The 55323-nt window shown below is 58.6% G+C and carries 63 protein-coding genes and 1 tRNA gene (1 of these 64 cut by a window edge); 30 read left to right on the plus strand and 34 right to left on the minus strand.

Annotation, left to right across the window (positions count from 1 at the left end; all coding sequences use genetic code 11):
- On the minus strand, positions 1-66 hold a 66-nt coding region (locus TK42_RS27400), incomplete at its 3' end, for a hypothetical protein (RefSeq protein ID WP_371920276.1).
- A 109-nt stretch (positions 67-175) separates the two neighbouring features.
- On the opposite strand from TK42_RS27400, the gene suhB reads away from it, so the two are divergent.
- Positions 176-991: an inositol-phosphate phosphatase gene (gene suhB, locus TK42_RS19480; protein ID WP_005791195.1), complete on the plus strand. Its 816-nt coding sequence runs from the start codon at positions 176-178 to the stop codon at positions 989-991.
- A 205-nt stretch (positions 992-1196) separates the two neighbouring features.
- On the opposite strand, the gene TK42_RS19485 is transcribed toward suhB, so the two are convergent.
- The 6 genes from TK42_RS19485 to queA form a co-directional block, all read right to left on the minus strand.
- The gene (locus TK42_RS19485) at positions 1197-1739 is read right to left on the minus strand and encodes a glycine zipper 2TM domain-containing protein (protein WP_005791197.1); all 543 of its coding nucleotides are present in this window, start codon (positions 1737-1739) and stop codon (positions 1197-1199) included.
- 124 nt (positions 1740-1863) lie between these two features.
- The gene (gene secF, locus TK42_RS19490; RefSeq protein ID WP_032879600.1) at positions 1864-2778 is read right to left on the minus strand and encodes a protein translocase subunit SecF; all 915 of its coding nucleotides are present in this window, start codon (positions 2776-2778) and stop codon (positions 1864-1866) included.
- A 9-nt stretch (positions 2779-2787) separates the two neighbouring features.
- Positions 2788-4656: a protein translocase subunit SecD gene (gene secD, locus TK42_RS19495; RefSeq protein WP_103734905.1), complete on the minus strand. Its 1869-nt coding sequence runs from the start codon at positions 4654-4656 to the stop codon at positions 2788-2790.
- A gap of 62 nt (positions 4657-4718) precedes the next feature.
- A complete protein-coding gene (yajC, locus tag TK42_RS19500; protein WP_003175975.1) occupies positions 4719-5057 on the minus strand; it encodes a preprotein translocase subunit YajC in 339 nt (112 codons plus the stop codon).
- Positions 5058-5100: 43 nt separating this feature from the next.
- Positions 5101-6216, minus strand: coding sequence for a tRNA guanosine(34) transglycosylase Tgt (gene tgt, locus TK42_RS19505; RefSeq protein ID WP_032803964.1), 1116 nt, complete (start codon positions 6214-6216; stop codon positions 5101-5103).
- Between the two features lie 5 nt (positions 6217-6221).
- On the minus strand, positions 6222-7271 hold the full coding sequence (queA, locus tag TK42_RS19510) for a tRNA preQ1(34) S-adenosylmethionine ribosyltransferase-isomerase QueA (RefSeq protein WP_032879598.1): 1050 nt from the start codon (positions 7269-7271) through the stop codon (positions 6222-6224).
- A 108-nt stretch (positions 7272-7379) separates the two neighbouring features.
- On the opposite strand from queA, the gene TK42_RS19515 reads away from it, so the two are divergent.
- Together TK42_RS19515 and TK42_RS19520 are read left to right on the plus strand one after the other, a co-directional pair.
- Positions 7380-7464: transfer RNA gene (locus TK42_RS19515), tRNA-Leu, on the plus strand.
- An 86-nt stretch (positions 7465-7550) separates the two neighbouring features.
- The gene (locus tag TK42_RS19520) at positions 7551-7880 is read left to right on the plus strand and encodes a hypothetical protein (protein ID WP_103734906.1); all 330 of its coding nucleotides are present in this window, start codon (positions 7551-7553) and stop codon (positions 7878-7880) included.
- Here the strand turns inward: TK42_RS19520 and TK42_RS19525 are convergent.
- Positions 7851-8489 carry a LysE/ArgO family amino acid transporter gene (locus tag TK42_RS19525; protein WP_103734907.1) on the minus strand — a complete coding sequence of 213 codons (639 nt, stop codon included), beginning with the start codon at positions 8487-8489 and terminating at the stop codon, positions 7851-7853. The genes TK42_RS19520 and TK42_RS19525 overlap by 30 nt on opposite strands.
- 26 nt (positions 8490-8515) lie before the next feature.
- Positions 8516-9322, minus strand: coding sequence for a 2OG-Fe(II) oxygenase family protein (locus tag TK42_RS19530; RefSeq protein WP_032879594.1), 807 nt, complete (start codon positions 9320-9322; stop codon positions 8516-8518).
- 229 nt (positions 9323-9551) lie between these two features.
- On the opposite strand from TK42_RS19530, the gene TK42_RS19535 reads away from it, so the two are divergent.
- Positions 9552-10244: an NBR1-Ig-like domain-containing protein gene (locus TK42_RS19535; RefSeq protein WP_005791214.1), complete on the plus strand. Its 693-nt coding sequence runs from the start codon at positions 9552-9554 to the stop codon at positions 10242-10244.
- A gap of 8 nt (positions 10245-10252) precedes the next feature.
- Here the strand turns inward: TK42_RS19535 and TK42_RS19540 are convergent, their stop codons facing one another.
- Complete coding sequence (locus tag TK42_RS19540; RefSeq protein WP_032879592.1) at positions 10253-10888, minus strand: LysE family translocator; 636 nt, start codon at positions 10886-10888, stop codon at positions 10253-10255.
- A gap of 156 nt (positions 10889-11044) precedes the next feature.
- On the opposite strand from TK42_RS19540, the gene TK42_RS19545 reads away from it, so the two are divergent.
- Entirely contained in the window at positions 11045-11416 is a 372-nt protein-coding gene (locus TK42_RS19545; RefSeq protein WP_032879590.1) for a PH domain-containing protein, read from the plus strand.
- Positions 11417-11561: 145 nt separating this feature from the next.
- On the opposite strand, the gene TK42_RS19550 is transcribed toward TK42_RS19545, so the two are convergent.
- Together TK42_RS19550 and TK42_RS19555 are read right to left on the minus strand one after the other, a co-directional pair.
- The gene (locus TK42_RS19550; RefSeq protein ID WP_032879588.1) at positions 11562-11795 is read right to left on the minus strand and encodes a hypothetical protein; all 234 of its coding nucleotides are present in this window, start codon (positions 11793-11795) and stop codon (positions 11562-11564) included.
- The gene (locus TK42_RS19555; RefSeq protein WP_103734908.1) at positions 11792-12304 is read right to left on the minus strand and encodes a type VI secretion system amidase effector protein Tae4; all 513 of its coding nucleotides are present in this window, start codon (positions 12302-12304) and stop codon (positions 11792-11794) included. The genes TK42_RS19550 and TK42_RS19555 overlap by 4 nt, the downstream gene beginning before the upstream one ends.
- A gap of 227 nt (positions 12305-12531) precedes the next feature.
- On the opposite strand from TK42_RS19555, the gene TK42_RS19560 reads away from it, so the two are divergent.
- A complete protein-coding gene (locus tag TK42_RS19560) occupies positions 12532-12816 on the plus strand; it encodes a barstar family protein (RefSeq protein WP_078822264.1) in 285 nt (94 codons plus the stop codon).
- Between the two features lie 146 nt (positions 12817-12962).
- Here the strand turns inward: TK42_RS19560 and TK42_RS19565 are convergent, their stop codons facing one another.
- Both TK42_RS19565 and TK42_RS19570 read right to left on the minus strand, forming a co-directional pair.
- On the minus strand, positions 12963-13337 hold the full coding sequence (locus tag TK42_RS19565; RefSeq protein WP_078822265.1) for a cytochrome c family protein: 375 nt from the start codon (positions 13335-13337) through the stop codon (positions 12963-12965).
- 30 nt (positions 13338-13367) lie between these two features.
- Positions 13368-13799 (minus strand): VOC family protein, encoded by a 432-nt coding sequence (locus tag TK42_RS19570; protein ID WP_078822266.1) that lies wholly within the window; start codon positions 13797-13799, stop codon positions 13368-13370.
- Positions 13800-13979: 180 nt separating this feature from the next.
- Between TK42_RS19570 and TK42_RS19575 the strand changes: the two genes are divergently transcribed.
- The 8 genes from TK42_RS19575 to TK42_RS19605 all read left to right on the plus strand — a co-directional run bounded on the left by TK42_RS19575 (position 13980) and on the right by TK42_RS19605 (position 23345).
- Positions 13980-14360, plus strand: coding sequence for a response regulator (locus TK42_RS19575; protein WP_103734909.1), 381 nt, complete (start codon positions 13980-13982; stop codon positions 14358-14360).
- Between the two features lie 194 nt (positions 14361-14554).
- Positions 14555-15169: a biliverdin-producing heme oxygenase gene (locus TK42_RS19580; RefSeq protein ID WP_032879575.1), complete on the plus strand. Its 615-nt coding sequence runs from the start codon at positions 14555-14557 to the stop codon at positions 15167-15169.
- Positions 15166-17394: an ATP-binding protein gene (locus tag TK42_RS19585; protein ID WP_103734910.1), complete on the plus strand. Its 2229-nt coding sequence runs from the start codon at positions 15166-15168 to the stop codon at positions 17392-17394. Before TK42_RS19580 ends, TK42_RS19585 begins: the two co-directional genes overlap by 4 nt.
- A 141-nt stretch (positions 17395-17535) precedes the next feature.
- Positions 17536-17721: a hypothetical protein gene (locus TK42_RS26820; RefSeq protein ID WP_146097887.1), complete on the plus strand. Its 186-nt coding sequence runs from the start codon at positions 17536-17538 to the stop codon at positions 17719-17721.
- 120 nt (positions 17722-17841) lie between these two features.
- Positions 17842-19743 carry an alkaline phosphatase D family protein gene (locus TK42_RS19590; RefSeq protein WP_103734911.1) on the plus strand — a complete coding sequence of 634 codons (1902 nt, stop codon included), beginning with the start codon at positions 17842-17844 and terminating at the stop codon, positions 19741-19743.
- Between the two features lie 409 nt (positions 19744-20152).
- Entirely contained in the window at positions 20153-21166 is a 1014-nt protein-coding gene (locus tag TK42_RS19595; RefSeq protein WP_103734912.1) for a diguanylate cyclase domain-containing protein, read from the plus strand.
- Positions 21167-21280: 114 nt separating this feature from the next.
- The gene (locus TK42_RS19600; protein ID WP_103734913.1) at positions 21281-22534 is read left to right on the plus strand and encodes an aspartate aminotransferase family protein; all 1254 of its coding nucleotides are present in this window, start codon (positions 21281-21283) and stop codon (positions 22532-22534) included.
- A 94-nt stretch (positions 22535-22628) separates the two neighbouring features.
- Entirely contained in the window at positions 22629-23345 is a 717-nt protein-coding gene (locus TK42_RS19605; protein ID WP_103734914.1) for a hypothetical protein, read from the plus strand.
- A gap of 102 nt (positions 23346-23447) precedes the next feature.
- Here TK42_RS19605 and TK42_RS19610 read toward each other — a convergent pair whose 3' ends face one another.
- Positions 23448-24542 (minus strand): pyridoxal phosphate-dependent aminotransferase, encoded by a 1095-nt coding sequence (locus TK42_RS19610; protein WP_032879564.1) that lies wholly within the window; start codon positions 24540-24542, stop codon positions 23448-23450.
- Between the two features lie 211 nt (positions 24543-24753).
- Between TK42_RS19610 and TK42_RS19615 the strand changes: the two genes are divergently transcribed.
- Both TK42_RS19615 and TK42_RS19620 read left to right on the plus strand, forming a co-directional pair.
- Positions 24754-25359 carry a helix-turn-helix transcriptional regulator gene (locus TK42_RS19615; protein ID WP_005791243.1) on the plus strand — a complete coding sequence of 202 codons (606 nt, stop codon included), beginning with the start codon at positions 24754-24756 and terminating at the stop codon, positions 25357-25359.
- Entirely contained in the window at positions 25346-26224 is an 879-nt protein-coding gene (locus TK42_RS19620) for a queuosine precursor transporter (protein WP_032879563.1), read from the plus strand. Before TK42_RS19615 ends, TK42_RS19620 begins: the two co-directional genes overlap by 14 nt.
- Before the next feature lie 141 nt (positions 26225-26365).
- Here the strand turns inward: TK42_RS19620 and queC are convergent, their stop codons facing one another.
- From queC to hmpA, 8 genes are all read right to left on the minus strand, one after another.
- Positions 26366-27064 carry a 7-cyano-7-deazaguanine synthase QueC gene (gene queC, locus TK42_RS19625; RefSeq protein WP_032879562.1) on the minus strand — a complete coding sequence of 233 codons (699 nt, stop codon included), beginning with the start codon at positions 27062-27064 and terminating at the stop codon, positions 26366-26368.
- Between the two features lie 167 nt (positions 27065-27231).
- Complete coding sequence (gene cyoE / locus TK42_RS19630) at positions 27232-28119, minus strand: heme o synthase (protein WP_005791249.1); 888 nt, start codon at positions 28117-28119, stop codon at positions 27232-27234.
- Positions 28120-28130: 11 nt separating this feature from the next.
- Positions 28131-28466: a cytochrome o ubiquinol oxidase subunit IV gene (cyoD, locus tag TK42_RS19635; protein ID WP_003194051.1), complete on the minus strand. Its 336-nt coding sequence runs from the start codon at positions 28464-28466 to the stop codon at positions 28131-28133.
- Positions 28466-29092 (minus strand): cytochrome o ubiquinol oxidase subunit III, encoded by a 627-nt coding sequence (locus TK42_RS19640; protein ID WP_103734915.1) that lies wholly within the window; start codon positions 29090-29092, stop codon positions 28466-28468. The genes cyoD and TK42_RS19640 overlap by 1 nt, the downstream gene beginning before the upstream one ends.
- A 3-nt stretch (positions 29093-29095) precedes the next feature.
- Positions 29096-31114 carry a cytochrome o ubiquinol oxidase subunit I gene (gene cyoB, locus TK42_RS19645; RefSeq protein WP_005791254.1) on the minus strand — a complete coding sequence of 673 codons (2019 nt, stop codon included), beginning with the start codon at positions 31112-31114 and terminating at the stop codon, positions 29096-29098.
- A gap of 3 nt (positions 31115-31117) precedes the next feature.
- Positions 31118-32059: a ubiquinol oxidase subunit II gene (gene cyoA, locus TK42_RS19650; RefSeq protein WP_005791256.1), complete on the minus strand. Its 942-nt coding sequence runs from the start codon at positions 32057-32059 to the stop codon at positions 31118-31120.
- Between the two features lie 792 nt (positions 32060-32851).
- The gene (locus TK42_RS19660; protein ID WP_032879561.1) at positions 32852-33358 is read right to left on the minus strand and encodes a disulfide bond formation protein B; all 507 of its coding nucleotides are present in this window, start codon (positions 33356-33358) and stop codon (positions 32852-32854) included.
- 221 nt (positions 33359-33579) lie between these two features.
- The gene (gene hmpA, locus TK42_RS19665) at positions 33580-34761 is read right to left on the minus strand and encodes an NO-inducible flavohemoprotein (protein WP_032879559.1); all 1182 of its coding nucleotides are present in this window, start codon (positions 34759-34761) and stop codon (positions 33580-33582) included.
- 147 nt (positions 34762-34908) lie between these two features.
- Between hmpA and norR the strand changes: the two genes are divergently transcribed.
- A complete protein-coding gene (gene norR / locus TK42_RS19670; RefSeq protein ID WP_103734916.1) occupies positions 34909-36453 on the plus strand; it encodes a nitric oxide reductase transcriptional regulator NorR in 1545 nt (514 codons plus the stop codon).
- A 14-nt stretch (positions 36454-36467) separates the two neighbouring features.
- Here norR and TK42_RS19675 read toward each other — a convergent pair whose 3' ends face one another.
- Positions 36468-37370, minus strand: a complete 903-nt coding sequence (locus tag TK42_RS19675; protein WP_032879555.1) for a DMT family transporter — start codon at positions 37368-37370, stop codon at positions 36468-36470.
- 136 nt (positions 37371-37506) lie between these two features.
- Between TK42_RS19675 and TK42_RS19680 the strand changes: the two genes are divergently transcribed.
- Positions 37507-38382 carry a helix-turn-helix domain-containing protein gene (locus TK42_RS19680; protein WP_103734940.1) on the plus strand — a complete coding sequence of 292 codons (876 nt, stop codon included), beginning with the start codon at positions 37507-37509 and terminating at the stop codon, positions 38380-38382.
- 403 nt (positions 38383-38785) lie between these two features.
- On the opposite strand, the gene TK42_RS19685 is transcribed toward TK42_RS19680, so the two are convergent.
- From TK42_RS19685 to TK42_RS19700, 4 genes are all read right to left on the minus strand, one after another.
- Positions 38786-39697, minus strand: a complete 912-nt coding sequence (locus TK42_RS19685; RefSeq protein ID WP_032879553.1) for an SDR family oxidoreductase — start codon at positions 39695-39697, stop codon at positions 38786-38788.
- Between the two features lie 130 nt (positions 39698-39827).
- Positions 39828-40730 carry an alpha/beta fold hydrolase gene (locus tag TK42_RS19690; protein WP_032879552.1) on the minus strand — a complete coding sequence of 301 codons (903 nt, stop codon included), beginning with the start codon at positions 40728-40730 and terminating at the stop codon, positions 39828-39830.
- Positions 40730-41512, minus strand: a complete 783-nt coding sequence (locus tag TK42_RS19695) for a class II aldolase/adducin family protein (protein ID WP_005791271.1) — start codon at positions 41510-41512, stop codon at positions 40730-40732. Before TK42_RS19695 ends, TK42_RS19690 begins: the two co-directional genes overlap by 1 nt.
- Positions 41513-41657: 145 nt before the next feature.
- Positions 41658-42113 carry a flavodoxin gene (locus tag TK42_RS19700; RefSeq protein WP_103734917.1) on the minus strand — a complete coding sequence of 152 codons (456 nt, stop codon included), beginning with the start codon at positions 42111-42113 and terminating at the stop codon, positions 41658-41660.
- Between the two features lie 129 nt (positions 42114-42242).
- Between TK42_RS19700 and TK42_RS19705 the strand changes: the two genes are divergently transcribed.
- Positions 42243-42710: a PAS domain-containing protein gene (locus TK42_RS19705; protein WP_032879550.1), complete on the plus strand. Its 468-nt coding sequence runs from the start codon at positions 42243-42245 to the stop codon at positions 42708-42710.
- A gap of 58 nt (positions 42711-42768) precedes the next feature.
- Positions 42769-43374: a hypothetical protein gene (locus tag TK42_RS19710; protein ID WP_032879549.1), complete on the plus strand. Its 606-nt coding sequence runs from the start codon at positions 42769-42771 to the stop codon at positions 43372-43374.
- Between the two features lie 2 nt (positions 43375-43376).
- Here the strand turns inward: TK42_RS19710 and TK42_RS19715 are convergent, their stop codons facing one another.
- Positions 43377-44333 (minus strand): MerR family transcriptional regulator, encoded by a 957-nt coding sequence (locus TK42_RS19715; protein ID WP_103734918.1) that lies wholly within the window; start codon positions 44331-44333, stop codon positions 43377-43379.
- Between the two features lie 212 nt (positions 44334-44545).
- Between TK42_RS19715 and TK42_RS19720 the strand changes: the two genes are divergently transcribed.
- From TK42_RS19720 to TK42_RS19745, 6 genes are read left to right on the plus strand one after another with little or no spacing between them, the layout of a single operon-like run.
- The gene (locus tag TK42_RS19720; protein ID WP_032879547.1) at positions 44546-45103 is read left to right on the plus strand and encodes an antibiotic biosynthesis monooxygenase; all 558 of its coding nucleotides are present in this window, start codon (positions 44546-44548) and stop codon (positions 45101-45103) included.
- Positions 45104-45158: 55 nt separating this feature from the next.
- Positions 45159-45869, plus strand: a complete 711-nt coding sequence (gene folM, locus TK42_RS19725) for a dihydromonapterin reductase (RefSeq protein ID WP_032879545.1) — start codon at positions 45159-45161, stop codon at positions 45867-45869.
- 20 nt (positions 45870-45889) lie between these two features.
- Positions 45890-46450: a GTP cyclohydrolase I FolE gene (folE, locus tag TK42_RS19730; protein WP_005791285.1), complete on the plus strand. Its 561-nt coding sequence runs from the start codon at positions 45890-45892 to the stop codon at positions 46448-46450.
- A 2-nt stretch (positions 46451-46452) separates the two neighbouring features.
- Entirely contained in the window at positions 46453-46824 is a 372-nt protein-coding gene (folX, locus tag TK42_RS19735) for a dihydroneopterin triphosphate 2'-epimerase (RefSeq protein ID WP_032857710.1), read from the plus strand.
- Positions 46825-46839: 15 nt separating this feature from the next.
- On the plus strand, positions 46840-47136 hold the full coding sequence (locus tag TK42_RS19740; RefSeq protein WP_032879544.1) for a DUF1244 domain-containing protein: 297 nt from the start codon (positions 46840-46842) through the stop codon (positions 47134-47136).
- Complete coding sequence (locus tag TK42_RS19745; RefSeq protein WP_148852675.1) at positions 47129-47470, plus strand: HopJ type III effector protein; 342 nt, start codon at positions 47129-47131, stop codon at positions 47468-47470. The genes TK42_RS19740 and TK42_RS19745 overlap by 8 nt, the downstream gene beginning before the upstream one ends.
- Before the next feature lie 123 nt (positions 47471-47593).
- On the opposite strand, the gene trxB is transcribed toward TK42_RS19745, so the two are convergent.
- Positions 47594-48556 (minus strand): thioredoxin-disulfide reductase, encoded by a 963-nt coding sequence (gene trxB / locus TK42_RS19750; RefSeq protein WP_003194076.1) that lies wholly within the window; start codon positions 48554-48556, stop codon positions 47594-47596.
- A 294-nt stretch (positions 48557-48850) separates the two neighbouring features.
- On the opposite strand from trxB, the gene cysZ reads away from it, so the two are divergent.
- From cysZ to TK42_RS19775, 4 genes are all read left to right on the plus strand, one after another.
- Complete coding sequence (cysZ, locus tag TK42_RS19760; RefSeq protein WP_103734920.1) at positions 48851-49615, plus strand: sulfate transporter CysZ; 765 nt, start codon at positions 48851-48853, stop codon at positions 49613-49615.
- Positions 49616-49669: 54 nt separating this feature from the next.
- Complete coding sequence (locus tag TK42_RS19765; protein ID WP_032879541.1) at positions 49670-50848, plus strand: glycosyltransferase family 1 protein; 1179 nt, start codon at positions 49670-49672, stop codon at positions 50846-50848.
- A gap of 234 nt (positions 50849-51082) precedes the next feature.
- Positions 51083-51589, plus strand: a complete 507-nt coding sequence (locus TK42_RS26825; RefSeq protein WP_146097888.1) for a hypothetical protein — start codon at positions 51083-51085, stop codon at positions 51587-51589.
- Between the two features lie 26 nt (positions 51590-51615).
- Entirely contained in the window at positions 51616-51795 is a 180-nt protein-coding gene (locus tag TK42_RS19775; RefSeq protein WP_032879540.1) for a hypothetical protein, read from the plus strand.
- A 49-nt stretch (positions 51796-51844) separates the two neighbouring features.
- On the opposite strand, the gene TK42_RS19780 is transcribed toward TK42_RS19775, so the two are convergent.
- The 4 genes from TK42_RS19780 to proB form a co-directional block, all read right to left on the minus strand.
- Entirely contained in the window at positions 51845-52948 is a 1104-nt protein-coding gene (locus TK42_RS19780) for an NADH:flavin oxidoreductase (RefSeq protein ID WP_032879538.1), read from the minus strand.
- A gap of 219 nt (positions 52949-53167) precedes the next feature.
- Positions 53168-53650: a glutathione peroxidase gene (locus TK42_RS19785; protein ID WP_032879536.1), complete on the minus strand. Its 483-nt coding sequence runs from the start codon at positions 53648-53650 to the stop codon at positions 53168-53170.
- A 101-nt stretch (positions 53651-53751) separates the two neighbouring features.
- A complete protein-coding gene (locus tag TK42_RS19790) occupies positions 53752-54216 on the minus strand; it encodes a CreA family protein (RefSeq protein WP_032879534.1) in 465 nt (154 codons plus the stop codon).
- A 16-nt stretch (positions 54217-54232) separates the two neighbouring features.
- Positions 54233-55323, minus strand: partial view of a glutamate 5-kinase gene (proB, locus tag TK42_RS19795; RefSeq protein ID WP_005791305.1) — the 3' portion only. 28 nt of this gene lie beyond the right edge of the window; only the last 1091 of its 1119 coding nucleotides appear in the window; the start codon falls outside the window, past its right edge; it ends in the stop codon at positions 54233-54235.

Consider the following 55323-nt stretch of genomic DNA (forward strand, 5'->3'; position numbering starts at 1 on the left):
GACCAAGACGACACGAATGTTTTGCAGCAAGGGAGGCGCTCTCGGACACGGGAAAGGGGAGCAAATCTTACAGAACAGCCTAAGGTTATGCCATGAAAGCTAACGTCGTCCTTCACCTGAGGAAAGTTTCTGCTAGAATGCCCGGCTTTCTTTAACAACCTTAGGTGACACATCCATGCAGCCCATGCTGAATATCGCGCTGCGCGCCGCCCGCAGCGCCAGTGAATTGATCTTCCGCTCCATCGAGCGCCTGGATACCATCAAGGTCGACGAAAAAGACGCCAAGGATTATGTATCCGAGGTGGATCGCGCCGCCGAACAGAAGATCATCGACGCCCTGCGCAAGGCCTACCCTACCCACGGCATCCTCGGCGAAGAAACCGGCCTGCACAAAGGTAGCGGCGAAGGCGAAGACTACCTGTGGATCATCGACCCACTGGATGGCACCACCAACTTCCTGCGCGGCATCCCGCACTTTGCCGTGAGCATCGCCTGCAAATACCGTGGCCGCCTGGAACACGCTGTTGTGCTGGATCCGGTGCGCCAGGAAGAGTTCACCGCCAGCCGTGGCCGTGGCGCCCAGCTCAATGGTCGTCGCTTGCGCGTCAGCGGTCGCACCAGCCTGGAAGGCGCCCTGCTGGGCACCGGCTTCCCGTTCCGTGACGACCAGATGGACAACCTGGAAAACTACCTGGGCATGTTCCGTGCCCTGGTTGGCCAGACCGCCGGTATCCGCCGCGCCGGTGCAGCCAGCCTGGACCTGGCCTATGTCGCCGCCGGTCGTTTCGATGCATTCTGGGAATCAGGCCTGTCCGAGTGGGACATGGCAGCAGGCGCCCTGCTGATTCAGGAAGCAGGCGGCCTGGTGAGCGATTTCACCGGCGGTCACGACTTCCTGGAGAAAGGCCACGTGGTTGCCGGCAACACCAAATGCTTCAAGGCCGTACTGACGGCGATCCAGCCGCACCTGCCGGCTTCGCTGAAGCGTTAAGCGAGCGAGCACAAAAAAGCACCCCTAGGGGTGCTTTTTTTATGCGTGGGATTTAGCAAAAAACCAATTCCAACTGCTCAATACAATCCAATGTGGGAGCTGGCTTGCCTGCGATGACGGGCTGCCAACCAAGTGATTAGTTGCTGACCCACCGCTATCGCAGGCAAGCCAGCTCCCACATTTGGATCGAAGCCAGGCCTGGGGATTACTGCTGGTTCTGACCCAGGATCAGACGACCTTCTTTGTCGACTGGAATCTGGCCGCCTGGATCACGCTCCATACGCACAGTCCCTTCCTTGCCATCCAGGTTGTAACGCACGTCATAACCGACAACCTTGTCGCTGATGTCGTTAACAGTGTTACAGCGGGTTTGCGTGGTGGTGTAGGTATCACGGTTCTGCATGCCTTCCTGAACCTTGTTACCGGCGTAACCGCCACCGACCGCACCGGCCACGGTGGCCAGTTTCTTACCATTACCGCCACCGATCTGGTTGCCCAACAGGCCACCTGCAAGGGCGCCGACCACGGTACCGGCGATTTGATGTTGATCCTGCACCGGACGTTGCCGGGTCACAGTGACGTCCTTGCAGACCTCACGCGGGGTTTTGATCTGGGTTTTAACCGGCTGTACCGCCAGTACTTGCGCATACTCAGGGCCGCTTTTTACCAGGCTGTAGGTGGCAACAGCACCCCCGGCAGTCACACCGACAGCACCCAATACCGCACCAACCAGCAACGACTTGTTCACGTTGAACCTCCTGACCATCACAAACGGATCGAAAGATCCGCGCTATACCCAGCCTTGGAGCAAAAAAAAAGGCGCGAGTTCAATACTCGCGCCCTTCTTGTAACAGCCGATCAACTAACGCCCATCAAGGGCGGTCGTCGACCTCCTTGCCAGTAGCAGCAGGAGGGATCAAGTCTTCGCTGTTGAGGTTGAGCCAGATCAGCACCACGTTGGCAATGTAGATCGACGAGTAGGTACCCGCCAGAACACCGATGAACAGCGCCAGCGAGAAGCCCCACAGGTTGTCGCCCCCGAAGATCATCAGCGCGGCGATCGCCAGCAAGGTGGAGATCGACGTCGCCATGGTCCGCAGCAGCGTCTGGGTGGTGGAGATGTTGATATTCTCGATCAACGTCGCCTTGCGCAGCACCCGGAAGTTCTCACGAACCCGGTCGAATACCACGATGGTGTCGTTGAGCGAGTAACCAATGATCGCCAGCACGGCCGCCAATACGGTCAGGTCGAAGGTGATCTGGAAGTAGGCCAGGATCCCCACGGTCACGATCACGTCGTGGATCAGCGACACAATGGCGCCGACACCGAACTTCCACTGAAAGCGGAAGGCCAGGTAGATCATGATGCCGACCAGCGCCATCAGCATGCCGAGGCCGCCCTGGTCGCGCAGCTCTTCACCGACCTGCGGGCCGACGAACTCGACGCGCTTGACCGATGCCGGGTTGTCGCCGCCGACCTTCTGCAAGGCCTCCGCTACCTGGTGACCCAGTTGCGGGTCTTCGCCAGGCATACGCACCAGCAGGTCAGTAGTGGCGCCGAAGCTCTGCACCACCGCCTCGTGATAGCCGGCCTTGACCAGCTCATTGCGCACCAGGGTGACATCGGCCGGCTTCTCGTAGGTCAGCTCGATGAGCGTACCGCCGGTGAAGTCCAGCCCGTAGTTCAGGCCCTTATGGAACCAGCTGAACAACGCCAGAACGGTAAGGAGCACGGTGACGCCGAACGCAACGTTGCGAACGCCCATGAAGTTGATTGTACGTAACATGGCAGCCCCTTAAATCCACAACTTCTTGAAGTCACGCCCGCCAAAGATCAGGTTGACCATTGCGCGGGTCACCATGATGGCCGTGAACATCGAGGTAAAGATACCCAGGGACATGGTCACCGCAAAACCTTTGACAGGGCCGGTGCCCATGGCAAAGAGAATCCCGCCGACCAGCAAAGTGGTCAAGTTGGAGTCGAGAATCGCGGTAAATGCCCGGCCGAAGCCTTCGTTGATAGCACGCTGTACGGTCATGCCGGCGGCGATCTCTTCACGGATACGCGAGAAGATCAGCACGTTGGCGTCAACCGCCATACCCATGGTAAGCACGATACCGGCGATACCCGGCAAGGTCAGCGTCGCGCCCAGCAGCGACATCAGCGCCAGCAGCATCACCATGTTGCCCGCCAGTGCGACGGTGGCGATAACGCCGAAGAAGCGGTAGATGGCGATGATGAACAGCGACACGAACAACATGCCCCACAGCGCCGCATCCACACCCTTGGTGATGTTGTCGGCACCCAGGCTCGGGCCGATGGTACGTTCTTCAGCGAAGTACATCGGCGCCGCCAGGCCACCAGCACGCAGCAGCAGCGCCAGCTCGGAGGACTCACCCTGGCCGTTCAGGCCAGTGATGCGGAACTGCGCACCCAGCGGCGACTGGATGGTCGCCAGGCTGATGATCTTTTTCTCTTCCTTGAAGGTCTGCACCGGCACGTCTTTCTCGACGCCGTTGACCATCTGCTTGGTATAGGTGGTAACGGGGCGCTGCTCGATGAAGATCACCGCCATGCTGCGACCGACGTTGCTGCGCGTGGCGCGGCTCATCAGCTCGCCACCGTGACCATCCAGGCGGATGTTCACTTCAGGGGTGCCGTGCTCGCCGAAACCAGCCTTGGCGTCGGTCACCTGGTCACCAGTGATGATCAAGCCACGCTCGATCAACGCAGGAGGACGATTGCCCTCGCGGAACTCGAACTCTTCGGAGGTCGCACGAGTGGCACCCGGCTCAGCTGCAAGGCGGAATTCCAGGTTGGCGGTTTTACCAAGGATACGCTTGGCTTCAGCAGTGTCCTGTACACCCGGCAACTCAACCACGATACGGTTGGCGCCCTGGCGCTGCACGATCGGCTCGGCCACACCCAGCTCGTTGACGCGGTTACGTACCGTGGTCAAGTTCTGCTTGATGGAGTACTCGCGGATCTCGGCGATCTTGGCCGGGCTCATCGCCAGGCGCAACACAGCCTGACCATTCAAGTCGGCCGGCACGATGTCGAAGTCATTGAAATTCTTGCGGATCAGCGCACGGGCCTGCTCGCGGGAAGCTTCGTCAGCAAAACCCAGCTGGATGGCACCGTTGAGCTGCGGCAAGCTGCGATAACGCAGTTTCTCTTTGCGCAGCAGGCTCTTCACGTCGCCTTCATAGACTTTCAGACGCGCGTCGAGGGCCTTGTCCATGTCGACTTCCAGCAGGAAGTGCACGCCACCGGACAAGTCCAGGCCCAGCTTCATCGGGTGCGCGCCAATGCTGCGCAGCCATTGAGGCGTGGTCTGTGCCAGGTTCAATGCAACGACGTAGTCGTCACCCATGACCTTGCGTACAACGTCCTTGGCCGGCAATTGGTCTTCTTGCTTGGTCAGGCGCAACAAGCCGCCTTTGGAACCAGCTGCCAAGGTTGCCGCTTTAACCTGGATGCCCGCGTCAGTCAGCGCTTTGCTAGCGCGTTCCAGATCAGCCTGATTGACCTGCAGCGAAGTGCTGGCGCCAGAGATCTGGATCGCCGGGTCATCAGGATAGAGATTGGGAGCGGAATAAATAAAACCGATCGCCAGCACCGCCAGGATCAGTACGTATTTCCACAGAGGGTATTTGTTCAGCATCACGCCGCCCGCTTATAACGCGGGGCGCCTTGCGCGCCCCGTCGATTGGTAAAGGTTGTTACTTAGATCGCTTTGAGCGTGCCCTTAGGCAGCGTGGCGGCGATGGCGCCCTTCTGGAACTTCATTTCTACGGTGTCGGAGACTTCCAGTACCACGAAAGCATCGGAAACCTTGGTGATCTTGCCGGCGATGCCGCCAGTGGTCACGACTTCGTCGCCTTTTTGCAGGCTGCCCAGCAGGTTTTTCTGCTCTTTGGCGCGCTTGGCCTGTGGACGCCAGATCATCAGGTAGAAGATGACCAGGAAGCCGACCAGGAAAATCCACTCGAAACCACCGCCCATAGGGCCGGCAGCAGCAGGCGCAGCGGCGTCAGCCATGGCGTTAGAGATAAAAAAGCTCATTTAGCACTCCAGTTGCAAATAGTGAATCTTAGGGTCGGAAAACTCAGTCCAAGGGCGGCACAGGGAGCCCGCGCTTGGCATAGAAGGCATCGACGAAGGCGGCCAATGTACCCTGTTGAATAGCCTCGCGCAAACCAGCCATCAGGACTTGGTAGTGACGCAAATTGTGGATGGTATTCAACATGCTACCCAGCATTTCCCCGCACTTGTCCAGATGATGCAGATAGGCACGGGAGAAGTTCTGGCAGGTGTAGCAGTCACAGGTGGGATCCAGCGGCGAATCATCATGGCGATGGAACGCGTTACGGATCTTGAGCACGCCTGTATCGATGAACAGATGCCCATTGCGGGCATTACGGGTTGGCATCACGCAATCGAACATGTCCACACCGCGGCGCACACCCTCTACGAGATCTTCCGGTTTGCCAACGCCCATAAGGTAACGAGGTTTGTCAGCGGGCATCAGGCCCGGCAGGTAGTCGAGCACCTTGATCATTTCGTGCTTGGGCTCGCCCACCGACAAACCGCCGATGGCCAGGCCGTCGAAGCCGATCTTGTCGAGGCCTTCCAGCGAGCGTTTACGCAGGCTTTCGTGCATCCCGCCCTGGACAATCCCGAACAGCGCCGCGGTGTTGTCACCATGGGCGTTCTTCGAGCGCTGGGCCCAACGCAGGGACAGCTCCATGGAGATGCGCGCTACGTCTTCGTCAGCCGGGTAAGGCGTGCACTCGTCGAAAATCATCACGATGTCGGAACCCAGGTCGCGCTGGACCTGCATCGACTCTTCCGGCCCCATGAACACCTTGGCACCGTCCACCGGCGAGGCGAAGGTCACGCCCTCTTCCTTGATCTTGCGCATGGCGCCCAGGCTGAATACCTGGAAACCACCGGAGTCGGTGAGGATCGGGCCTTGCCATTTCATGAAGTCATGCAGATCGCCGTGCTTTTTGATCACTTCCGTGCCCGGGCGCAGCCACAGGTGGAAGGTGTTGCCGAGGATAATCTCGGCACCGGTAGCGACAATGTCGCGCGGCAACATACCCTTGACGGTGCCGTAGGTGCCGACCGGCATGAACGCCGGGGTCTCCACGGTGCCGCGCGGGAAGGTCAGGCGACCGCGACGGGCTTTGCCGTCGGTGGCCAACAATTCAAACGACATACGACTCATAGTTGTTCCTCTGGGCCGCGTGGCGCCGGGTTACGGGTGATAAACATCGCATCACCGTAGCTGAAAAAACGGTACTCGTTGGCAATGGCGGCCTGGTAAGCAGCCATGGTTTGCGGGTAACCGGCAAATGCCGACACCAGCATCAAGAGCGTGGATTCGGGCAAATGGAAATTGGTGACCAGGCAATCAACCACATGGAATGGCCGGCCCGGGAAAATAAAGATATCGGTGTCACCACTGAACGGCTTGAGCACACCATCACGCGCCGCACTTTCAAGTGATCGTACGCTGGTGGTGCCCACGGCCACCACTCGCCCGCCGCGCGCCTTGCACGCATTGACCGCGTCCACGACGTCCTGGCTGACCTCCAGCCATTCGCTGTGCATGTGGTGGTCTTCGATGTTCTCCACACGCACCGGCTGAAACGTACCGGCCCCCACGTGCAGGGTCACATAGGCCGTCTCGACGCCCTTGGCGGCAATCGCATCCAGCAGCGGCTGGTCGAAATGCAGCCCGGCAGTCGGCGCCGCTACAGCGCCGAGGCGCTGTGAGTACACCGTCTGATAGCGCTCGCGGTCCGCGTCTTCGTCGGGGCGGTCTATATAAGGAGGCAACGGCATATGGCCGACGCGATCCAGCAACGGCAGCACTTCTTCGGCAAACTTGAGCTCGAACAAGGCATCGTGGCGCGCAACCATCTCGGCTTCGCCACCGCCATCAATGAGGATGCTCGAACCCGGTTTGGGCGACTTGCTGGAGCGCACATGGGCCAGCACACGATGGCTGTCCAGCACCCGCTCCACCAGAATTTCCAGCTTGCCGCCGGAAGCTTTCTGGCCGAACAGCCGCGCCGGAATCACCCGGGTGTTGTTGAAAACCATCAAATCGCCCGGGCGCAAATGCTCAAGCAAATCAGTGAATTGACGGTGTGCGAGGGCACCGCTGACCCCGTCCAGGGTCAGCAGTCGACTGGCGCGACGCTCGGCCAAAGGGTGGCGAGCGATCAGCGAATCAGGGAGCTCAAAAGTAAAGTCAGCAACGCGCATGATGGGGTTCGTCTAGCAGGGCCGGGAAGTCTAGCGGAAATAGTGAAAATAGACCATGAAACGTGATTGACCAACGGTAATCTCATCTCTATACTTCGCCGCCATTGAGCCCTGATGGCGGAATTGGTAGACGCGGCGGATTCAAAATCCGTTTTCGAAAGGAGTGGGAGTTCGAGTCTCCCTCGGGGCACCATCTTAAAGAAAGACCTTGAAATTCAAGGTCTTTTTTTTCGCCTGTGAAAAAGTGCCGGGCGTGGCAGTGGGGGGGTTAGTGAGACCATGGAATTGATGCTTGAAGCGGTTGCACTGTTCGCCCTGAAGCTGGCGCATGAAACCGAGGACGGCAGCCCGCTGCTGCGCGATGATCCTGCAATGGATGGCTATGAACGCGAAGTGTTTGGGTTTTTGGTGCGCCAGGGAAACCTGGCTGAGATCCAGTTGAAGCTCGATGAGTGCATCACCCAGGCGTTGATTGCATTGGGTGGAGCGGACAGCGTGCTCGGGCGTGAATTGCTAAAGCTATCCACCCCTGTGCAAAACATCTCTCACCTTGATGAGTTGATCTGTCCGCTGACCGTTCTAAAGGGCTATCTGAAAGATGTGCAATGAATCGGTGATCAGCATAACGGCCAGGTACACCATCAATACCGCCACCCCTGCATCCAGCCAACGCCAGACCGCTGGCTTGCGAAACAATACTGTCAACCGCTGACAGCACAGCGCCAACACCACAAACCACACGAGTGATGCCGTCATGGCGCCTGTCGCGAACAGTGCCTGTTGGCCCGCAGGTTTCGTGGCCCCGATAGAACCAATCAGCACCACGGTATCCAGCCATGCATAAGGGTTGGCAAAGCCGAGTATGACCGCCGAGCGCAACAGCCCTCTTTGCGAATTGCCGCCTTGAGCATCCGGCATGGACTGATCCCGGATACAAGCCAACAGACGCTGGCCACCAAACCAAAGCAGATAGGCCGCTCCGGACAATAGCAATAGCGCCATCACCTCAGGCCGACTTCCCAATAACGACCCTAAACCCGTGACCCCGAAAGCGATCAGGAAAATATCGGCCAATATGCAAATGGCGACAACGCCCCAGATCGGCCCGCGACCGACACCTTGGCGGATCACCAGGGTGTCTTTCGGGCCTGGGGCGGCGAACAGTCCGATGCCCAAGAGCAAACCTTCGATGTAAAGGGCATTGAAGTGAGGAAACATGGACTGTTCGAGCCCTCCAGGACTATTTAGCGCAGTTGAATCGGCTGATTACCGAAACCGGTATGACGAGCATTCACCGTGCTGCCCAGGTCAATGGGTTTCTGGCGGTAAAAGGTCGTCAGCAACTGGTCCGGATTGGGGTTTGCAAAGTAAATCAATGAGCTTCTGGCGACCGGTTTGCTGGGCGCAAGTACAGCATGGTAGGCGGCAGGCACGGCATGATCGGAGAGCTCTGTCAGCAAGGAGCCGGCCAGCACCGCGACCTCGTTCTCCAGAAGGCGTACAGGTTCCAACGATCGTCCCTTCATCAAGACCAGCCCTTCGCGGGTAGGCTTGATAAACGAAAGCATATGCCCGTCTTCATGAGGATCTTGAGCAAATTTACGAGAATGGTCTTTGGCCTGTGGACCGTAGACACACAACTGGATATACGATGCCGCGCGAAAGGGGGCCAAGGGTGCCACGCCAAATTCCTCGCAAATGCCATCCATCACCCCCTGGGCCAACTCGCTCATCTGTCGTTCAAAACTGCCGACTGCGGCAACGAAAGTACTTCGGGTGAATTCGAAAGCGGTTCTTTTTGAAGCGTGCGCGGGCCAGTAACAAAACCGCTCGCACAGGTCAGGGTGATCCTCGACAAGGGAGTACTCGGCGCCAAAAGGGAAAAACCCATCCGTGTCCTGGGCAAAGGAAAATTCATCCTTGATGGCCTGGGGAATGGCCGAATACCCATCGATGATCTTTTTGTAGTCCTGCAACATCGCATCAGGAATTTGCAGAATGCCAAAGCCTGATCGGGCTATGGATTCGCAGCATGCTTTTAATCGAGACATAGCTATACCCAAAGATAGTTGTAAAGGAATGCAACACACACTAGGTTCGCAAGCATGCGAGAAACCGCGACACTGGATATAGCCAAACAGAAAGGGACCGATCCATGTCCTTCACAACGGCGCTAGCAGGTTGCGAGTGTGCAGGGCTCACTACACGCAACGGCGAGCAAGTTGTCCTTTTTGGCGAACAAGATGATGATTTTTCAAGGACGGGGATCAACGTACGGATATGAGCATCAAAACCCGCGACACACTCCGAGCACTGGTCGTAAGACGCAGCCGGGAACTGGGCAAATCCATGACAACCCTGGCCAAGGAAGCCGGTATTTCGCGTACCTATCTTTACGGATTAGCGGGTGGCATTTCACAGGATCCCTCGGTACGCACCCTGATCAAACTGGCCAAGGCGCTGCAGGTGTCCCCGCTATTGCTGTTCCGCTACTTCGCCGATTTGGCAGGCGCACCGGTCGATACCCATTCAATGGCAACCACCAACCGAGCCATCGGCCTGCATGATCTTGGCGACATTGTGGTCTTTAACGCCGACGTCACCACGCCCGACCAAACCGTCGTGCTGCCTGGCGAAACGTTTCAGAAAACCTGGGAGATCCAGAACGTCGGTACCCGCCCCTGGCGCGGTCGACGATTGGTTCGAGTGGACGGTGAATACGTCATCGCCCGTCGCACGGCTACAGGCGAGCCCCTGGAAGTGGTGATGGACAGCCACCTGCGCAGCCTTAACAACGAGGTACCGATTGCCGAAACCCTGCCCGGCCAACCGGTGCATATCACCGTAGAGTTTGGAGCGCCGAAAGAGACCTGCACGGTCACTTCGATATGGCGTATCGAAGATGAACACGGGCGCCCCTGCTATGGACCTGCATTCATCCTGCATGTGATTGTCAACGTCATGGCACGCTGAAAGCAGCCTTATTTGCGCCCTTCCACCGCCATCCGTACCGCCAACCCCATCAGCACCGACCCCATCACCCAGCGCTGCACCACCTGCCACCCCGGCCGAGTCACGAAGAACACCGCGATGGAGCCGGCCATACAAGCAATCACCGCATTGACGCTGACGCTGATGAAAATCTGCAGAGAGCCCAACACCAACGATTGCAACAGCACGCTGCCATGGCCGTTCGGTTCAATGAACTGGGGCAGCAGCGACAGATACATCACCGCCACCTTGGGATTGAGCAGGTTGGTCACCACGCCCATGGTGAACAACTTGCGCGGGCTGTCCTTGGGCAAGTCCCGCACCTGAAACGGTGAACGCCCGCCCGGCTTGACCGCCTGCCACGCCAGGTACACCAGATACAGCGCACCGCCGAACCGCAGCACGTCGTAGGCAAGCGGCACCGCCATCACCAGCGCGGTGATACCCAGCGCCGCGCACACCATATAGATCAAAAAGCCCAGCGCCACCCCGCCAAGTGAGATCAGCCCTGCGGTGCGCCCCTGGCAGATCGAGCGGGAAATCAGGTAAATCATATTCGGCCCGGGCGTGAGCACCATGCCGAGTGAAATCAGGCCGTAGGCAAGCAAGCTGGATATATCGGGCATTGTTTAGCTCCTGGATTTTTATGCTGCCGGCGTAAAATCCTTCGCCAGCACTGTAGTGTTACGCGCCATGCTAGAGCCTTGCAGGCTCAGCCGTTAGATACAGATCCGCGAGCAAAACGCCATACACCAGCGGCACCCTTCAACCAGGACAGGCACATGATCGACTTCAACAACAAAGGCTTCTTCAAGCTCAAACAAAACAACGAATACGCCGAACGCGTTTCGGCCCTGCTGATGGACGGCGAAGAAGTGGTCGACGCGTACAAGGCCATGCGCGACGGCGTGGTCTTCACCACCAAGCGCATCATCGCAGTGAACGTGCAGGGGATTACCGGCAGCAAGAAGGACTTCACTTCGCTGCCGTACAAAAACATCGTGGCGTATTCAGTGGAAACGTCAGGGACGTTTGATCTGGATTCGGAGCTGGAGATTTACTTTTCGTCGCTGGGGAAGGTGAAGTTCGAGTTCACTGGGAAAACCTCGATTGTGGAGATTTCGCGGCTGATATCAAAGCATCTGCTGACCTGAACCTTGGGCAAAAAAAAGACCTTGGCGCACCAAGGTTTTTTTTTGCCTACACGATTCAACAGATGTACCAGATCATAATGTGGGAGGGGGCTTGCTCCCGATTGCGCCCTCCCATGAATACATGATCCGCCGAACACTTGAAAACTCACACCCCACGCCTGCGCAAATATCTGCGATACCAACCCACTCCCAGCAACACCGTAGCCAACATCACAACCCCATTACCCACCAACCAAAATCCAAAATTTCGATTCTGTTGCGCATCCCCCTCATAAAACGGCCCGAAATAAGCCGACACTGCCACAACCAATCCGTTAAACACCGTCAGCGCCACCACAACCATCCCGATCACAAAGAGCACGCCCTTAACCACCTTCATATGACTTTCCAAAACCATATCTCCCTGGACTCGTGATAGTCCGAGAACGTCCCCTCAATCGAAAACCCCAACTGAATACGCGGATAACTCAGCCAATTCGTCAACCGCCGCCCATTCCAAAGGTCAATGTGGTCACCACTGCGATTGCCAGACGTCTCATTCCCTCGGCGCCAAAAGTCTTTGAAAAAGATAATGCCTTGCTGCCCCGCCAACACCTCTTCGAAATCCTCAGGTTTTATCTTCTTCGGGCGCTGCAAACCGGGGATATTCGCGTCACTTAGAGCTTTGGCCATCTCCTCAGCTGCCAACACATGGCCCTCACTCTTGGCATGCTGCCAACAATAGCGCACACCTCTCAACCTGCTCAGGTCGGCGCCTGACCTGCGCAGTGCTACGCCCAGGTTAATGGCGCATTGGTCACTGAAATTTTTGGCGCCGTTGGTTCTACAAGGGGCGGCGTCTCCGAAGATTTCCGGATGGTTTTTCCATAGGGAGTTGAACGTCAGCATTAAGCGCTTCCATCGCGTATTTTTCACACGAACGTAGCAAACGCTTTGCCGCTAATACTGAGGTCAGGCGCAAATCAGAACGGTCCTACTTGCGTGTAGGCTTTGGATGCAGGCCAAGGCTCATAATGTTAATGAAAGGCCTAAAATCACGTGCTGTGAAACATGAGGACGGGTGCATTTGTCCTGGTTATATTCAAGGCGCCTGTAAATCAGCAAATGGTGCACAAGTGACCCGATCATCCATCATCAAAATAGACCTGAGCCGCATCCAAAACCCCAAAGAACTTCACGCCACACTGTGCACTTCACTCAACTTCCCCAACTGGTATGGCCGAAACTGGGATGCCTTTTGGGACGCCATCAGCGGCTTGGTAGAAATGCCGGAGACGCTTGAGTTTTCTGGTTGGGATATTTTTTCAGAGCACCTACCCCACGATGCCAAGATGCTGCGGCAGTGCTTGGCTGAGCTTGCGACCCATTACCCGGAGCTTGCGTCGCGGGTTCGCTATTGATGCTTGAGCCTAATGACAACCGACGGCGATACCTTAAGCCGAACCCAGTTCAATGTGGGAGCCTGCGCTTAACTGACTGGCATGACGGCAAGCCCCGCCACCTTCTGATCGCGTTGTGCCCGGTGGTAGCCGTCAGCCTGGGCAGCTCACTTGGGCTGGAATGTATCTAAGTACGCCAGGATATTTTCAATCTTCTGCGGATCACTGATCCCCCAGAAAATCATCCGCGTCCCACTTACCACCGATTTCGGGTCTTCGATGTAGGCCGTTAGTTTGTCCCGCGTCCAAACCACTCCCGAATTCTTCATCGCATCCGAATACTGATAGTCCGGGGTCGTACCGGCAGGTCGGCCGATAATGCCGTTCAGCTGCGGCCCAAAACCGCCGCGCGCACCTTCACCGATGCTGTGGCAGCCGCCGCAGGTCTTGGTGAAGAGTTTGCCGCCCGCTTCGGCGTCGCCAGCTGCAAACGCGGGTGCAGCGACAACGGTGAGGGCGAGAGTCAATAACACGTACTTCATCAGGGTCTCCCTATGGGTTATTGCCGTCAATTATGCCTGCTTGAACGGCCGCTCCCCCAGCCGTTCCACCAGGCGCACCAGATAACCGTCCGGGTCTTGCACGATGAACTGGCGCTGCCCGGCCTCTACGTCGCCCGCGCGGTACCAGGCATCCTCGACGTTACGGAACAACGGGCGGCCGATCTCCGACAGGCGCCGCAAGATAGGCGCTACGGCAGGCACGTCGATTTGCAAGTTGATGCCACGCCCGAAAGGCTGCTGCAAGGGCGCGGTCAACCACTGCCCGGCGTGCGGCTCGTATTGTTCCAGCATGATTTGCGCACCGTGCAGGTCGAGGTAGGCAAAGCCTTCTTCAGCGCGCTGATAGGCGATGCCGAAACCCAACTGGTCAACCCAGAATGCCAGGCTGGCACCGAGGTGGGTAACGATGAGTTCTGGCACGAGGGGATTACGCTTAAACATGGCATTCCTTGGACGTCGCAGTGGCGCTTACCTTAACGGATTATCGTGCTGACGGCGTGGGGCAAGACCACATGCTGGAACCAGCCGAATGACCACCCATCGTTTAAAAAACATCCAATCGAACCTATATACCCAACCCCCACTCCACCTTACTGAACCCCTGATGGTGGAGTAAGGATCATGGTTCAGCCATCGATTTTAGTATTGGAAGACGACGAGATCATTCGGGCGTTAATGGTGGATGTGCTGGAGGATTTCGGTGCGGTGGTGACTTCATTCCCTTCGGCGGATGAAGGGATGATTTATCTGGAGCGGGGCGACGATCCTGTGGACTTGATTGTCAGTGATATTCAAATGCCCGGCCTGCTCAATGGCTACGACTTGAGCCGCGTAGTGGCTCATCGCTGGCCTGAGGTGCAGGTGGTGCTGACTTCCGGCAATACGAAGATCGCCACTCAATTGGGCAACTCGGTGCGGTTTCTACCTAAACCATGGAGCACCGATCACTTGCTTGAGTGCGTGCAAACGGCATTGACCCAGCAGGGAACGCCCATGCATTGATAGCGTCGCGATATCATCCGGACCGAACTCGTGGCGTGCCGTGGGGTCATTTGGAATACAGGGAGCGACTTTTCTGATCCACTGGTCAGCCTTTTCGCTTCTTGCGCTCAGCTGACGACAACGAGTTGTGTAGAATTGTCGCCCATTTTCATGCGTCATTCCTGGCCGACAGGCCCACAGTTCGAGCTCATTGAATGCACTCACAGGCCCATGACGTTGGTGCGCCATCCTTGCTGGAAACGTTGCGCACGGGTACCGGCCTGTTGCATGTCGCGTTGGAAAAGCGTTTGCCGTTTTTTTCCGAACGCCTGGATGCCCAGTGGTATCGGCGATTGCTGCAGGCGTACTACGGTTTTTATCAACCCATGGAGGCGGCGCTGTACGACGGTGGCCTGATTCCGGATGGAATTGATATTGCGTCACGTGTGAAAACGCCGACGCTGGTTAACGATCTGCGCGCTCTGGGCCTGGATAGTCCCACCCTAGATGCCCTTCCCCGCTGCACCCAACTCCCCGCGCTGGACACTCCTGCCGCTTGCCTCGGCGCCCTGTATGTACTGGAAGGTGCAACGCTCGGCGGCCAGGTATTACGCCGGGAGATGGCGTCACGCCTGGCGATCGAAGCCGACAACGGCGGTGCGTTTCTCGATGTCTACGGTGCCGAGACCGGCCGGCGCTGGAAAGACTTTCTCGACTACCTGGCTCATCAGCCACTGGATGCGAGCGCTCGAGCGCGCGCAGTGATGGCTGCCCGGTCCACTTTCAGCGGCTTTGAGCAATGGCTCGAACGCCAGGAGGTACTGCTATGAAACCCGAAGATTTTGAAGAGCTGCTTTCCAACTGTGCCGACGAGCCCATCCGCTTCCCCGGGGCAATCCAGCCTCATGGCGTGTTGCTGACGCTGTCGGAGCCTGAGCTGAACATCATTCAGGTCAGTGCCAACGTCGGCACCTTGTTCGGCCACACGCCCGAGGCCTTGTTGAATCAACCGTTGCACACGTTGATTGGCAGTGAACACGCTCAGGTGGTGCAGTCGATGGCCGAGCACAATACCTTTATCGACGCCCCACCCCTGCATGTCACGCTCAACGGTGCTCAGTTCGAAGGTTTGCTGCATCGTCATCAGAACGTGCTGGTGTTGGAATTCGAACCCTTGCTCGCGGATTTCAAACCCCAGGTACGCAATGGTCTCACCAGCAACCTGAGCAAAATGCTGCAACGCCTGCAATCGGCCAAGACACTGCAAGCGCTGTACGCCATCAGCGTGGATGAAATCCAGGCCATGACCGGTTATGACCGAGTGCTGATCTATCGCTTCGAAGACGAAGGCCATGGTCAGGTAATCGCTGAAGCCTCGGCGCCGGCCATGGAATTATTCAACGGCCTGTTCTTCCCCGCGTCCGACATCCCCGAACAAGCCCGTGAGCTGTATCGCACCAACTGGCTTCGGATCATCCCGAATGCGTCCTACGAACCCGTACCGCTATTGCCAAAATTGCGCCCGGACACCGGCCAACCGCTGGACCTGAGCTTCGCTACCCTGCGCAGCGTGTCGCCGATTCACTGCCAATACATGCAGAACATGGGCGTGTTGTCGTCCATGAGTATTTCGCTGATGAAGGGCGACAAACTCTGGGGCCTGATCAGCTGCGGCAACCGCGAGCCGCTGCTGGTGCCGAACGATCTGCGTATGACCTGCCAGACCATCGGTCAGGTGCTGTCGTTGCAGATCAGTGCCATGGAAGCCTTGGAGTTAAGCCGCCAGCGAGAGGAGAAAGTCGAAACCCTGGCGTTACTTGATCGGGCGATGAAAGCCAGCGACGACAATGTGTTCGACAGCCTGGCCCACCACGGTAAAAAACTGATGGACCTGACCTTGTCGGGCGGTGTGGCGATCATCGAAGACAAGCAGTTGCACCGTTACGGCAACTGCCCGGAACCAGCGCAAATCCGGGCGCTGCACAAGTGGCTGCAAACGCTGGGCCAGCCGGTATTTTCCAACCACAACCTGGCTTCGGTGTACCCACCGGCCGCCGAGTATCAGGCGGTGGCCAGTGGTGTGCTCGCCATGAGCCTGCCCAAGCCTGTGGATAACGGTGTGTTGTGGTTTCGCCCGGAAGTCAAAGAGAACATCAATTGGAGCGGTGACCCGAGCAAGCCGCTAAATCTGGAAACTTCTGACACTGGCCTACGCCTTCGCCCACGCACGTCGTTTGAAATCTGGAAAGTGGAAATGGCCGGCATTTCCACCAAGTGGAGCCACGGCGACCTGTTTGCCGCCAATGACCTGCGCCGCTCGGCCCTGGAAAATGACTTGGCCCGCCAGGTGCTGCGCGAACAACAAGCGGTGCGTGCCCGTGACGAGCTGGTCGCAGTGGTTTCCCACGACCTGCGCAACCCGATGACAGTTATTTCCATGCTCTGCGGCATGATGCAGAAAGCCTTCAGCTCCGACGGCCCACACACCTCACGGCGGATTTCCTCGGCCATCGACACCATGCAACAGGCCGCCGGGCGCATGAATGTGCTGCTGGAGGACTTGCTCGACACCTCGAAAATCGAAGCCGGACGCTATGTGGTCAAGCCGGTTGCGCTGGACGTCAGCCAGATATTTGAAGAGGCATATTCGCTGCTGTCGCCACTGGCCTCGGAAAAAGGTATCGACCTGTCGTTCAACGCCGAGCCTGGCCTGCAGATCAGCGCCGACCCGGAGCGCTTGTTCCAAGTGCTGTCGAACCTGATCGGCAACGCCATCAAATTCACCCCCCGCCAGGGCAACATCGGTATCAGCGCCATGAGCAACGGCGAAGAGATCGTGTTTTCGGTACGCGATTCCGGTGAAGGCATTGCGCCGGATCATTTGCCCCATGTGTTCGACCGCTATTGGACCCAGTCCGAGAACAATCCCACCGGCAGCGGGCTGGGGCTGTATATCACCCAGGGGATTGTCCAGGCCCATGGTGGTCGGATCGAAGCCGACAGTGAATTGGGGCGCGGCAGTGAATTCAGGTTTACGGTGCCTAAGCCTGCTTGAGACACACCAAATTCCTACTAGCCAAACATATGGTTACCTATGGCCGGGAACGAAAAACCCGGCCAGCCTCACTCAATCAGTGCGCACTCAAAGGGAGTATTGATGCGACAACAGTCCTCCAATTGAGTAAGGGGTTTTACCATGTTCATCGGCAATTCGTTTCACAGCTTCAGCTATAACATCCAGCAAGGCTTAAAAGATAACCAGCCTCCAGCCAATCCCGCACCAACTTCTTCGCCGCTTGACGGCCCCCCACAGGGGCAGGACACGCAACCAAAACCCAAAGGTTCGGGTATGACCTCTCTCGGAGGAGGCAAACTGACTTAACCGTTACGGGTCACCGGCAACAAGTGCAGTGCAGCGCACCGCGCTGCACTTGCGTTAACAAAACACTGACATCCTCTGCGTTATCCTCTCCAGTCCCACTTGGTATGAGCTGCATTTTTCATGCATCAACCCGACATCCTGCCTGCCGTCATCGCAGGTCCCCTGCTAAGGCGCCTTGAACCGCAGCGCCTGGTTATCTGGTTGGTGGGCAGTCGCGCCCTGCCACTGTGCTTGAGGCTGCAATTACCCCAGGGCGAGACGCTGAATATCCCGCTCGATGCAACGCACTGCCAAGTCGTGCCCGTCGGGCGCCATGCCGTTATCCACTTGATCGACGTAGCGCTGAGCGACGCTCTGCCCCAGGACGAGGTCATCGGTTACGACCTGATCGTCGACGGCATCGGCATCGCACAATGGGCGCCGCACTTGCTGTATGCCGACGCCACAACGCCGAGCTTCGTGCTGCATAGCCGCATCAACCACTTGGTACATGGCTCCTGCCGTAAACCCCATCACCGTGCAGATGAAGGTTTGTTGTGCGTCGACCGCCTGTTGGCGCAGGCCCGCACCCCGCTCGAACGCCCCGCCTTGCTGATGATGAGCGGCGACCAGGTCTACGCCGACGATGTCGCCGGGCCCATGCTGCGGGCCATCCATGCGCTGATCGCGCACCTGGGCCTGTTCGACGAGTTCCTGGAGGGCGCCGTGGTGGACGACAGCGTCAGCCTCTATGGGCATCGCGCCAGCTATTACCACCGAGCCGACCTGCTTCCGGCGCTGGACAGTAACGAGACCCTGCGCGAACGCTTTTTCGGCGGCGTGAAGAAGCCGATCTTCACCAGCAGCACCGCTGACAATCACCTGGTGACGTTCGCCGAAGTCATCGCGATGTACCTGCTGGTCTGGTCGCCCATCCCGTGGACGCTGATCACACCACGACCGCCGCAACTGAGCGCGCCAGAACAACTGCGTTATGCCCGCGAACAAGTGCAGATCGATCAATTGCGCACCGGCTTGCCGGGGGTAGCCCGGGTGTTCGCCCACCTATCGACGCTGATGATCTTCGATGATCACGACATCACCGACGATTGGAACCTCAGCGCTCAGTGGGAGCAAACCGCCTACGGCCATCCCTTCTCCAAACGCATCATCGGCAATGCCTTGCTGGCGTACCTGTTATGCCAGGGCTGGGGCAACCAACCCCAGGTGTTCGGCGAACTGCTGACCCAGACCCAGGCACTGACTGGCCAGGCGCAGGGCAATCATCTGGACGCTGCTGCCCAGGATGATCTGCTGGAGGCGCTGCTGAAATTCCAGCAATGGCATTACGTTTTGCCCACCACCCCTGCCCTGGTGGTACTCGATACCCGTACTCGGCGCTGGCGCAGCGAATTTACCCTCAAGCAACCTTCCGGCCTGCTGGACTGGGAAGCCTTGAGCGAACTGCAACAGGAGCTGCTCGACCATCCGTCGGCCATTATCGTCTCGCCTGCGCCGATCTTTGGCGTCAAGCTGATCGAAACGGTGCAAAAGGTCTTCAGTTGGTGCGGCTTCCCACTGCTGGTGGACGCCGAAAACTGGATGGCTCATCGCGGCGCCGCCCAAGTGATCCTGAACATCTTCCGCCACTCGCGCACGCCCGGTAACTACGTGATCCTCTCCGGCGATGTGCATTACTCGTTCGTCTACCAGGTGCTGATCCGTCACCGCAACGGCGGCCCGAGGATCTGGCAAATAACCAGCAGCGGCATCAAGAATGAGTTCCCGCCGCGCCTGCTGGAATGGTTCGACCGTCTCAACCGCTGGCTGTATTCCCCACGCTCGCCGCTCAACTGGTTTACCCGCCGCCGTACCATGCAGGTAGTCCCGTATATTCCGGACCATGCCGAGGCGGGTGAGCGGCTGTGGAATAGCGCGGGAATTGGCCAGGTGTTTTTCAATGAACAGGGCCAGCCGGATGAGATTTACCAACACAACGCGGATGGAAAGCCTCGAACAAAGATGCTGGCGCCCGAACCATAGCCAAACGCCACTATCCGAAAGCAGCACATCCGCCCTATTCAAACCGTGCAAGCAGCGAGGTAGAGTAGCGCCAGCCACGGAGTATCGGCGTCACCAATAATAACTGGCCCCTAGGGGGCGTTCTCAATTAGTTTCCCCGCCGCGTTGTCGCCTTAAAGCGGGCCAGGCAAGGCGCAGGCCGCAGGGAATGGTTGTTCCCTTTCCAAGGCCTGCAACGCAGGCTGGCCCGCTTTAAGGCACAACCCGAAGGGCCGGGCCTGCTGTTGTGCAGGGCTGCGTTGCTCGAAGCTTATTTGGAATGACCAAACCACGCTTCTCGCGCCTTGCCCTGCACAACAGCAGACCCGGCGCGACGGGGAAACTAATTGAGAACGCCCCCTAGAAGCCAGCCCTTGCAGGGAGCGCGCTGATGGACGATACACCCGGCAACGAGCCACTACGCAATGACTTTTCCGAACTCAACGCCGACCTGCTGCACGCCATCATGGAACTGGTCAGTGACGGGATCTGGGACTGGAACGCCACGACTGGCTACGTCTACCGCAACCCCGGCTGGTACGAAATGCTCGGTTACTCCCGAGACTCGCTGGAAAACAACGTGTTCACCTGGGAAAGCGTGATCCATAGCGAGGATTACCCGCGCGTGATGGCGTTGTTTGATGACTACATCAGTCAACGTTCGCCCCTTTACTGCGCCGAATACCGCTGCCGGAAAGAAGACGGTACTTACCTGTGGATCGAGGATCGTGGCTACATCATTGCACGCAACCCCGACGGCTCAGTGGCGCGCATGGTGGGCGCGCACCGCGACATTCATACGCGTAAATGCTCCATTGAACGCTTGCAAAAGCGCAACCAATCCCTTGAAGCACTGGTGGCAGAACGTACCCTTGAGCTATCGCGGGTCAATCAACAATTGCAGATACAGCTGGACGAAAACCGCTCCCTGGCCGAGCGCGACGCGCTGACACGCATCGCCAACCGTTATCGCCTGGAAAAATGCCTGCTGGAAGAATGCGACCGCGCCGAACGCTTTCGTGTGCCCCTGGCGCTGGTGGCGATGGACATCGATGACTTCAAGCCGGTCAATGACCGATACGGTCACGGCGTCGGTGATCAGACGCTGATAGGGGTGGCGGAACGTCTGGAAAGCTGCGTACGCACAACTGACCTGCTGGCTCGCTGGGGCGGCGATGAGTTCATGGTGGTGCTGCCTGCAAGCAACCTGGACACGGCGAAGGAATTGGCCGAAAGGATTCGCCGTGCAATCAAACAGTCGCCTATCGTCAACGACCTCAACGTCACCCTGAGCCTGGGGATTGTAGAGCGGCGCATGGGTGAGTCTCCCGCCGCGCTGGTGGCAAGGGCTGACCGAGCGCTATATCGGTCCAAGGCGGCTGGCAAAGATGGGGTGTCGGATTAATGCAGACAAGCGCTCCTTCCGATTTGGAATGACCCGGCGACTTTATTTCGTTTGCGGCAAGGCCCGGTGCGCGGCTTAGATAAACCACGCCCAGCCTTGTCGAGTACGCGATTCATGAGCCACGCCAGCATCAGCCAATCGATTTCCATCGTCCATCCCATCAGCCTCAGCCACGGTAAAAACGCTGAGGTGTGGGACACCGCGGGCAAACGCTACATCGATTTTGTCGGCGGTATCGGCGTGCTCAACCTGGGCCATTGCCATCCGGGCGTAGTGGCGGCGATTCGCGAGCAAGCAACCAGGCTTACCCACTACGCATTCAACGCCGCACCGCATACGCCCTACATCGAGTTGATGCAACGCCTGACGGCGTTTATCCCGGTGCACTACCCGGTCAGCGGCATGCTCACCAACAGTGGCGCGGAAGCGGCGGAAAATGCGTTGAAGATCGTCCGCGGCGCCACCGGGCGATCGGCGGTGATCGCCTTTGATGGAGCCTTCCACGGCCGAACCCTGGCGACCCTCAACCTCAATGGCAAGGTGGTGCCTTACAAGCAGAAGGTCGGAGTACTGCCTGGCCCGGTGTATCACCTGCCGTACCCCAGTGTCGATAACGGCGTGACCTGCGCCGAAGCGCTGAAGGCGATGGACCGTCTGTTCAGCGTGGAAATCGACGTAAACGATGTGGCCTGTTTCATCATCGAGCCGGTGCAGGGCGAAGCCGGTTTCCTCGCTCTCGATATCGAGTTTGCCCAAGCCCTGCGGTGCTTTTGCGACGAGCACAACATTCTGCTGATTGTCGATGAGATCCAGTCCGGCTTTGGTCGCACGGGGCAGCGCTTTGCCTTTTCGCGCCTGGGCATCGAACCGGATCTGTTGCTGCTCGGCAAAAGCATCGCTGGCGGCGTGCCGTTGGGTGCTGTGGTGGGGCGCAAGGCGCTGATGGACAACCTGCCCAAGGGCGGCCTCGGCGGCACCTACTCCGGCAACCCCATCGCCTGCGCGGCGGCACTGGCTACCCTTGAGGCGATGACCGATGAACATCTGCAAGCTTGGGGGGCACAGCAGGAGGCGGCCATTGTCAGCCGCCATGAAAGCTGGCGCTCACAACAACTGTCGCCCTACCTGGGCCGCCTCACCGGCGTCGGCGCCATGCGTGGTATTGAACTGGTGAATGTCGATGGCACTCCGGCCTCCAGGCAACTCACTCAGTTGCTGGGCCTGGCGCGAGACGCCGGCTTGCTGTTGATGCCCAGCGGCAAGTCGCGGCACATTGTGCGCTTGCTGGCACCGTTGACCATCGAGCCTTGGGTGCTGGAGGAGGGCCTGGATATTCTCCAGGCGTGCTTCGCGCAACTGGACCAATAACGTCACCTGCCCGAACCTGTCTTGACCTGATCCCCCACCCCGCCGAAAATGCCCGACGTTTTTGTCTCCCCGTTTACTACGCAGTGAAATTTTAATGCCTGATTCCTACACCGCAGAATCCGCCGAAAAATCCGTAACCGCCGTGCATGCCAAAGCCGAATACGAAAACGCCATCAATCTTTCACAGCATGTGCCAGCGGCCAAGATCATCAGCGAGATGGTGCTGGACGCGTTTCATACCTCCAAGGAAAGCGACCAGATCCGCGAGCTGCGCATCGCCATCCGCCAGGCCCATGACGCCTTCGACGATGACAAAGCCTACGACCTGATGGGCCAGCTCAAACAATTGAAGGACGCCGAAGCCGCCGATAACGCCGCCCTCGAAGACCTGAGCAGCAAGTTCTCGATCAGCCGCATCCTGTCCAGCTTCAAGGACGATCCCCAGTTTCAGGAACTGGTCTATGGCCTGGCCCTCAAGGTGCTGAACCAGTCGCACCAGGCCATCAGCAACCCAAGTGCCGGCAAGGGCAAGGCAGCACGTGCCAAGAAAGAAGCCGAGGTGTTCGTGATCAGCAAGGATGGCATCAGCGTCACCCTGCCGCTGCGCACACCGCGCTCCAGGCTCAGCGTGGACCGCGAAGCATTCGAGTTCCTGGGGTTCAACTTCGTAGGTGAAGGCGACGAGGCCGAACTGGAAGTGGAAAGCTTTGTGGATAACGCCGGTAATGAACAGCCGTTGAGCCGCAAAAGTGTGATTACTGCGCTGCAGCAGCAGACAGCGTTTGCCGGCTACAGCATTGCCCAGCAGTAACGCGGCAACACCGCTGGACTAAACATCACTTTCAAGAGATAGCACACTGTGGCGAGGGAGCTTGCTCCCTCGCCACAGTCATGGCTGGCTGCAGGTAATGTTTCAGCCAACAGGCGCGATCTGCGCGGCAAACACCTCGCGAAAGCGTTCCATCTCCTGCTGGTTGCCCACTGTCACCCGCACCCATTGCGGCCAGTTCTGCCATACGCGCCCCACCAGCACATTCTGTGCGGCCAGCCGCTCAACCACCTGCTCAGCTGGTTGCTTTACATCGATCATGAAGCAATTGCTCTGGGAAGCCGTGCAGCTAAAGCCCCGGCCTTTGAGCCAGGCGACTGTCTCATCACGCAACCTGGCATTGAGCGCTTTGCGTTGGCCCACCAACGTGGTGTCCTCCAGGCTGGCACGTGCGCCCAATAGGCTGGCAGCGGCCGGGACGTTGTCACCGCCGAACACCGCCAGCCGCTCCAGCAGCGCCGGATGACCGATTGCCAGCCCCAGACGCGCTCCGGCCATGCCGTAGATTTTCGAGAACGTACGCAGCACCAACAGATCGTCGTGGTCGTTGACCCAACTCACACAGCTGGGTGCATCGCAGAAGTCGATATACGCCTCGTCCACCACCAGCACGCTACCTTGGGGTTTGTTCGCCAAGGCTTGGCGGATGGCCTCGGTAGGGGTCAGGGTGCCGGTGGGGTTGTTGGGGTTGCACAGGTACAACATGCCGGCCTGTGGGTCTGCCGCGAGCATGGCCGGTACATCATGGGCATGACCGGCGTCGAGGTTCACTTCATGCACCGGTGCCTTGATCGACTCGGCCGCCTGACGCACAAGTTCATAGGACGGTGTCGCCATGACCAGGCCACGGGTTTGGCTGGTAAACGCCAGCACCGCAAAACGCAGGGCCGCCATCGAGCCGGCAAACACCGCGACGTTTTCTTCGGCAACCCCCTGCTGGTGGGCAAACTGCGCGGCCAAGGCGTACATGTCCGGGTAGGGATAGCGCCCAGACGCTGCAATCGCTCGCTGCATCGCCTCACGGGCGGCGTCTGAAGGGCCGTAGGGGCTTTCGTTGTAGTTGAGCCGTACCTTGTCGGATTGAGCCGGCACCGGGCTGGCAACCGCCCAATCCAGCTGGCCAAGTACAGGTAACGCCGCCCCAAGCGCGAGAAGGGACCTACGGCTGAAGCTGACCATGGTGACTACTCCTTGTCGAAGTGCGAGGGATTCGCACAGGTCGGATATAACGGTATGACGAGAAAGCAGTTGCCTGATTTAGCGTCGGGACGTATCCCTGCACTCAGTACTTTATTGTCAACGCGAGCCCATGCAACACTGCGCTGCCGCGGGCCTGGAACTAGACGTTCTGCCGGGTATGGACTGATGACTAAATGGAAGTGGTGAGCACTTGATACACAGACGAGAAAAAACCGAGCACTTGAAGAGCAATATCAAGTACTTGATCAAAAGTCGTGGCGAAACCCAGCTTTCGTTAAGCAATGCCGCCGGCGTGACCAGGACGACCATCTACAACATCCTGGAAGGCAAGGTCGTCAAAGTGCAACAGTCGACCATTCGCAAGATCTCTGATTTCTTCGGCGTTTCGTACGAAGAAATCGAGACCGTCAACTTTGAAGCCAAGGAAGTCATCGAAAGCAATGTTTCCCCCCTGGGCAACAAGAACCCGGCGGCAGTGCCTGTGCTCAAGGAAAGCCTGCTGATGCAGAACCTGGGCAAGCGCATCGGCGAACTGGCCACGCTTTACCCACTGACTTACTACTTCGGCAACTCCTGCAACTTGATCGGCGTTCGCCTGGAGCATGCGATTCCCGGCATCAATGAGCCGGGGGACTTGCTGATCGTGCAGAAAGGCGCATCGAGCGACGATAAAGAAAAGCTGGTGTACGACCGCGCCACCAAGAAGCTGTTCATCACCCTTGAACCCTGCGGCAACTCAGACCGCTTGTGCGTCATCGGCGATATTCTTGAGGAGCGCTTCAATGACAACCTTTGAAGGCGCCGTGGAAAACAGCAAATACAAGTTGCTGGGCTTTGAAAATGACAAGCGCCTGGCAGTGATCATGGTGATCGCCACGGGCAAGGTCGTCAAAATCAAGCTCAGTGAGGTGCTCAACAGCGAAATGATGGACAACTTCAACAAGCTGGAAATCAAGAACCTCTACAAGAAGTTCTATTCACAAGCAGGAGCACTCACCGCCTACGACATTAACGACCGCAATGAAAACTCGTGGATGATCTACATCATCCTGAACCTGTTGCTGTTCACGTTTTACATCTTCACCAGCATCGCCGCGACCAAACCGATCTACCTGGAATCCATGGGCATCATTGTGACGCCGGGCACTTTTTTGTACCCGCTGACCTTCTTGATTGTGGATCTGCTGAACGAGAACTTCGGCCTGCGCCTGGCCCGGCGAGCCATTATGTTTGCGTTTGCCAGCAATGCGATGATCATCATCCTGTTGTATGGCTCAACGTTCCTGCCGGGGCTGCCGGGCTGGAAACTCGATGGGCCGTATAACGACGTGATCCTGCAAGTGTCGTCGGTGCTGGTGGCCTCTTCGGTGTCGTTCCTGGTCTCGGAGAATATAAACTCCTACCTGCTGTGCAAGATCAAAGAACTGACCAACTCCAGGTACCTGTACCTGCGGATTTTCTTCAGCACCTTCTTTGCGGTGATCATCGACAGTTTTCTGTTCTGCTTTATTGCCTTCTACGGCGCCATGCAGACCAGCGATATCCTGAGCATGATCTATGTGCAGATTGCGATCAAAGTCGGTTTTGCGTTCTTCAACATCCTGCCTGCCTATGGGGCGCGCTCGTTGTTCAAGCGCTACCTGACCACTGCCAACACATGAAACCTATGTGGGAGGGGGCTTGCTCCCGATGGTGGTGGGTCAGCTAAGAATGTATTTGCCTCGACACCGCTATCGGGAGCAAGCCCCCTCCCACATTTGGACTTCATACATCAGGTAGAGCCTGGCGGGCCTTGGATGCGGTTACTTCAGTTGCAACTTGTGCTTCAGGCTCTGCATGACATCCGCCTTGTTTTGCAGGTAGTCATTCAAGCCCCGGGCACGCAGGTTGCACGCATCGCAGTTGCCGCAGCCGGAGCCAATGACGCCGTTGTAGCAGGTCAGCGTCTGCTCGCGCACCAGTTCCAGTTGGTTGTGGTAATCGGCCAGGGCCCAGGTTTCGGCCTTGTTCAGCCACATCAACGGGGTGTCGAGGCTCACGTCGTATTCCATGCCCAGCTTGAGGGCCTGGTTCAATGCCTTGACGAACTCGTCACGGCAATCGGGGTAGCCCGAGAAGTCGGTTTCGCACACACCGGTAATCACGGCCTCGGCCTTGACCTGGTAGGCGTAGATCGCAGCCAGGGTCAAGAACAGGATATTGCGGCCCGGCACGAAAGTGCTCGGCAGGCTTTCGCCTGAGCTGTTAACGGTCGGTACCGGAATGTTGTCACGGGTGAGGCTGCTGATCGCCAGCTCATTGAGCAGCGACACATCCATCACTTTGTGCACGGTGGCGCCCAATTGCTTGGCCAACTTGCGGGCCACTTCGATTTCCGCCACATGGCGCTGACCATAATCGAAGGTGATGCAGTGCACTTCGTCATACTGCTTCAATGCCTGGATCAGGCAGGTGGTCGAGTCCTGCCCGCCACTGAAGACCATCACGGCTTTTTTACTCATTGCATTGCTTCCTGCATTTGTAGAATTGGGATGTAGGAGCGAGGCGGGCGGCTAGCCCTTGCTCACGAAAAACGTCAACGATAACGCAGCGTATCCGGTTTAGCGCAGCGCTCAATAAAAAACCCCGCGCGTCTTTCGAAGGCGGGGCTTTTTTACTGCAAGACCACTCAGTGCGCGTAGGTCAGCAACAGCTCTTTCGGTACCTGGAAATCCAGGGACATCATCACGCTGAGCGCGGTGATGGTGAAGATCGAGAACACGAAGAGCTTGCGCGCCCAGACGGTGTCGTCCACCGCCTTGTAACCGGTCCAGGCCATGTACAACCAGTACATGCCCATGGCGGCGGCTACGGCGAGGTAGCTCATGCCGGCGTAGCCACTGAAGGTCAACATCAAGGTCGCCACGAGGAAGGCCAGGATGTAGAGCAGGATGTGTTTCTTGGCCACCTGGATACCACGCTTGACCGGCAATACCGGAATCGACGCAGCCAGGTAGTCATTGAAGCGGAAAATCGCGATGGCGTAGGAATGCGGCATCTGCCACAGGCTGAACATCACCAGCAGCACCAGCGCGGCCATGTCGAAGCTATTGGTTACAGCCACATAACCAATCACCGGCGGCATCGCCCCCGACAGGCTGCCCACCAGCGTGCCGTGAACCGACTTGCGCTTGAGGTACAGGCTGTAGAGGCCGACATAGATGACAAAACCGATCACGGCAAACAGCGCCGCCAACGGGTTGGCCACCTTGTACAACAACACTACGCCCGCAACACCCAGGATGGTCGCGAAGATCAGCGCCAGCTTCAGGGAAATAAGCCCCTGGACCAGCACTCGATTCTTGGTGCGTTCCATCTTGATGTCGATGTCACGGTCGATGCAGTTGTTGAACACGCATCCGGAAGCAACCACCAGGGACGTACCGATCATCGCAGCCAGGAAGATGGCCAGATCGACATGTCCCTTGGAGGCCAGGAAGAAACCGCCCGCCACAGAAAGCACGTTACCGAAAATGATCCCCGGTTTGGTGATTTGGATAAAGTGCTTAAGCGACATCGGGTCTTACCTCACTTCGCCATCATGTAGGTGTGGATGCTGAACATGATCCACAGCGACAGACCAACCAGCAGAACGATCACCAGGCCTGCGAACACAAACGCGATCACATTCTCGCGCTGCTCTTTGGAGCGATCCAGGTGCAGGAAGTACACCAGGTGCACCAGGACCTGAATCACCGCGAACGCCAGGACGATCATCAAGGTGATCGACTTCGGCAAGGTTGGGTACATCACCAGGCCGAATGGGATCAGGGTCAGGATGACCGACAGGATGAAGCCGATAGCGTAAGACTTTACGCTGCCGTGGCTCGAATCGTGGCTGTCATGGGAGTGTGCATTAGCCATTACAGAGTCCCCATCAAGTAAACGACGGTGAATACGCAGATCCAGACCACGTCCAGGAAGTGCCAGAACAGGCTCAGGCAGCTCAGGCGGGTCTTGTTGGTGTTGGTCAGGCCGTGTTTGTTGACCTGATAGATCATCACCGCCATCCACAGCAAACCTGCGGTTACGTGCAGACCGTGGGTGCCGACCAGCGTGAAGAACGCCGACAGGAAACCGGAACGGCTAGGACCGTAGCCTTCGGAGATCAGCAGGTGGAACTCGTTGATCTCCATGCCGATAAAGCCCAGGCCGAACAGGAAGGTCAGGCCCAGCCAGGTCAGCACGCCCTTCTTGTTGCCTTTGTAGAAGGCCAACAGGGCGAAGCCGTAGGTGATCGAACTGAACAACAGCAAGGCGGTTTCGCCGAGCACGTAAGGCAGTTCGAAGATGTCGTGGCCCGACGGGCCACCCGCTACGTTGTTTACCAGTACCGCGTACACCGCGAAGATCGACGCAAACAAGATGCAGTCGGTCATCAGGTAGAGCCAGAAACCGTAGACGGTTATTGGCCCCGAGTCGTGGTGATGGTCATCGTGCCCATGGTCATCGACATGGGCGTGTCCAGCATTGGTCACTAAGTTCGACATGGTTTAAGCCTGTTCCAACGAGGTTTCTACACGGTTGGCCGGAATCTTCTTCTCGGCTACCAGGCGAGCGTGCTGCTCGGCTTCGATGCGTTCGATCGTTTCGACCGGCACCATGTAGCCTTGATCATCACGGGCAGCGTGAATGATGAAGTAACCGATAGTGCCCACCAGGCTCGCGATTGCCAGCCACCAGATGTGCCAGATCATCGCGAAACCGAACACGGTCAACAGCGCACCCATCACCACGCCAGTGGCGGTGTTGTTTGGCATGTGGATCGGCTCGTAGTGCTTGGGCTTCTGGTACGCAGTACCGTCTTCCTTGGCTTCGGTGAAGGCATCAATGGTGTTCGCAGTCGGGATCACAGCGAAGTTGTAGAACGGTGGTGGCGACGAGGTCGACCATTCCAGGGTGTGGCCGTTCCATGGGTCGCCGGACTCGCACATGTTCTTCTTGCGATCACGCACACTGACGTACAGCTGGATCAACTGGCAGGCGATGCCCACAGCGATCATCACCGCACCGAACATGGCAACGTACAGGTACGGTACCCACTCAGGGTTGGTGGTGGCGTTCAGACGACGGGTCATGCCCATGAAGCCCAGTGCATAGAGCGGCATGAACGCGACGAAGAAGCCCGAGATCCAGAACCAGAATGCAGCCTTGCCCCAGCCTTCGTGCAGCTTGAAGCCGAACGCTTTCGGGAAGTAGAAGCTGAAACCAGCGATGTAGCCGAATACCGCACCACCGATGATCACGTTGTGGAAGTGCGCGATCACGAACAGGCTGTTGTGCAACACGAAGTCAGCACCCGGGATGGCCAGCAGTACGCCGGTCATGCCGCCAATGGCGAAGGTCACCATGAAGCCCAGGGTCCACAGGACCTGGCTGGTCATGCGCAGACGACCGTGGTAGATGGTGAACAGCCAGTTGAATAGCTTCACCCCCGTCGGGATGGAAATCAGCATCGTCGCCAGGCCGAAGAAGGCGTTGACGCTGGCCCCCGAGCCCATGGTGAAGAAGTGGTGCAGCCACACCATGAAGCCCAGTACGGAGATCGCGCCCGATGCGTAGACCATCGAGTGGTGACCGAACAGGCGCTTGCCGGTAAAGGTCGAGATCACTTCGGAGAAGATACCGAACGCTGGCAGGATCAGGATGTACACCTCAGGGTGACCCCATGCCCAGAACAGGTTCACGTACATCATTGGATTGCCACCAAGTTCATTGGTGAAAATGTGGAAATCCAGGTAACGGTCAAGCGACAGCAGCGCCATGGTAGCGGCAAGGATCGGGAACGAAGCCACGATCAGCACGTTTGCCCAGGTGCAGGTCCAGGTGAAGATCGGCATGTCCATCAGTTTCATGCCAGGGGCGCGCATTTTCAGGACGGTGGCCAGGAAGTTGACCCCCGTCAATGTCGTCCCGAGTCCTGATAACTGTAGGGCCCAGATGTAGTAGTCCACACCCACGCCCGGACTGTATTGCAAGCCCGACAATGGCGGATACGCAACCCAACCGGTCTTGGCAAATTCGCCGACGCCCAGGGAAACGTTGATCAGCACCACGCCGGAAACCAGCAGCCAGAAGCTCAGGGAGTTCAGGAACGGGTAGGCAACGTCACGCGCACCAATCTGCAGCGGCAAGGCAAGGTTCATCAAGCCGGTGAAGAATGGCATCGCCATGAAGATGATCATGATCACACCGTGGGCGGTGAAGATCTGGTCATAGTGTTCAGGTGGCAGGTAGCCAGGCGAACCCTCGGTGGCCATGGCCAACTGGGTACGCATCATGATGGCGTCGGCAAAACCACGCAGCAGCATGACCATGGCAACGATGACGTACATGACGCCGATTTTCTTGTGGTCGACCGAGGTCAGCCACTCGGTCCACAGGTAGGACCACTTCTTGAAGTACGTAATACCCGCAACCAGTGCCAGACCACCCAGCGCGATCATGGCGATGGTCACCATCACGATCGGCTCGTGGAATGGGACCGCGTCCCAACTTAATTTACCAAACATCGTTTACTCCTCTGCCCCAGCAGTTGAATGCGCGCCTGTATCAGAACCTTCAACCGCGGCCACTTCTTTCTTCTCGTGCTTGACCGGCTTGCCTGGCTTCATACCTTCGTACTTGTCGACGATTTTCTGAAACAGGTCCGGCTCATACGCGGAGTACAAGGCGACAGGGTTGTTCTGGCTTGGTTTGGTCAGGGCGTCGTATTCAGCTTGATCAAGCTGTTTAGGTGCGGCCTTGACTGCAGCTACCCAGGCGTCGAAATCTTCCTGGCTTGTCGAGATCGCTTTGAATTTCATGCCGGTGAAGCCAGCGCCGCTGTAGTTGGCGGAGATGCCTTCCATTTCAGCTTTCTGGTTGGCGATCAGGTGCAGGCGGGTCTGCATGCCTGCCATCGCGTAGATCTGGCCACCCAGTGCAGGGATGAAGAACGAGTTCATCACGGCGTCGGAGGTGATCCGGAAGTTAAGCGGGGTGTGCTCCGGGAAGCGGATCTCGTTGACGGTGGCGATACCCAGGTCCGGGTAGATGAACAGCCACTTCCAATCCAGCGCGACCACTTGGATGTTCACAGGCTTCACGTCGGATTCCAGTGGACGGTACGGGTCCAGAGCGTGGGTCGACTTATAGGTGATGTAACCCAGGGCGATAATGATGAGGATCGGGACCAGCCACACCGCGATTTCGATCTTGGTGGAGTGCGACCACTTCGGCGCGTAGGTGGCGCTGGTGTTGGACGCGCGGTATTTCCAGGCGAAGGCGAAGGTCATCACGATCACAGGAACCACAACCAGCAACATCAGCAGGGTAGCGGTGATGATCAGGTTTCGTTCATCCAGACCGACCTGTCCTTTTGGGTCGAGCAAGGTCCACTTGCAGCCTCCCAGCATTAAAAACATGCCAAGCAGCGGCAAAAAGCCTAGTAATCGGGGGTACCTGTTTTTACTCATCTCACGACCTCTAAAGCAGCTTGCGCAATGCAGTTGGGTTTTGATCGCCAACACTTCACCCTGCCAAGGGTTGGCATTTCTCTTCGATTGAATAAGAGCCTGCCCGACACGTCATAACTGTACGTTTCACGGACCTGCAGTGAGTTCTTATTCGATTTCGTGGCTAAAGGCCTTGTTACAGACCAATTCCATTTGGTGCGGATAGTTGAAAGGCTGCCGGAACCTGGGGTCGCACAGAGCCTTCCATCTGCTCCTCGACCGCTCCAATGCTCAAATATTGAACAGCACCGGACATTCAGTGCGGGCGATTGTAGTTAGCTAGCGATGTATAAACCATGTCTTATAAAGAAATAATTTTTATCGATTCCAGCAACAATCCTTCACCAAAGTTGCAAAGATTCGCGATCTTATCGCGTTCGATTCTCAACAAAAACCACAAAAATTGCCGTGTTATTGGGCAGATTGCCACTTCCCTTACAGCCTGTAAGGGCATGACCAATGGATGCAAGTGCCCATAAACCAAGGGATTCGCAGATCCATCAAGCTCTCCAGACTCGCGCCCGTCACGGCACGGCCAGGCCCACGAACTGACAGCACAATTTGTGCGCCGGGTGCAAATTTAAGGGTCGATTCGGCGGGTCAGAAACGTCCTGCGACAGCGTCCGTGTGACAACATGTCGCACGCTGCGCGCACCTTAAGTTGCCCCTCGTCACAGCGCTTTCACAAATCCCTACAAACCAAAACGCTCCGGCCTACTCAAGAAGGCCGGAGCGTTTTGTCGCTGCGAGGGGTCAGGCTTTGGGATGACGGTTGCGGTAGATACACAGGGGTACCAGGACCACTGTCAGCACGAACGCCACCAGCGCCCATTGGGCCAGGGACAGGCCGAGGATCGGCGGGTAAGGGGTGCTGCAGAAACCATCGACCTGGAACCCCAGGGGAAACACTTTGGCCAGGGGCAGATCATCGACGATCGGTTGCAACACATCGATGCCGCAGCTGACCTGAGGAAAGAACTGGGTGTACACATGGTGGCCGGCGGCGGCCACGCCGCCCAAGGCGCTGAGCACCACCAACCCTTCAAAGAAGGTCACCGCGCCTTTGGTGCGCATGGCGGCACCGATAAACGCGAAGACCGCAATCAGCAGCAAGGCATAGCGTTGCAGGATACACAGCGGGCACGGCGCTTCGCCCAGCACCACTTGCATGTACAGCGCGCCGCCAATCAGCGCCAGGCAGATAATGCCCAGCAACACCAGAAAGCGCCGCTCCCTGCCCAAACGCATGTCGTCAATCATCCCCGTCTTTCCCTTTCTCTGATTATGGTTGTGCCTGATGGCAACAAGTTTACACACAGGCAGTGGTTAAAACAGAGAGGGGTTAACAGCGGATTAATCATGGTAAATGTAGTGATTATGCGGACGCCACCGCGGGCAAGCCCGGCTCCCACAGAGAACGCATTCCAATGTGGGAGCCGGGCTTGCCCGGGATGATGCCGATACGGTCAATGGGCTAAAATCTATTCAAGCGCCGCCGCCGGGCCGAAGAACTCATAGCGAGCCTGCTTATCCGGCACACCCAGGGCCTTGAGGTGACGCTTGATCGCCGCCATGAAGCCCTTGGGCCCCAGGAAGTACGCATCGATATCACGGTCTTCGGGCAACCAGGCCGCCAGTTGCTCCTGATTGAGCATCCCGATCTTGTCCGCCGCCGGGCTGATACCGTCATCCTCGGCGTAGCAGTAGAAGCGCTTGAGCTGCGGGTGCTTGGCCGCCAGGGTGTCCACCCAATCACGGAACGCATGCACCCCGCCATTACGCGCACAGTGAATAAAGTGCACCGGCCGCTCGCTCGCCAGGGCTGCTTCGAGCATCGGCAGGGTTGGCGTAATGCCCACCCCGCCGCTGATCAGCACCAGCGGCTTATCGCTGGCAGCCAGGGTGAACTCGCCCGACGGTGGAAACAGGTCAACCGTCGCGCCAACGTGCATCTGGTCATGCAGGTAGTTGGACACTCGCCCGCCGGCTTCGCGCTTGACGCTGATGCGGTACATGCCGGTATCGGTGAGGGCCGACAGGGAATAGTTGCGACGCACCTCTTCGCCGTCGAGGACCAACTTCAGGCCGATGTACTGGCCGGGCTCGGCAGCCAGGATCGGGCCATTGTCCACTGGGGCAAAATAGAAGGAGATGATCTCGTCACTCTCCTCCACGCGCTTGACCAACAGGAATGGTCGCGCCCCCCGCCAGCCGCCGGGCGCCTGGGCTTTTTCGTCGTAGATGGCCGCTTCGGCACCGATCAAAATGTCCGCCAACTGGCCGTAGGCCGCGCCCCAGGCACTCATCACCTCAGGGGTGGCAATCTCGCTGCCCAGCACTTCGGAAATAGCCCGCAGCAAGCAGGCACCCACAATCGGGTAATGCTCCGGCAGGATCTGCAAGGCCACGTGCTTGTTGATGATCTTGGCCACCAGGTCACCCAACTGGTCCAACTGGTCGATATGCCGCGCATACATCAGCACGCCATTGGCCAAGGCCCGGGGCTGGTCGCCGCTGGCCTGGTGGGCCTGGTTGAACAGCGGGCGGACTTCGGGATACTCGGACAGCATCATGCGGTAGAAGTGGGTAATCAGTGCTTCGCCGCCGCTTTCCAGCAGGGGCACAGTGGATTTGACGATGGCACGGTCTTGGGCACTTAGCATGGCAGACTCCTGGGTCTTTTTACTCATTACCTTTAGGTAGTCAGTATTCGTGCCAACTAATAAATCCTTAATTTTCAACATCTTAAATATTTTGTAGTCAATATGACTTCTTACGCTTTATAGTCATATCGACTACAAGGAGTCATTATGACTGCAAAATCGCTGCTCACCGCCCTGCTGCCGCTGGTCGCCGACCTGTCCCGCGAATTGCCCGAAGGCGAGCGCTACCGCCGCCTGCTGCAAGCCATGCGCGCCCTGCTGCCGTGTGATGCCGCAGCGTTGCTGCGCCTGGATGGCGAATGGCTGGTGCCACTGGCGGTGGATGGCTTGAGCGCCGATACCCTGGGCCGCCGTTTCAAGATCAGCGAACACCCGCGCTTTGAAATATTGCTCAGCAGCCCCGGCCCTACCCGCTTCGACAGCGACAGCCAATTGCCCGACCCCTATGACGGCTTGGTCGCTGGCTTGCACGGCCACCTTGAAGTCCACGACTGCATGGGCTGCCCGCTGTTTATCGACGACCAGCCCTGGGGCCTGCTGACCCTTGACGCCCTCGACAACGAACGCTTTGAACGGGTCGAACTGGACGCGCTGCAAGCCTTCGCCAGCCTGGCCGCGGCCACGGTCAATGTGGCTGAACGCATTGAGCGCCTGGCGCTACGGGCCGAGGACGAGCACCAGCGCGCCGAAATCTATCGCCAGGCCAGCGGTCAGCAGCACAAGGAAATGATCGGCCAGAGCAAAGCGCACAAACGGCTGGTCGAGGAAATCAAGCTGGTGGGCGGCAGCGACCTGACCGTGCTGATCACCGGCGAAACCGGGGTCGGCAAGGAACTGGTGGCCCAGGCGATCCATGCCGCGTCATCGCGTGCCGACAAGCCGATGATCAGCCTCAATTGCGCCGCGCTACCGGAAACCCTGGTAGAGAGCGAGCTGTTCGGCCATGTGCGCGGTGCTTTCACCGGCGCGTTGAATGAGCGACGGGGCAAATTCGAACTGGCCAACGGCGGCACGTTGTTTCTGGACGAAGTGGGTGAACTGTCATTGAGCGTGCAGGCCAAGCTGCTGCGCGTATTGCAAAGCGGCCAGTTGCAGCGCCTGGGCTCGGACAAGGAACACCAGGTGGACGTGCGCCTGATTGCCGCCACCAACCGCGACCTTGCCGAAGAGGTGCGCAATAGCCGCTACCGCGCCGATTTCTACCATCGCCTGAGCGTGTACCCGCTGCAAGTGCCGGCGCTGCGTGAGCGCGGACGGGATGTGCTGCTATTGGCAGGCTTTTTCCTCGAACAGAACCGGTCGCGCATGGGCCTGGGTAGCTTGCGCCTGACCAGTGACGCCCAGGCGGCGCTGCTGGCTTACAACTGGCCGGGCAATGTGCGCGAACTGGAACACCTGATCGGACGTAGCGCGCTCAAAGCCTTGGGCAACTGTCGCGAACGCCCGAAGATTCTCAGCCTGAGCGCCCAGGACCTGGACTTGCCTGACGTCAGTGCAGCGGTGATTGATGTACCAGTGCAAGCCGCGCCCATCGCCACTGGCGACCTGCGCCAGGCCACCGAGCACTATCAGCGTCAGATCATCAGCGCCTGTCTGGAGCGTCATCAGCACAACTGGGCCGGCGCCGCCCGCGAACTGGGCCTGGACCGCGCCAACCTTGGGCGCATGGCAAAGCGCCTGGGCCTGAAATAGACCAGGCAACTCGGTTAAATGTGTTTCGCTTGGAAAACCGGGTTTACCGGTTTGGGTTTACGAAACACCAATACATTCCCCAACATCACCAGCACCAGCCCCACCAACGCCGGCGCCGTCCACTGGTAGCCCTCGGCGAATGCAGACACATTCAACGCCACCACCGGAAACAGCACGGTGCAATATGCCGCTTTTTCCGGCCCCATGCGGCCGACCAGGGTGAGGTAGGCGGTAAACCCAATCACCGAGCCCGGGATCACCAGGTACCACAGCGCACCGATATACCGTGCGCTCCAGTCCATCTCGAAGGGAATGCCACGCACTGCGCAATAGGTCGCCAACATGGCTGCCCCATAGGCCATGCCCCAGGCATTGGTGGTCAACGGTTTGAGCCCGGCCTTCTGTTGCAGGCTCGACAGCATATTGCCCGCCGAAAAACACAGCGTTCCCAGCAGCGCCAGGCCCAGCCCGAGTAAGGTCTGCGGGCTGGCGGTATGCCCGGCCAGTTCCGGCCAGAACAGAAAGCCCAGGCCCAGCAGCCCCAGCGCGCCGCCCGTCAATACGTTACGTGCAACCCGCTGGCCGAAAAACACCCGGGCATTCAGGGCATTCCACAAGGTCGCCGTGGAAAACACCACGGCGACCAGGCCACTGGGGATCCACTGGCTGGCGGTGAGAAAGCACATGAAGTTGACGCAGAAAAGGCACAGCCCTTGGGCCAGGCAAATCAGGTGCCCGCGGCGGTTCATCACCTGCAATTTGCGGCTGAGCAGCAACAGCGCGAACAGCACCAGCGCCGCCAGGCCGAAGCGATAGACAATCGACACGGGAATCGCCACCACGCCCAGTTGCCATTTGAGCGCGATCCAGGTGGTACCCCAAATCAGCACCGTGAGTAAGTACAAGAAGAGGTTCATAGCAGGCTCCGACGATTGAGCCACAGTGTTGCGGTTAATCGCCCTGAGGTTCTTGCACATTCTTGCGCTTTTGTCGGGTGACGGGCTCACAGCGCTCGCCGCCGGGAGTAGGATGCAAGGCGTCGGAGAACACACCATGCCAGAGCTGGAATCGCTGCACGTCTTTCAATCCCTCAACCGCTCGCCCCACGCACGCCTGGAAGCCTGCGCCGAGCTCGGTGACGGTTTGTCTGCGGCCGTGTGGAGCAACCACCACGATGCCCAGGACTATCAGGCGCCCAGCCATCACACCTTGTCCTGCTATATCGGCGGCGGCACTGGCACCTTTCGTCGCGACCGACCGGGTACCAAGGGCGGCCCCGACAAATTGTGCATTCTGCCGGCCGAGCACCAGTCGGCGTGGGTGATCAATGGCGAGATTCGCCTAGCCCACGTGTATTTTAGCCCGGAGCAATTTGCCCTCGGCTGCGTCACCCTGCTGGACCGCGAGCCGCGGGAATTGCAGTTGCGTGAGACGACCTTCCTTGAAGACGCCCGCCAGGCCCGGCGCTTTCACCAGCTGATTAGCCTCAACTGGCTCGAACCCGCAGAGCGCTTGCTGACCAGCAGCCTGGCCCATGAGTTGCTCAGCCACACCCTGCTCAACCAGGTCGGCGTACGCGAGGGCCTGCGCCTCAAAGGCGGGCTGGCGGCGCACCAACGGCGGCGTCTGGTGGAGTACATCGACCACCATGTCGAAGACCCCATCAGCCTCGGCCAGTTGGCATCGATGTGCGCGCTGTCGGAATACCATTTCGCCCGGATGTTCCGTCAGAGTTTCGGCGTGCCGCCCCATCAATACCTGCTGGCACGCCGTCTGGCGCGGGCGCAGACCCTGCTGCGCAGCAGCACGCTGCCCCTGGGTGAGGTGGCTTTGAGGTGCGGTTTTTCCAGCGCCAGCCATTTCAACCAGCGCTTTCGCCAAGCCTTGGGGGCCACCCCGGGCGAATACCGCCAGGCATTACGCGCCTAGGCCATCAAGCCCAGCGTCGTCGCCTTGGCCACCGCCTGTGGCGTGAAGATTGCGCATGAATGGGGTGGATAGGGCGTTATCAGAAGAGTCGATGAACGCCGCACAACTGTTGCGTAATTGGTAACAGTCCTTGTCCTGAACTGCTATTACTCATTTTGTTACAAGCGACTATTCTTACCTCGCTTTCAGGGCAAATGGCCCGCTCCCTGCTGGGGGAGAACAGCAGATTTACAACGGATTGATCCCGTATTCAGTCTGTTACCGGTGTTCACTGACGTTGATTTGTCGCTCCTTGATCCAACGTCTTACTTCGGCCGCTGCTTATGCAGCGGCCTTTTTTATGCCTGAAATAAAAAGGGGCGTCATCGACGCCCCGCGAGATTCAGTGATGTTCCGGCAATGATCAGAGGCTGAACTTCTGCAAGTTGGCCATCATCTCCTTCAATGCCTCGATATTGTCCTTGGGATGTGCAGCACCTTCGAAATCACAGATCTGCTGCCAATGCGCCGCCACTTCGTCCGGCGAGAAGCCCGCTTCGGGATCAAACCCCACCCCCAGGCTGCGCTCCCAACGGGTCTTGCCGATCCAGCCGCCACCCACTTCGAACAACCCTGAAGTTTCCTGGCAGGCTTCACTGCCCAAATACACCACCAACGGGCTGACCAGTTCCGGCTTGAGCCGCTCGAATACCTGGGGCGGGATCAGCCCTTCGGTCATGCGCGTACCTCCGGTAGGGGCGATGGCGTTGACCAGGATATTGTTCTTGCGCCCTTCCAGCGCCAGGGTGCGGGTCAACCCATACAGGCCCAGCTTGGCCATGCCGTAGTTTGACTGGCCGAAGTTGCCGTAGATGCCTGACGTGGAGGCGGTGAAGATCACCCGACCATAACCTTGCTCGCGCAGATGGGGCCAGGCGGCACGCGTAACCTTGTAGGCGCCTTCGACGTGCACCCGGTAAACCAGATCCCAGTCGCTGTCGTCCATCTTGTGGAAAGTCTTGTCGCGCAGGATCCCGGCGTTGTTGACTACCACGTCGATCCGGCCGAAGACATCCAGAGCGTTCTGTACGATCTTGTCACCGTCGGTGACCGAATCATGGTTGGCCTCGGCAATGCCGCCTGCCGCGCGAATCTCTGCTACCACCCGGTCGGCCGCCGAGGCGTTGGCGCCCTCGCCCTGGGTGGAGCCACCCAGGTCATTGACCAGCACTTTGGCTCCGTGCCTGGCGAACAGCAGTGCATGAGCACGGCCCAGGCCACCGCCGGCACCGGTGACGATCACGACCTTATCCTGGAACTGCACTGATTCACTCATACCGAACTCCGCTGGCGACAATGGGAATAGGCAGAGTGTCACGCACAGCGCCTTTGGTCACAATAAAGACGGCCGAGGCTGAATGGTGCTCGATAAGGCAGCAGGATGATACCCGCTGGAGAAGCCAGGCTCAGGAATAGACCGCTTGCGGCGAAGGCTGGCCGATGCGATCACGAAAGGCCTGGTAATGCCTGAGCACCTGCACCGGCGCCTCGATCTGCGGGTAATGGCCGATATCGGCCAGCAATACCGTGTCGGCGTGGGGCACCAGTTGCTCAAAGCGCTCGACCATATGGCCGCCGGAAATCGGGTCCACCTCGCCGTCGATCACCCGCATCGGCACGCTGCCGTGCTGCATGGCGGCCACCCAGCGATCACGCAGGCGTCGACGCTGGGGAATGTAGGCGATCAGTTTGTGCAGGATACGCGGCCCGTCGTTGCAACTGATCAGACTCCAGAAATCATCCAGAGCGCTTTCACTGGGCCGCGTTCGCGGGCCGAATATCTGGCTGAAACTGCTGGCCAGGGCATTGCGCCCATAAGCCCGGCCGATCATCCAGCCCAACGGGCTGAGCAATAACTTTTGCACCAGGGTGGGACGGTGGGTTTCCGGGAACAGCCCGCCGTTGAGAAATACGCAACTGGCCATCTGGAAGCGGCCTTCGTAATGCCGGGCAAGTAACTCCTGGGCGACACTGTCGCCATAGTCATGGGCCAACACATGCACCGGCTGCTCCACTCCCAGGTGTTCAAGCAACGCCTGTTGCAAGTCGGCTTGCTCCAACAGGCAATAGTCGTGGTTCAGGGGCTTGGCCGAGTCACCAAAACCGAGCATGTCGCAGGCAATCACCAGATTGCGCTGGGCCAGGGGCTGCCACAGGTAATGCCAATCCCAACTGGCGGTGGGGAAGCCATGAATAAGCAGCAGAGGCGTGCCCTGCCCGGCCACCCAGTAACGCAGGGTACGGCCACGAAAGACGAAGTCCTGGCCGCGTTTGCGCCAGGCTCTGAGCGGTATCTCGGCGAGTGGCATCAGCTTTTATACCCGGGGTTCTGGTGGTCCAATTTGCGCAGCAGCGCCGGCCAGGCCAGCGCACCTCCCATACCTTGGGCGCTTTTTGTGACAGCCGCCACCATCGCCTTGGCGCCAGCCAGGATTTGCGGCTCGATGGCAATCAGCTGCGCTGCGCCGTTTTGCGCCAGCACCTGGATCTCGCAGGCGCGCTGGAAGGTGAACATCATCAGGAAGGTATCGGCGATAGTGCCAGCACAGGTCAGCAAGCCGTGGTTATGCAGCATGAGGAAATTGTTTTGCCCCAGGTCCGCCTGCAAACGGGCTTTTTCCTCGTGGTTCAGCGCTACGCCTTCGTAGGCGTGATAGCCGAGGCTGGACAGCACAAACAGCGACTGCTGACTGATGGGCAATACGCCTTGCTTTTGTGCGCAAACCGCCACACCGGCAGCGGTGTGGGTATGCAACACGCAGGTCACGTCATGACGCACTTCGTGGATGGCGCTGTGGATGGTATAGCCCGCGGGGTTGATCTCGTAGGGGCTGTCCATTTGCTTGTTGCCGGCCTGGTCAACCTTGACCAGGCTTGAGGCCGTGATTTCGTGGAACATCAGCCCATAAGGGTTGATCAGGAAATCTTCCGTGCCCGGCACCTTGGCGGAAATATGCGTGAAGATCAGATCATCCCAACCATGCATCGCCACCAGGCGATAACAGGCCGCCAGGTCAACGCGGGTTTGCCATTCGGCAGCACTGACCTGGGCTTTGATGTTTTCTGGCGATGATGCAGGGGCTAGGCTCACGGCAACGTCCTCCTTGGCGCACTTGTTATTGTGTCTAAGTGAGAGCCAGTCTAGTCAGACGCCGTGGCACAAGGAGTTGCCTTCGCAGCCAGCTTGATGACTGAGCGAGTCAGCCAAGAGAATAGTACAACGGCCGCCCCTTCGCTCAACCGCGCAGCGCGACGACCAGTTCAGCCAGCCAAGGCTCGGCGTCGGCTTCCGGGGTCACGCTTTCGCTGGCGTCCAGGCGCAGCATCGGCAGCACTTCACGCACGCCCAACTCGCCGAACAGTTCGCGTATTTGCTCGCCGCCACCGCAGAACGTATCGCCATAGCTGGCGTCACCCAGGCCGATGACCGCGCCCGGCAGCCCGCGCCAGGCGGCGGGGAGTTGGTCGCGAATGCTTGAGTACAGCAGTTGCAGATTATCGGGCAACTCGCCCATGCCGGTGGTCGAGGTCACCGCAAGGAACGCATCGGGAGCAAACGCCTGCACCTCGCCCAGGCTGGCGCGAGGGTTGTGCCAGGCTTCAAAACCGGCGTCCTTGAGGATTTTTTCCGCATGGCGAGCGACTTCTTCAGCCGTACCGTAGACCGAGCCGGAAAGGATGGCGACTTTCATCAATCTGATCCTGTAGTTGAGTCAAAGCCTGGGATATTAGCAGTCTGTGCCGATAATTCAGCGCGCAGCGTGCAAGAATCAAGACTTGCCTTAAACTTGCACCGTCAAACACAAGCCATGGACCGCTCAATGATTAACGCCAAGCTGCTGCAAATGGTCGTCAATGCCTCAAACGATGGGATCGTCGTTGCCGAGCGTGAGGGCAAGGACAAACCGCTGATCTACGTCAACCCTGCGTTCGAACGCCTGACCGGCTACACCCTGGACGAGATCCTTTATCAGGACTGCCGCTTCCTCCAGTCCGGTGACCGTGACCAGCCGGCACTGATGGCCATTCGTGAAGCCCTCGACAACGGCGGCGCATGTCGCGAGATCCTGCGTAACTACCGCAAGGACGGCACTCACTTCTGGAATGAGCTGTCACTTTCGACGGTGTACAACGAGGCGGACAGGCAAACGTATTTCGTCGGTGTGCAAAAAGACGTCACCACTCAAGTCAAGGCGCAGCAACGCGTCGCCCAGTTGGAAACGCAGTTGGCCGAGCTTAAAAACGAGCTCGCGGCGCTCAAGGCGACGAGTGGAATTAACAAACTGTAAAAAACCCAGTCTTTAGAGCGATAATGGCTTTTTAATGCCTCAGCCTTGAGCTAGATCAATGCACCGCGACACGCTTTTGACGCAGGACGAACTGGACTTTATCCAGGACATGCAGCACAACCCGCAGCTCAATCTGCGGGATGCGTGGTCGAGCCTGACGGTTAATGGCGGCGCGCAGATTCGTGATTTGCTCACGCGGCTGGCCGCTCACGACCAAGTCACCATCCAGGCCCAGTTCGACAACCAGCAGCTCACCTTCCCCCTGCGCTTGGTGGAAGATGAGTTTCATGCGGTGCATCTGCGCCTGGGCGTGCCGAGCATTTTCGAAGACGGGCCGATGATCCGCCCGTGGCGCCTGGCCCTTGAAGCGCCCGTGGCGTTGGAAAACGTCAAGGGCTACCCCAGTGCATTGTGGGTGCACGAAGTATCATTCAAGGGTGTACTGGTAGAAGTGCGCGGCCGGGCGAAACCGCCCAAGACCTTTTCCCTGTGGTTCAGCCCTTCCGGCTACGAACGTATCGCGCTTCGCGGCACGCTGGAGCGGGAAACTGCCCGAGGCCTGTTCGCTTACCGCCTGAGCCAGAGTGATGCAGATGAGACCGAGCGCCTGCGCCAGTTCATTCTGCACCAGCACCGCCTGGTTCATCCCCACGTGCACGCCTGAGTTCAGGTATCCAGGTGACCACTGAGAAACTGCTGCAAGCGGCGCTGCATCAAACGTCCGTCATTGCCCAGGCAACCTATCGATGAGCCTGCCAGGCTGTGCTCGGCGAGGTCCGAGGCATCGCCAGCCAACAGCAACGGGCAATTGAGCGTCAATGCCAGGCGACTGAGCCGCGAAGGCAGTTCTGCACCGGGAGAATGGTTGGAAAACAGCACCAGGGCTTGTGGCCGAGTTCTCTCGCAGACCAGCGTCAACTCATCGAGCGGTTGGCCAACACCCAGGACTTTTACCGCGAGCTTGTCGCTGGATATCAATAAACCCGCGACCAATAGTTCCAGCTCACGACACTCGCCGGCAATGGCGGCCAGCAACACCCTCGGTGCCGGTGAAGCACACGCCAATTGCAGCCGTTGAGCGGTGCGCGAACGCAGGAAGTTGTCGAAAAACAGCCATTCGCTGGCTTGGCCAAAACGCCCCTGGTGACGCAGCAGTTGCTGCCAGAGGGGCATCATGATGTCCTGAAATACGACGGTGGTTGAATAAGCGCTGAAGATTTGTCCGTACAACTGCCCCAGTTCACGATCATCAAAAGCGCTGATGGCCACCCGCAGTTGCGCCTGCCACTGCTGCCATTCCAGTTCGATATCGCTGCGTGACGCCGTGGCCAGCTCGCCGGGCCGTTGATCACGCGCCAGGATCTTGCCCACTTTGCTCACCGCTACGCCGCGTTCGATCCAGTCAAGAATGCGATGAACCGTGTCGATATCGATGCTTGAGTACAGCCGATGCCCACTTTCGGTGCGAACGGGCCGAATCAAGCCATAGCGACGCTCCCAGGCACGTAAAGTCACCGGGTTAACGCCTGTAAGTCTTGCCACTTCACGAATTGGAAACAGCACTTCGGCGTCAGCGTGACTATCAGGTGATGCTTCAAGAGACGGAGCAATGATTTGGGGCATCAGCTGTCAGCAATATCCATATAGATTTGTATCTTATTTAACGCCCATTGATGCCCATGATTCAAGATCTACGGCGATCCATCCGAAGTTTCTGGCGTATTTCGGCAAAACAGGAATAATCCTTGCCTGTTTTTTACGTCGCTGCAGCACCCCGCAGCCTCGTTCGTGCGCCGCTTACCCGGCCCCGCGCACTCGATACCTGGAGATACACCATGTCTACCTCACCCGTCACGTTGATGGTTGCGCGCCGCGTCGCCAAAGGTCGCTACGAAGAATTGATGGCTTGGCTGCGCGAAGGCGAGCAATTGGCCACTGACTTCCCGGGTTACCTGGGTTCCGGCGTACTCGCCCCGCCACCCCATGATGATGAGTTCCAGATCATCTTCCGCTTCGCCGATGAGAAAACCCTGCACGCCTGGGAATTTTCCGCCTCGCGCAGCGCCTGGCTGAGTCGCGGAAGCGAGCTGTTTGCCAACCCTTGCGAGCGTCGTGTCAGCGGTATCGATGGCTGGTTTGGTGCCGTAGGGGCACGCCCGCCGCGCTGGAAACAGGCGGTCGCGATTTGGCTGGCGTTCTTCCCGGTGTCATTGTTGTTCAACTTCGGTCTCGGCCCGCTGCTTGGCGAGTTGGACCTGTTCAGCCGTGTACTGGTCAGCACCGCCGCCCTGACGCCGCTGATGGTTTACCTCTTTATTCCGCTCTCGACGCATCTGTTGGCGAACTGGCTGCACCCCTCGCCACCGCGCAAAGTCACCGAAGCCGCCGTATGAGCACAGGGGCCGGGTCGCTGGTATAGTTTGCGTCTGCCAGCGACTTGAGCCTCCCATGATTGCAACCCACGCACCGATCCTGATCACCGGTGCCGGCCAGCGCGTCGGCCTGCATTGTGCTGAGCGCCTGTTGGATGATGGCTACTCGGTGATTTTCAGTTACCGCAGCGAACGCCCAGGTGTGCAGGCGCTACGTGAACGAGGGGCCATCGGCGTATTTGCCGACTTTTCCAGCGAAGCCGGGATTCTTGCCTTCATCGCGCAGCTGCAAACCCATACCCAAAGCCTGCGTGCGATCATCCACAATGCTTCGGCCTGGGTCGCAGAAACACCGGGCGACGAAAGCCGCGCGTTTATCGATATGTTCAGCGTACACATGCTTGCGCCGTACCTGATCAACCTGCATTGTTCACCCTTGCTGCAACGCTCGACACCTGCCGATATCGTGCACATCAGCGATGACGTGGTGCGCAAGGGCAGCCGTCAGCACATCGCCTATTGCGCCACCAAGGCCGGCCTCGACAGCCTCACGCTATCGTTTGCCGCGCAGTTCGCGCCGCTGATCAAGGTCAACGGTATCGCGCCGGCCATGGTGATGTTCAACGAAGGCGACGACGCGGCCTATCGCGCCAAGGTCCTGGCCAAGTCGGCCCTGGGCATCGAGCCCGGGCCTGAGGTGATCTACCAGAGCGTGCGTTACCTGCTGGACAACCCCTATGTCACCGGTACCACCCTGACCGTCAACGGCGGGCGGCATATCAAGTAAGCCGTTTGCGAGGATGTTGTATGACCCTTTCCCTGCCCCACCACTACCGCGAAATCCTCAAGGGCCTGGGCGAAGACCCAGAGCGCGAGGGCCTGCTCGACACGCCCAAGCGTGCCGCCAAGGCCATGCAGTACCTGTGTCATGGCTACGCGCAGAACCTGGAAGAAATCGTCAACGGCGCGCTGTTCGCCTCCGACAATGACGAGATGGTGATCCTCAAGGACATCGAGTTGTACTCGTTGTGCGAGCATCACCTGCTGCCCTTTATCGGCAAGGCGCACGTGGCCTATATTCCGACCGGCAAGGTGCTGGGCCTGTCTAAACTGGCGCGCATCGTCGACATGTTTGCCCGGCGCCTGCAGATCCAGGAAAACCTTACGCGGCAAATCGCCGACGCCATCCAGGACGTGACCCAGGCCGCCGGCGTGGCGGTGGTGATCGAAGCCAAGCACATGTGCATGATGATGCGCGGCGTAGAGAAACAGAATTCAACCATGAACACCTCAGTGATGCTCGGCGCCTTCCGCGAATCGAACACCACGCGCATGGAGTTCCTGCAATTGATTGGACGGAGCAAGTAGCAATGCCACAACTTCAACCAGGCATGGCGCGCATCCGGGTCAAAGACCTGTGCCTGCGCACTTTTATTGGCATCAACGAGGACGAAATCCTCAACAAGCAGGATGTGCTGATCAACCTGACCATCCTGTATGCCGCCCAGGACGCCGTGCGCGACAACGATATCGACCACGCTTTGAACTACCGCACCATCACCAAGGCGATCATCGCCCATGTGGAAGGCAACCGCTTCGCCCTGCTGGAGCGCCTGACCCAGGAATTGCTGGACCTGGTGATGAGCAACGAATCGGTGTTGTACGCCGAGGTGGAAGTCGACAAGCCCCACGCGCTGCGCTTTGCCGAGTCGGTTTCGATCACTCTAGCCGCCAGCCGCTGATACTAAGTGAGCCCTATGAACGACCAACAACGCCTCGAACTTGAAGCCGCCGCCTTTCGCCGATTGGTGGCCCATCTGGATAGCCGCAAGGATGTGCAGAATATCGACCTGATGAACCTGGCCGGCTTTTGCCGCAACTGCCTGTCCAAGTGGTACAAGGCCGAGGCCGATGAGCGCCAGATCGAGGTCAGCCTCGATGACGCCCGTGAAGTGGTGTACGGCATGCCGTACGCCGAGTGGAAAGCCCAATACCAGCAAGAAGCCAACGCCGACCAACAGGCCGCGTTCGCCAAAGGAAAACCCCATGACTGATCTGAACACCCTGCGCGCCAGCCTCAACAGTGGCGAACACGTCTTTGCCGACACCCTGGCCTTTATCGCCGACGGTTACGACTACCAGCCACAAGCGTTCACCAATGGCGATGTGGAAAACGCTGCTGGGCAGAACGAAGGTTCGTGCAAGACCCTGGGTTTGGCGTTGCTGGAAGGCTTGAGCGATCAGGAAGCGTTGCTGGCGTTTGGCGAGCATTACCGGTCGGTGGTGGCGACGCCTGAGGGCAGTGACCATGGCAATATTCGGGCGTTGATTGCCCATGGGTTGGATGGGGTAAAATTTGCCGCGCAGCCCCTGGCTCGCAAATCCTGAGTCAAATACATATCCAAATGTGGGAGGGGGCTTGCTCCCGATAGCAGGTTTCAGCCAAGTATTAGTTGGCTGACACACCGCTATCGGGAGCAAGCCCCCTCCCACATTTTTTTGCAGCGTTGTTTAGAACGAAGCGTCCTTCAAACCATCGAGGTAGCGCTCGGCATCCAGGGCCGCCATGCAACCGGCGCCGGCCGAGGTGATGGCCTGGCGGTAGACGTGGTCAGCCACGTCGCCGGCAGCGAAAATGCCTTCGATGTTGGTCGCGGTAGCATTGCCTTCGCGGCCGCCCTGCACCACCAGGTAGCCATCTTTGGCTTCCAGCACGCCTTCGAACAGCGAGGTGTTCGGGGTGTGGCCGATGGCGATGAATACACCGTCGACTTTCAATTCGTCGAAGCTGCCATCGTTGTTCTTCAGGCGCGCACCGGTCACGCCCATGTTGTCGCCCAGGACTTCATCCAGGGTGGCGTTGAGCTTGAGGATGATCTTGCCTTCTGCCACACGGGCATGCAGCTTGTCGATCAGGATCTTCTCGGCGCGGAAGGTCTCGCGACGGTGAACCAGGGTCACAGTGCTGGCGATGTTGGCCAGGTACAGCGCCTCCTCCACAGCGGTGTTACCACCACCGACCACAGCGACCGGCTTGTTGCGGTAGAAGAAACCGTCGCAGGTAGCGCAGGCCGAAACCCCCTTGCCCATGAACGCTTCTTCCGATGGCAGGCCCAGGTAACGAGCACTGGCACCGGTGGCGATGATCAGGGCGTCACAAGTGTAGACGCCACTGTCGCCGGTCAGGCTGTAAGGCTTCTTGGAGAAGTCGACCTTGTTGATGTGATCAAACACGATCTCGGTTTCAAAGCGCTCGGCGTGCTCTTTCATACGCTCCATCAGCACCGGGCCGGTCAGTCCGTGGACATCGCCCGGCCAGTTGTCGACTTCGGTGGTGGTGGTCAACTGACCGCCCGCCTGCATGCCGGTGATCAGCAGCGGCTTGAGGTTGGCCCGGGCAGCATAGACGGCAGCGCTGTAACCGGCAGGGCCGGAACCGAGAATAATCACTCGCGAATGGCGGGTATCAGACATGACTCGCTCCTATCGACCGCCCGGACTACAAGGCGGCTGGAATAAAAAAGGGACCACGAAGCACTTGGGGAAGGCTTGAACTCGCAGGCCCTGAAAATAATGGGTGCAGCGTATCGAGGGGGGCAAGATTAAGGAAATACGGAATAACAATCCAGCTCATAGGTGGTCTCTATGCAGTCGGCCCGATTAATCGACGCCATTGCTCCCCCTAATGTTACTGATGATGTCGCCGCTTTCGCCCACGATACAAAGCCGGTAAGGTCGGCGCGTTCGTCATCCTGCTCGGAGTTCACCATGCCCGCCCCCGCTCTTTCCGGTGCGCAATACCTGCGTGAAGGCCTCAAACTGGTGTTGAGCCCCGGCTTGCGCTTGTTTGTGCTGCTGCCGCTGGCGATCAACCTGGTGCTGTTCGTCGGCTTGATCTATTTCGCCGGCCATCAGTTCAGCCTGTGGGTCGACCATCTGATGCCGACGCTGCCCAGTTGGCTGAGTTTTCTGAATTACCTGTTGTGGCCATTGTTTGTGGTGTTGGTGGTGCTGATGGTGTTTTTCACCTTCACCATGCTCGCCAATATCATCGCAGCGCCGTTCAACGGCTTTCTCTCGGAGAAGGTTGAAGTGGTGGTGCGCGGCACCGATGACTTTCCGGCGTTCAGCTGGGGTGAGTTGATCGCCATGGTGCCGCGTACTCTGGCCCGGGAAATGCGCAAGCTGGGCTACTTCCTGCCACGAGCTATCGGACTGTTTATCCTGTCGTTCATTCCAGTGGTCAACCTGATCGCTGCGCCGCTGTGGTTGCTCTTTGGCGTATGGATGATGGCAATCCAGTACATCGACTACCCGGCCGACAACCACAAACTGGGCTGGAACGAGATGCTCGCCTGGCTGCGCCAGAAGCGCTGGCAGAGCATGAGCTTCGGCGGCGTTGTCTATCTGGTGCTGCTGGTGCCGGTGGTCAACCTGCTGATGATGCCGGCGGCAGTCGCCGGGGCGACGTTGTTCTGGGTGCGTGAGCAAGGTGCCGAGGCGATGACGCAGCAAGCCGTGACCCCGTCATAAATCCATCATCACTCAGACACAATGGCGACATGGCCCGCGGTGACACTGTGGGTCATGACGACAGCCTCGCTTCACATCACCCTCATTACCGAAACCTTCCCGCCGGAAATCAACGGCGTGGCCAATACCCTTGGCCGCCTGTGCGAGGGTTTGCGCTCGCGTGGTCATCAGGTCGAACTGGTGCGTCCACGCCAGGGCGCTGATCAGAGCCGACCGAGTGACGATCAACTGCTGCTGTGCCGCGGCTGGCCATTACCCGGTTACCCAGGGCTGCAATGGGGCCAATCGTCGATGCGCAAACTGCTCAGACGCTGGAGCCGCCAGCGCCCGGACGTGTTGTATATCGCCACCGAAGGGCCGTTGGGTTTATCCGCTCTGCGTGCGGCGCGGCGTTTGGGAATCAGTGTTGTCAGCGGCTTTCATACCAACTTCCAGCAGTATTCGAACCAGTACGGCTTGAGCCTGCTCAGTCGCATGGTCACCCATTACCTGCGCTGGTTTCACAACCGATCGAGCCTGACCCTGGTACCAAGCGCCAGTCAGCGCCTGGAACTGGAGCGTCGGCATTTTGAGCGCCTGGGGATGTTGGCCAGAGGCGTCGACAGCCAATTGTTCCACCCCGCCAAACGCGACAGCGCTCTGCGGGAAAGCTGGGCATTGAATAATGAGCAAATCGCAGTGCTGCATGTAGGGCGGCTGGCCCAGGAAAAGAACCTGGGCCTGCTCAAGCGCTGTTTCGAGACCTTGCAGAACAGATACCCCTTGCGTCAGATGAAACTGATCATCGTCGGTGATGGACCACAACGAGCAATGCTGGAAAAGGACCTTCCCGAAGCAATTTTCTGCGGTGCCTTGCGCGGTGAAGAACTGGCTCGTCATTACGCGTCCGGCGATGTGTTCCTGTTCCCCAGCCTGACCGAAACCTTTGGCAATGTGGTACTGGAGGCCATGGCGTCAGGGTTGGGGGTGGTGGCCTACGACCAGGCTGCCGCCACACAGCATATTCGTCACGGCTACAACGGGGTGCTGGCGATGCCGGGTGACGAAAATGCGTTTTGCGACGCCGCCAATTGGCTGCTGGAGGACGCGGAAAGTTTACGCCGTATGCGCCTCAATGCGCGTCAACACGCGAGCCGCCAGGGCTGGCCAGCGATTGTCGAACAGTTCGAGCAGCAGTTACGAGGTGTGTGTGGGGAACATTTTATCGTCCCAACACAGCCGCACGCAGGCTGAAGACTCAGCAATGACTGTAAGTCACTTCACCTGCCTGACAGACGAGCCCCCGAGTAATGGCCCAGGCGTTAGGCTTTTTCGCGCCAGAGCGCCTGAATAAGCGCCCCCACACAGGATATTTCTGGAACGCTGCAGGATTTATCACCACCCACATGACACCTGTCTTATCAGGGGTGTCTTTTACAGATCGCACCCAAGAGGCAGGCATTCATGATGGAAACTTAAGAGATAACTATGTCGACACTGATAAACGAATCCATGGTTCCACGGTACCCGACTACCGATACCTTCAGCCAGAGGCCTACGGGGCCCGACAATGGCTGGTACCGCCCGCAGCAACCCCCACGTCCCGACTACGGCTGGCATCGCCCGCAGCAACCTACACGTCCCGACTACGGCTCGCATCGCCCGCAGCAACCTACACGTCCCGACTATGGCTGGCATCGTCCGCAGCAACCCTCACAACCCGATTACGGCTGGCATCGTCCGCAGCAACCCACACAACCCGACTATGGCTGGCATCGTCCGCAGCAACCCTCACAACCCGATTATGGCTGGCATCGTCCGCAGCACCCCACACAACCCGATTATGGCTGGCATCGTCCGCAGCAACCCTCACAACCCGATTACGGCTGGCATCGTCCACATCAGCCCACACGCCCCGACTACGGCTCGCATCGTCCACAGCAACCCACACATCCATACGACCAAACCCTGACGCAGCCAGTACGCCCCTATTGATCAGCCAACCCCAGGAGATACGGAACATGTCAATTTATGGAATGGGTGTACGCAATGGTGTCAACATGCCAACCGCGCAATGGACCCAGCAGCAACAATGGCTGGATCAAGCCCGTGCTGAACCGCCAATCTACGGCCAGCCTGGCCATAAAGACACGCTCAAGACTGATCACAGTAAAGAGTTGAATAAGCGACCAGAGTATTAATCGCTAAAGAGAAGAAACTCCCTGTGACGCTCACAGGGAGTCCAGCCTTTTACACCAGAGTGGTCAACGCGTCGCGACTGAAGGGCAAGATGTCCCCTTCACGCCCTTCGCGCACCTTCACGGCCCAATCAGGATCCACCAGCAGCGCACGCCCTACGGCCACCAGGTCGAACTCATCGTTATTCAGGCGCTCCAGCAGCTTTTCGAGGCTGGCAGGTTGCGCGACCTTGTCGGTGTTGACCATAAATTGCAGGAACTCGCCATCCAGGCCAACACTGCCCACGGTGATAGTCGGCTTACCCGTGAGCTGACGCGTCCAGCCAGCCAGGTTGAGGTCGGAGCCTTCAAACTCCGGCTCCCAGAAACGGCGAGTGGAGCAGTGGAAAATATCTACGCCGGCCTCAGCCAATGGCTTGAGGAACTCACCCAGCGCCTCAGGGGTTTGCACCAGGCGTGCGGTGTAGTCCTGCTGCTTCCACTGCGAGAAACGCAGGATGATCGGAAAATTCGGCCCTACAGCAGCACGGGTGGCCTCGATCAGCTCAATGGCAAAGCGCGAACGGTTGGCTAGGCTGCCACCGTATTCGTCGGTGCGCTGGTTGCTGCCCTCCCAGAAGAATTGATCCACCAGGTAACCGTGGGCGCCATGGATTTCTACACCGTCCATGCCGATCGCCTGGGCGTCACTGGCAGCTTGGGCGAAGGCGTTGATCACGTCCCTGATGTCCTGTTGCGTCATACCGTGCACAACCACGTTGCCGTCCTTGAGCTTTTCCATCGGGCCATAAGCAGGCACGCTGGCATCAGGCTCGGTGCCAATACGGCGCACGCTACCCACATGCCACAACTGCGGGACAATCTTGCCGCCTTCGGCGTGTACCGCGTCGACCACTTTCTTCCAGCCGGCCAGCGCGGCCTCACCGTAGAAATGCGGGACGTTGGGGTAGCCGTTGGACGCCCGGTGATCGACCACGGTGCCTTCAGTGATGATCAGGCCCACACCGGCCGCCGCACGACGACGGTAGTACTCGATGACCTTGGAGTTGGGTACACCACCCGGAGAGAACGAACGGGTCATGGGCGCCATGACCACGCGGGTCGACAGTTGCAGTCCACCGAGTTGGAAGGGTTTGAACAAGGCTTGGACAGGCATGGAGCACTCCACCAGGACGGGATTTATGACGCGGATAATATGGCGAGTGTGCAGCGCTTAGTAGCACTATTGATCTGGGTGATTAAAGGGGTAGAAGTAGCCGAATACCTGTAGGAGCGAGCTTGTTCGCGAAGAATCCGGGAACACGCGTTAAGTCAGGATCAACGCGTTATCGTTGGCGATCTTCGCGAGCAAGCTCGCTCCTACAGTGGGTGTGTTTCAGCTCAGGGCTTTTTCGATGGCCTGCATGATAGTCGGGTCGTCCGGGGACGTACGCGGCGAGAAGCGCGCGAGTACCCGGCCATCTTTACCCAACAGGAATTTCTCGAAGTTCCAGGTGATGTCCCCTGGAAACTCGGCGCCCTCACCTGCCAGCAAGCGGTACAGCTGATGACGATCCGGGCCGTTGACCTCGAGCTTGCTGCCCAGGGGAAAACTCACCCCGTAGTTCAGGCTGCAGAACTCGCGGATCTCTTGTTCGGTCCCCGGTTCCTGGCCTGCAAACTGATTGCACGGCAAGCCGAGCACCGTGAATCCCTGGTCCCTGTATTGCTGGTAGAGGTTTTCCAACGCCGCGTATTGCGGGGTCAAACCACATTTGGACGCCACATTGACCACCAGCACAACCTGGCCCTTGAAGGGCGCCAGCGGTAGCTCTTGTCCGTCCAGGGCTTTGAGTTTCAGATCGTGGAAAGCACTCATGACGAACTCCAGATATCCCATATTCTTTGCATTGCAGCTCTCGGAGCTTACAACCGGCGAGTCTTCAATCATAGACGCCGGTGACAAAACTCGCCTGCAGGTTACTGAGCGGTCGGCCAGGGCAGAATCGGAATCGCCGTCACCGCGTTCTGCGGGCTGCCTTCGATCAGGCGGTCGCTGTAGACCAGATACACCAGGGTATTGCGCTTCTTGTCGAGGAAACGCACCACCTGCATGGTCTTGAACACCAGGGAGGTGCGTTCCTTGAAGACTTCGTCCCCGTCCTTGAGTTCGCCCTTGAAATGGATCGGGCCAACCTGGCGGCAGGCAATCGAGGCCTCAGCGCGGTCTTCGGCCAGGCCCAGGCCGCCTTTGACGCCGCCGGTCTTGGCACGCGACAGGTAGCAGGTCACGCCGTCAACCTTGGGGTCGTCAAACGCTTCGACCACAATCCGGTCATTAGGGCCGACAAACTTGAACACCGTCGAGACTTGGGCGATTTCTTCCGCCGAGGCCAGCAGTGGCATGAGCAATAACAGGCCGAGTAATCCCTTCATTACACGCATCGGGTATTCCTTTCGTTTAAACCAGGATGAGGTTATCGCGGTGCACCAGCTCCGGCTCCGCCATATAGCCCAAGAGTCCGACAATAGCGTCAGACGATTGTCCAATAATCTTCTGCGCCTCAAGGGCGCTGTAGTTGGCCAGGCCACGGGCAATCTCACGACCGTCCGGCGCGACGCAAACCACCATTTCGCCACGGCGGAAGCTGCCCTGCACCAGCTTGACGCCCACCGGCAGCAAGCTCTTGTTGCCTTGGGACAACGCCGAGACCGCGCCCTCATCCAGCACCAGGGTGCCACGGGTTTGCAGATGCCCGGCCAGCCACTGCTTGCGCGCCGCCAGCATGCCGCGTTCCGGCGACAGCAGCGTACCGATGCGCTCACCGGCCTTGAGGCGATCCAGCACGCGCTCCAAGCGCCCACCAACGATGATGGTATGGGCACCGGAACGCGCAGCCAGGCGAGCGGCGCGCAGTTTGGTCTGCATACCGCCACGGCCCAGGGCACCGCCGACACTGCCGGCGACCGCATCCAGTGCGGGGTCATCGGCGCGGGCTTCGTAGATCAACTGGGCATCGGGGTTGTTGCGCGGGTCGGCGTCGAACATGCCGTCGCGGTCGGTGAGGATCACCAACAGGTCGGCTTCCACCAGGTTGGCCACCAGCGCAGCCAGGGTGTCGTTGTCGCCGAAACGGATTTCGTCTGTGACCACGGTGTCGTTTTCATTGATGACCGGGATGACCTTGAGCTCCACCAAGGCGCGCAAGGTGCTGCGGGCATTGAGGTAGCGCTTGCGGTCGGACAGGTCGTCGTGGGTCAGCAGGATCTGCGCCGTGTGGCGGCCGTGCTCGGCAAAGCTGGACTCCCAGGCTTGCACCAGGCCCATCTGGCCGATGGCCGCGGCGGCTTGCAGTTCGTGCATCGCGCTGGGTCGCGCGGTCCAGCCGAGGCGGCTCATCCCGGCGGCAACAGCCCCGGACGACACCAGCACCAACTCGACACCGGCCTCATGCAAGGCCACCATCTGCTCGACCCAGACGCTCATGGCTGCGCGATCCAGCCCCTTGCCATCGGCCGTCAGCAACGCACTGCCGATCTTCACGACCCAGC

This window comes from Pseudomonas sp. GZJR-8 (genome assembly GCF_002916705.1).
Classification (GTDB): domain Bacteria; phylum Pseudomonadota; class Gammaproteobacteria; order Pseudomonadales; family Pseudomonadaceae; genus Aquipseudomonas; species Aquipseudomonas synxantha_A.

Coding starts and splice junctions, on each gene's coding strand:
- cyoD (WP_003194051.1), bottom strand. CDS start 28,466: ATGGCTAATGCACACTCCCATGACAGCCACGATTCGAGCCACGGCAGC.
- TK42_RS19700 (WP_103734917.1), bottom strand. CDS start 42,113: ATGAAAGTCGCCATCCTTTCCGGCTCGGTCTACGGTACGGCTGAAGAA.
- TK42_RS19680 (WP_103734940.1), top strand. CDS start 37,507: ATGCCAGAGCTGGAATCGCTGCACGTCTTTCAATCCCTCAACCGCTCG.
- TK42_RS19590 (WP_103734911.1), top strand. CDS start 17,842: ATGCATCAACCCGACATCCTGCCTGCCGTCATCGCAGGTCCCCTGCTA.
- TK42_RS19565 (WP_078822265.1), bottom strand. CDS start 13,337: ATGAAGTACGTGTTATTGACTCTCGCCCTCACCGTTGTCGCTGCACCC.
- TK42_RS26820 (WP_146097887.1), top strand. CDS start 17,536: ATGTTCATCGGCAATTCGTTTCACAGCTTCAGCTATAACATCCAGCAA.
- tgt (WP_032803964.1), bottom strand. CDS start 6,216: ATGTCGTTTGAATTGTTGGCCACCGACGGCAAAGCCCGTCGCGGTCGC.
- folX (WP_032857710.1), top strand. CDS start 46,453: ATGCCACAACTTCAACCAGGCATGGCGCGCATCCGGGTCAAAGACCTG.
- cyoB (WP_005791254.1), bottom strand. CDS start 31,114: ATGTTTGGTAAATTAAGTTGGGACGCGGTCCCATTCCACGAGCCGATC.
- TK42_RS19675 (WP_032879555.1), bottom strand. CDS start 37,370: ATGAACCTCTTCTTGTACTTACTCACGGTGCTGATTTGGGGTACCACC.
- secD (WP_103734905.1), bottom strand. CDS start 4,656: ATGCTGAACAAATACCCTCTGTGGAAATACGTACTGATCCTGGCGGTG.
- suhB (WP_005791195.1), top strand. CDS start 176: ATGCAGCCCATGCTGAATATCGCGCTGCGCGCCGCCCGCAGCGCCAGT.
- TK42_RS19765 (WP_032879541.1), top strand. CDS start 49,670: ATGACGACAGCCTCGCTTCACATCACCCTCATTACCGAAACCTTCCCG.
- TK42_RS19740 (WP_032879544.1), top strand. CDS start 46,840: ATGAACGACCAACAACGCCTCGAACTTGAAGCCGCCGCCTTTCGCCGA.
- TK42_RS19550 (WP_032879588.1), bottom strand. CDS start 11,795: ATGAAGGTGGTTAAGGGCGTGCTCTTTGTGATCGGGATGGTTGTGGTG.
- TK42_RS19540 (WP_032879592.1), bottom strand. CDS start 10,888: ATGCCCGATATATCCAGCTTGCTTGCCTACGGCCTGATTTCACTCGGC.
- TK42_RS19585 (WP_103734910.1), top strand. CDS start 15,166: ATGAAACCCGAAGATTTTGAAGAGCTGCTTTCCAACTGTGCCGACGAG.
- TK42_RS19785 (WP_032879536.1), bottom strand. CDS start 53,650: ATGAGTGCTTTCCACGATCTGAAACTCAAAGCCCTGGACGGACAAGAG.
- TK42_RS19545 (WP_032879590.1), top strand. CDS start 11,045: ATGATCGACTTCAACAACAAAGGCTTCTTCAAGCTCAAACAAAACAAC.
- TK42_RS19790 (WP_032879534.1), bottom strand. CDS start 54,216: ATGCGTGTAATGAAGGGATTACTCGGCCTGTTATTGCTCATGCCACTG.
- TK42_RS19775 (WP_032879540.1), top strand. CDS start 51,616: ATGTCAATTTATGGAATGGGTGTACGCAATGGTGTCAACATGCCAACC.
- TK42_RS19600 (WP_103734913.1), top strand. CDS start 21,281: ATGAGCCACGCCAGCATCAGCCAATCGATTTCCATCGTCCATCCCATC.
- folE (WP_005791285.1), top strand. CDS start 45,890: ATGACCCTTTCCCTGCCCCACCACTACCGCGAAATCCTCAAGGGCCTG.
- TK42_RS26825 (WP_146097888.1), top strand. CDS start 51,083: ATGTCGACACTGATAAACGAATCCATGGTTCCACGGTACCCGACTACC.
- trxB (WP_003194076.1), bottom strand. CDS start 48,556: ATGTCTGATACCCGCCATTCGCGAGTGATTATTCTCGGTTCCGGCCCT.
- yajC (WP_003175975.1), bottom strand. CDS start 5,057: ATGAGCTTTTTTATCTCTAACGCCATGGCTGACGCCGCTGCGCCTGCT.
- TK42_RS19620 (WP_032879563.1), top strand. CDS start 25,346: ATGACAACCTTTGAAGGCGCCGTGGAAAACAGCAAATACAAGTTGCTG.
- TK42_RS19780 (WP_032879538.1), bottom strand. CDS start 52,948: ATGCCTGTCCAAGCCTTGTTCAAACCCTTCCAACTCGGTGGACTGCAA.
- norR (WP_103734916.1), top strand. CDS start 34,909: ATGACTGCAAAATCGCTGCTCACCGCCCTGCTGCCGCTGGTCGCCGAC.
- TK42_RS19690 (WP_032879552.1), bottom strand. CDS start 40,730: ATGCCACTCGCCGAGATACCGCTCAGAGCCTGGCGCAAACGCGGCCAG.
- queC (WP_032879562.1), bottom strand. CDS start 27,064: ATGAGTAAAAAAGCCGTGATGGTCTTCAGTGGCGGGCAGGACTCGACC.
- TK42_RS19660 (WP_032879561.1), bottom strand. CDS start 33,358: ATGATTGACGACATGCGTTTGGGCAGGGAGCGGCGCTTTCTGGTGTTG.
- TK42_RS19685 (WP_032879553.1), bottom strand. CDS start 39,697: ATGAGTGAATCAGTGCAGTTCCAGGATAAGGTCGTGATCGTCACCGGT.
- cysZ (WP_103734920.1), top strand. CDS start 48,851: ATGCCCGCCCCCGCTCTTTCCGGTGCGCAATACCTGCGTGAAGGCCTC.
- cyoA (WP_005791256.1), bottom strand. CDS start 32,059: ATGAGTAAAAACAGGTACCCCCGATTACTAGGCTTTTTGCCGCTGCTT.
- folM (WP_032879545.1), top strand. CDS start 45,159: ATGATTGCAACCCACGCACCGATCCTGATCACCGGTGCCGGCCAGCGC.
- TK42_RS19575 (WP_103734909.1), top strand. CDS start 13,980: ATGGTTCAGCCATCGATTTTAGTATTGGAAGACGACGAGATCATTCGG.
- TK42_RS19705 (WP_032879550.1), top strand. CDS start 42,243: ATGATTAACGCCAAGCTGCTGCAAATGGTCGTCAATGCCTCAAACGAT.
- TK42_RS19715 (WP_103734918.1), bottom strand. CDS start 44,333: ATGCCCCAAATCATTGCTCCGTCTCTTGAAGCATCACCTGATAGTCAC.
- TK42_RS19535 (WP_005791214.1), top strand. CDS start 9,552: ATGAGCATCAAAACCCGCGACACACTCCGAGCACTGGTCGTAAGACGC.
- TK42_RS19605 (WP_103734914.1), top strand. CDS start 22,629: ATGCCTGATTCCTACACCGCAGAATCCGCCGAAAAATCCGTAACCGCC.
- TK42_RS19530 (WP_032879594.1), bottom strand. CDS start 9,322: ATGTCTCGATTAAAAGCATGCTGCGAATCCATAGCCCGATCAGGCTTT.
- TK42_RS19710 (WP_032879549.1), top strand. CDS start 42,769: ATGCACCGCGACACGCTTTTGACGCAGGACGAACTGGACTTTATCCAG.
- TK42_RS19595 (WP_103734912.1), top strand. CDS start 20,153: ATGGACGATACACCCGGCAACGAGCCACTACGCAATGACTTTTCCGAA.
- secF (WP_032879600.1), bottom strand. CDS start 2,778: ATGTTACGTACAATCAACTTCATGGGCGTTCGCAACGTTGCGTTCGGC.
- TK42_RS19520 (WP_103734906.1), top strand. CDS start 7,551: ATGGAATTGATGCTTGAAGCGGTTGCACTGTTCGCCCTGAAGCTGGCG.
- hmpA (WP_032879559.1), bottom strand. CDS start 34,761: ATGCTAAGTGCCCAAGACCGTGCCATCGTCAAATCCACTGTGCCCCTG.
- TK42_RS19610 (WP_032879564.1), bottom strand. CDS start 24,542: ATGGTCAGCTTCAGCCGTAGGTCCCTTCTCGCGCTTGGGGCGGCGTTA.
- queA (WP_032879598.1), bottom strand. CDS start 7,271: ATGCGCGTTGCTGACTTTACTTTTGAGCTCCCTGATTCGCTGATCGCT.
- TK42_RS19720 (WP_032879547.1), top strand. CDS start 44,546: ATGTCTACCTCACCCGTCACGTTGATGGTTGCGCGCCGCGTCGCCAAA.
- cyoE (WP_005791249.1), bottom strand. CDS start 28,119: ATGTCGCTTAAGCACTTTATCCAAATCACCAAACCGGGGATCATTTTC.
- TK42_RS19640 (WP_103734915.1), bottom strand. CDS start 29,092: ATGTCGAACTTAGTGACCAATGCTGGACACGCCCATGTCGATGACCAT.
- TK42_RS19745 (WP_148852675.1), top strand. CDS start 47,129: ATGACTGATCTGAACACCCTGCGCGCCAGCCTCAACAGTGGCGAACAC.
- TK42_RS19555 (WP_103734908.1), bottom strand. CDS start 12,304: ATGCTGACGTTCAACTCCCTATGGAAAAACCATCCGGAAATCTTCGGA.
- TK42_RS19525 (WP_103734907.1), bottom strand. CDS start 8,489: ATGTTTCCTCACTTCAATGCCCTTTACATCGAAGGTTTGCTCTTGGGC.
- TK42_RS19570 (WP_078822266.1), bottom strand. CDS start 13,799: ATGTTTAAGCGTAATCCCCTCGTGCCAGAACTCATCGTTACCCACCTC.
- TK42_RS19580 (WP_032879575.1), top strand. CDS start 14,555: ATGCACTCACAGGCCCATGACGTTGGTGCGCCATCCTTGCTGGAAACG.